This is a genomic window from Caldicellulosiruptor bescii DSM 6725, from assembly GCF_000022325.1.
Lineage (GTDB): Bacteria > Bacillota > Thermoanaerobacteria > Caldicellulosiruptorales > Caldicellulosiruptoraceae > Caldicellulosiruptor > Caldicellulosiruptor bescii.
Genome location: NC_012034.1, coordinates 1,259,901 through 1,317,571, shown reverse-complemented (window position 1 = coordinate 1,317,571; position 57,671 = coordinate 1,259,901). Strand labels below are relative to the sequence as shown.

Here is a 57,671-nt window from a genome sequence, read left to right as displayed (position 1 = left end):
CGGTATTGATTTGCTATTTTCTATTATTTCCTCCATTCTCTCTAAAAGCTCCAATATACTCAGTTCACTCATTACTTATTTTTCCTCCATTTCCGTATATTTCTTATTCAACTTTTTCATTACCTTTTTAGCGATCTTTTCAGGAACTAAGTCTTCTATGCACCCTCCAAATCTAGCAACTTCTTTAACCATACTTGAACTGAGGTATGAATACTTGCTGTTTGTCATCATAAAAATTGTTTCAATCGAAGGTTCAAGTTTTTTGTTCAAAAGTGCCATCTGAAATTCATATTCAAAATCGGATACTGCCCTCAATCCCTTTACTATAACCTTAGCATTTTCTTGTTTCATGAAATCAATTAAAAGACCTTTAAAAGCTTTTACCTCAACGTTCGGCAAATGTTCTGTTGTCTCTTTTAAAAGTTCAACCCTCTCTTCAATGTCAAACACAGGTGTTTTATTTGGATTGACCAGAACAGCCACAATTAATTTATCAAAAATTTTCGAAGCCCTTTCAATTATATCAAGATGACCATTTGTAACAGGGTCAAAACTTCCTGGATATACTCCTATTTTCAACTTCTTTTACCCCCAAAACAGAAAATTGTAATTTTAGTATCACCATATTCTCTCTCTCTCAAAATAGAAAGGTTTTCATCTTCATATCGAAACTCTAAATTAGATTCAACAATTATAAGACCATTTTCACTTATTCTGTTATTTTCTATTATTTCAGAAATACACTCTTTTGCATAACCAGACTTGTACGGCGGGTCTAAAAAGATAATATCAAATACTGGACAGTTTTTAGACTTTAAAAATCTTATTACATCACCTTTTATTATCCTTGCCCTTTTCAACAAATCCAAATTTTTAAGGTTTTCCTTTATTAGATTAATGCACCTCACATCTTTTTCAACAAATGTAACTTCTCTGACACCTCTTGACAAAAACTCAATCCCTACATTTCCCGTCCCTGCAAAAAAATCAGCTACAATAAGGTTTTTATTCAAAAAAGGTGCTATCATATTAAAAATAGCTTCTTTTACTCTATCTGATGTGGGTCTTAACCCTTCAATATTTGCACTTTTTAATTTTCTACCTTTTTGCTGACCACTTATAACCCTCATTTTTTAAGCAACTTCTTACAATTTGTTTATATATTGATTATATAAAAATCCCTCTAAAAAAACAACAACGAAGAGACTCAAAAAGTCCCTTCGTTGTTGGTAAATTTTAAACACCTCGCGGGGTTATTTGCCTGCTGCTCTATTTTCATAATCCTGAATCATTCTCTTTACCATATAACCACCAATTGAACCTGCCTGTTTTGCTGTCAAATCACCGTTGTAACCTGGTTTCAACTGAACACCAATTGAGCTTGCTACCTCTGCCTTTAATTGGTCAAGAGCCTTAGTTGCTTCCGGAACAAGCTTTCTATTTCTTGCCATGGCCTTCAACCCCCTTTTTTGTTTGAGACTTTTCTTTTTTCACTATATTAATATGCTCACTTTTAAAAAAATTATAACAAGAAATATTTGAAAAGGGTTAAAGGCCAATATTTTCTATATTATTGTAAAATTGTTTATTGATTTTCTCTAAAAGTTTATTATCAACAAGATTAAGTCTAATGGTTTCTTCTGCAGCAATTCTTGCTTGCTTTAAAATATCCATATCATTTATGATATCGGCTACTTTAAAGTTCATGATACCATGTTGTTTTGTTCCAAATAAATCACCAGGTCCTCGAAGTTTTAGGTCCATTTCAGCAATTTCAAACCCGTTCTGACTTCTTGTTATAGCTATCATCCTTTTTTTGGCAATCTCTGAATCGCTTTGATTAAACAAGATACAGTACGACTGGTACTCGCCTCTGCCAACTCGCCCCCTAAGCTGATGCAGCTGGGCAAGTCCAAATCTTTCAGCATTTTCAATCACCATAACTGTGGCATTTGGAACGTTTATTCCAACCTCGACAACTGTAGTTGAAACTAATATATGAATGTGTCCATCTTTAAAATCATTTAAGATTTTGTCTCTCTCTTTTACAGAAAGTTTTCCGTGTAAGCAAGCTACATTGTAGTCTTTAAAAAATCCTTCTTTCAAAGATTTTGCAAATTCAACCGCCGATTTTGCATTCAAAGTTTCTGACTCTTCAATCAGAGGACATATCCAGTAAACCTGCCTTCCTTCATTTAACTGTTTCTTTATGAAATTGTACACACGCTGGCGAAAACTCTCATCAACAGCGTATGTCAAAATTTTTTTTCTGCCGGGAGGTAGCTGGTCAATAATAGAAATATCAAGGTCTCCATACAAAACCAAACTCAAAGTTCTGGGTATTGGAGTTGCTGTCATAACAAGAATGTTCGGTGAACTTCCTTTTTTTGTAAGCTCTACCCTTTGGATAACTCCAAATCTGTGCTGTTCATCAGTAATTGCCAAGCCAAGGTTTTTAAATTTTACATCATCTTGGATAAGTGCATGGGTTCCAATGACCATTTTGCAAAGTCCATGTTCAAGCTCTTTTAAGATTATTTCCTTTTCTTTTTTTGGAGTTGATCCAATTAGAAGTCTTACATTGAATTTATTATCAAAGTATTTTTTACATTCGTTATAATGCTGCAAAGCTAAAACCTCTGTTGGTGCCATTAGTGCAACCTGATATCCCGCTTTAATTGTTGCATACGCGCTTGCCAAAGCTACAACCGTCTTTCCGCAACCCACATCGCCTTGGATAAGCCTGTTCATCTGTTTTGTACTTTCTAAATCTTGTGCAATCTCTGCCAGCACTCTTTTTTGCGCCTCGGTCAACTCAAACGGAAGAAGCTTTTCAAACTCTTTTAAGCTACTTTGCACATTTTCAATTTTTATTCCTTCGTTTTTTTCTATGTTTTCTTTTAGAAGCAAAAGGGAAAGCTGAAGAAGATAAAACTCTTCAAACACAAGCCTTTTCCTTGCAAGTTCTAAACTCAATTTGTTTTCTGGAAAATGAATATTTTTTATTGCAAAATTGATTTCACTCAAATTATATTTTTGCCTTATATAAGGCGGAATTATATCTATAAGCATTCCATCAACTTGCTGCAAAAGATTGTTTACAATATTTCTAATCACCTTTTGTGAAAGACCTTCAGTAGAATTATATACAGGAACAATCCTACCTGTATGAATAAGATGTTGGTCATATTTCTCAAATTCAGGATTTTTCACTTCAATATAAAAGCCTTTTCTCTCAATCTTCCCAGAAAAGCAAAAAACCTCTCCTTCTTTCAAAACATTTTTTATATAGTCCTGGTTAAACCATACAGTTGTAACAACCCCGGTACTATCCTCAACAGGAATTTTTATTATCTTTACTGACCTTGTTTCTATCTCCACAGGTTTGCCTGCAACCTTTGCAACAAATGACTCTATCTCACCATCACAAAGCTCTCTTATTTTCTTTAGCCTGCTATAATCAAGATATTTTCGGGGTATGTGCCAGAGCAAATCTTCGGCTTTTTTTATACCCAGCTTTTTAAATAGCTTTTCTCTGTTTTCTCCAACACCTTTTAAGAATCTTATGTCTTTTTCAAGAACATTCATTTTACCATCACATCTCAGCTACAATAATTAATTGATAAATTTCATTTCCACTTTCATAGCTCTCAATGTCAATTTTCGGGTATATTTCTTGTATGTTTTTAACAAGCACCTCTATATCTTCTAAGGCTACACCTTTGCCATAGTAAATACTCAAAATCTGGGTTGTAGAATCAACAATCTTTTCGACACAAGCCAAAGCTACTTTTAACATATCTTTGTCACATGCAATTATTTCCTTTTTGGAAATCCCTATAAAATCGCCTTCTTCAATCTCAAACCCGTTTATTTTTGTATTTCTCACTGCCTTAGTTATTTCTACAACCTTTACTGAGTTTATAGCTTGCTGCATGAGCTTTATATTTTCTTCAATACTCTTGTTCAAATCAAACTTTATCATTGCAGTAATGCACTCAGGAATATTGGTTGTCTTCATAATCACTATATTTTTATTTGTATTAATAAGCTGTAAAGAAAGCTCTGCTGACATAATCACGTTTTTATTGTTCGGGAAAATAAATACATTTTTGGCTGGTACATTCTTTATAGCATTTACAAAGTCCTCAGCGCTTGGATTCATAGTCTGTCCGCCTTCAATTACAAAATCAACACCCAAGCCTTTTAATATTTCATTGAATCCTTCTCCTTGTGATACAGCTACAAAACCATATTCTTTTATAATAACTTCAGCCTGTGTTTGAAGTTCTGTCTCATGGTTTTCTCTTTTACTTATAAACTCCTGGTGCTGATATTTCATATTATCAATCTTTATATTTATAAGCTCACCATATTTCAAAGCCTTTTCTATTACCTTGCCAGGTGAATTTGTGTGAACGTGTGTTTTGAGAATGTCGCCATCTTGGATTACAATAATTGAATCACCAATTGTCTCAAGATATTCCTTAAATTCTTTTTCAATATTCTTTTTCAAACCGGTAATAAAAAACTCTGTACAGTAAGTAAACTTAATATCTTCAGGTTTAAAAGTGAGGACTGTATAAACTTCCTGCTGTGATGGCTCTTCAAATACCATTCCTTCTTTTAAGAATTTATACATCCCTTCAAAAATTATTACAAGACCCATACCGCCACTGTCAACTACATTTGCCTCTTTTAAAATAGAAAGCATCTCTGGTGTCTTTGCAAGCCACTTCTTCCCGCTTGAAACACACACTTCCAGCAAATCCTCTATTTCACTCACAATGCCTTCTGCCACTTCTTTTTCAACATCCTCTGCAATCCCGCGTGCAACTGTGAGCATAGTGCCTTCTGTAGGCTTCATCACTGCTTTGTAAGCACTTGCAGACGCAGATTTTAAACAAGCAACAAATGTTGGTATATCTATAACATCTTTGCCTTTTAGCTCTTTGGCAAATCCGCGTAAAAGCTGAGAAAGAATAACACCAGAATTACCGCGTGCACCTTTTAAGCTGCCAAACGCAACTGCATTCATAAGTTTGTCCACATTTTCGAAAGTCTTTCCATTTATTTCTTTTATGCTGCTGTCAAGAGTGGCAGACATATTGGTGCCTGTGTCACCATCTGGTACTGGAAAGACGTTTAATGAGTTTATCTTATCTATGTGCAATTTTAAATAATTATTTGCAGCTTTTAACATATCTTTTAATACATCTGCAGTTAAAAATTTCATAGTCCAATCCTCCTCAGCAAGTTACAAACGAATACCATCTACAAAGATATTTATAGTTCCCGGCTTTAGACCTGTGTATTTTCCAATAGCATATGAAACTCTTTCTCTGATATTTTCAGCAACAACAGGAATTCTGGTGCCGTACTCCACAATTATGTGAATATCAACGTTAACAATACCATTTTCCGCCATAACCTTTATACCTTTTTGCAAGTTTTCCCTGCCAAGAAGTGTAACTATCCCGTCTGCTACACTTTTTGATACCATACCCACAACACCATAGCTTTCCATACACGAAAGCCCTATTATTGTAGCAATGCAATCATTGGTAATCTCTATCTTTCCAAATTCATTTTCAAAATAAACACCCATAATTTTCATCTCCTATCTTTTTACAATCTTCGACAACCTTTTATAAATAACAAAAGTAACCACTGAAATTATTGTACCTTTTACCAAATTAAAAGGAATTATTGAAAATAAAATCAATGTAAACTTATCTGTCACAAGACCATTTACCTTTGAAGCAATTTTTACTATCTCTGAGATTGGAAATTTCAAAGCATTTTCGTAAAGAGGGAGAAGCACAAAGTAGTTTAGCAAACCGGCCCAGATAGAAAATGCAATGGTAGAAATAATAAGAGCTACTGCAGCACCTCTTTTAGTTCTATTCTTGGCATATATGTATCCTGCAATGTACACAAAAAAGCCGCCAATCATAAAGTTAGCAAATTCGCCTATCCCGACCGTTTTGGTAACAAACAGATGAAGTACATTTTTCAAAAATTCAACACCCACACCCCAAGCAGGTCCAAGAGCAAATGAAATTATCAATGCTATACAGTCACTAAAATCAAGCTTTAAAAATTCCGGAAATATCCCTAAAGGAAATTCTATTAGCATTACAACAAATGCTAAAGCACCAAAGATTGAAACCTTAACAAGATTTTTTAACTCAACCTGTTTCATCTTTCAATTACCTCTCCTCTCTTTTTACTTACCAAACACCAAATAAGCCTCTTCCACTTTCATCACCCTGTATTCACCCGGTTTTAAACTTTGGTCTAAATTAAGACCTCCTATTCTCAGACGTTTTAGGTCCACCACCTTATTTCCAATTGCTTCGAACATCCTTTTAACTTGATGATATTTACCTTCATATATACACAATTTGACTGTGGTACTATCAATAATAGTATATTTTGCAGGAAGTGTCTTATAACCATCATCTAAGATAATACCATTTTCAAACTCATTCAGCTTTTCCTCATCCACCTCTTTTTCAAGCCTTACTAAATACTCTTTTTCAATTCTTTTTTTGGGTGAGATAACTCTGTGCGTATATTCACCATCATCTGTAATTATCAAAAGACCTTCTGCGTCTTTGTCAAGCCTTCCAACTGTATGCAAATCTCGATACTTTAAATCATCAGAAATAAGTGAAAACACTGTAAGTGATGCCAGCTCTTCATTTGAGCACACATAACCTTTCGGTTTGTTCATCATGATATAAATCTGTTTACTGAACTTTGCAACTCTTCCATCAACTTCTATTATATCTTCTTCAGGATTAATCTTAAAATCAACTTCAACTATTTGTTTCCCATTTACAGTTACAATTCCTTCTCTTATTAACTTTTTAACCTGACTTCGTGAACCAAAACCACAGTGAGTCAGAAACTTGTCAAGCCTCATTTTTATTCTAATCTCCATCCTTTTGGGAAATAATTTTTTATTATATGTCCCTCTGCTTTACCCCAACCAAGAGTAAAGCCATCTACACATATCCCTACAAATCCATTCAGATTTTCTTTGTTCTCTATCGTCTCGCCTTTTAAATACCTCCACAACCTTTCATCTTCTTGAGAAAAGTTAATAGCAACCTTGAGATTTTCGCACTTTAAACTCGCAATCAAATGAGCAGAAGGATAAAATCTTCCTTTATAAACTTCTCCAAGCAAAAGACCATTTCGAAGCGGTGTTATTTTATCAAAAGGTCCGTCAAAACCCAAATACAGTTTGTTTGCTTTTTTATAAAACACCCTATCTTTAAAGTTACTTAAGTCTATGTTCAAGTATTTATTACAAAACTTTTCGAAAATTTTTAAATCCTCACTGTCCACCTCTAATCTTTGTGGCTGAAAAGTCCACTCAAATCCACTTTCTCGCACCTTTCTTAACTTGCAAATAAAATGTCCCTCGCCTCTGACCCTATGCGGGTAAATTCTCACCGCTTTTTTCAAATTTTCATTGCCATTTATCTCAATTCCATCCGAAAAACCCTCATATTTTTTTATCTCAACAACCTCATAGTTTTTATGTTTTTTTAAGAACCAGTCAATAATTCCTTCATTCTCTTCTACTTCAAACGTACAGGTGGAATATACTATCTCACCACCCACTTTCAAAAGTTCATCCACCTCTGTCATTATACTTCTCTGCAGATTGACATACTTTTCAGGATGATTGGAAGTCCACTTTTTGGCTGCCGTTGGGTCTTTGCGAAACATTCCCTCACCAGAACAAGGTGCGTCAACTAAAATCTTGTCAAAATATGCACCATAGCTTTCCGCTATCTCTTTTGGTTTGTTGTTCAGAATGACAACATTTGTAAGCCCAAGATTTTCAACATTCTTTACAAGCGCCTTGATTCTTGATGGTTTTACATCATTGGATATAAGCAATCCATTTTGACCAAGTCTTGCTGCTATCTGAATGCTCTTTCCCCCAGGTGCAGCACACAAGTCCAAAACTTTTTCGCCTTCCTTTACATCCAAAGCCTCAACCGGAAACATGGCTGATGGTTCCTGAATATATACAAGCCCAGCAAAATAGTATGGGTGTTTGCTCAGTCTTAACTCTTCAGTGTAGAAAAAACCATCTTTACACCATGGAATTCTTTCAAATTCAATTCCCATTTTATCTATAAACTCTTTGACTGAAACTTTGGCAGTGTTGACCCTAAAACCTTTATAACTGTCAAAGTCATATATTTTTATAAACTGGTCAAATTCATCATTTAAAATCTCTCTCATTTTTGACAAAAATTCTTCTGGCAAATTCAATTTACAGTTAGCCTCCTTGTAAATCTTATAGAACCTGAAAAATAAAACATTTGAGGTACAGAGACTCTTCATAGCTAATAAGATATGGATGGTCTTTCGCCTGTGTTCTGTACTCAATGAGCCTTAACGTCTTTTTTGCATCTATTGCAGCATCTTTAATAACCTCAAAAAATATGTCTGGCTTCATATAATGTGAACATGAACAGGTCACAAGAATTCCACCCTTTTTGAGTATCTTCATAGCTCGCAAGTTTATCTCTTTATAACCTCTTTTTGCATTTTCCAAAGTGTGTATGCTTTTTGCAAATGCCGGAGGGTCAAGTATTATCATATCGTATTTTTCTTTTTTGTCGTCAAGTTCATTCAGATAATCAAAAACATTTGCAACCACAAATTCACATTTTGATTCAACCTCATTTAACTTAGCATTTTTTACTGCTTGTTCAATTGCTGTATCTGAGATATCAACACCTATGACCTTTGATGCACCGAACTTGGCAGCGTTTATTGTAAATCCTCCTGTGTGACAGAAACAGTCCAAAATAACTTTATCCTTTACAAAGTTTCTTATTGCAACCCTGTTCTCTTTTTGGTCCAAAAAATATCCTGTTTTTTGTCCATTTTCTATATCCACTATCATCTTAATACCATTTTCCTCTATCTCAACTTCCACAGGTGAGCTGCCATATAAAAACCCCTTTCTCAAATCAAGTCCTTCAATCTCTCTTACCCTTGCATCATTTCTTTCATATATAGCTTTTGGATTGACAACCTCAACTAATATTTCTACCAGCTTATCTTTAAATTTGTCAACACCTTTTGATAATGTCTGCATTACAAGAACATCACCAAACTTGTCAACAATAAGTCCTGGTAAAAAATCAGCCTCAGCAAATATAAGCCGGCAATTTTGTGTATAACCTATACTTTTTCTGTATTCCCAGGCATCTTGAACTCTTTTTCTAAAAAAGTCAATATTAATCTCCTCATTTTTGCGTGTAAGAAGTCTTACAAGTATTTGAGACTTGGAATTTATAAATCCCTTTCCCACAAACTTCCCTTTAAAATTTAACACATCAACAATATCCCCATCCTCGAACTCCCCATCTATCTTCTGTACTTCATGCCTGAAAACCCATGGATGACCGCTCTCTACTCTCAGTCCTTTCCCTTTTGCCAAAAACACTTTTGCCATACTCCAAACAACACCTCTTTTTTAGTTTATTTTCCTTCGTACAAGGTACTCATATACAAGATAAGTAGAATAGAACCTAAACTTGCCCCAGTCACCCCAAAAACCTCTTTGTTCTTTCAAGATATCACAAAGATTTTTTAATTTACCAAAAGAAATTTTTATTGCTTCAGAAATTTCGCCATCAGTTTTTGCAAGATTATCATTTTCATACTTTTCAATTAAAAATACAAACGAATAAAAATCGAAATGTTCTTGCAAATAGAGAAGATTATACTTTATCACTCCAATCAGCAAAAAATCTTTAATATTCAGTGCAAGCTCTTCTTTTACTTCTCTTTTCAAAGCCTCATCCACATCCTCGTTAAGACCGATGCCACCAGAAGGTATCCTGTAAACCTTATCAGGATACTCTTTTTGTCTTACAACAAGCACTTCTTCACCATCTTTTATCGCAAACACCACTTCACCTATTCTATCAACATTTATTTTGCTTTTAACATATTCAAAGAATTCTCTATCTTCTATTGTTACAGTAACCTCTTTAACAATTAAATCTGTAGCTATTGGTAATCTTTCTAAATCAAACCTGGTTAGAAAGAGATCTTCTAAACCTTTCATTTGCCTCCTCCAAATCAGATTGAGTATTTATATTTCTAAAACTTTCTAAAAAAGGGTCGAATCTCAAAATTTCGTCAAGTTCAATTTTCTTTACATTTGAGTTCTGTAAGATAGTAGAAAGAGAAAATATATCCTTGTTTATAAAATCCAATGCTTTTTCTAAAAATGTTTTAGTATATACACAAAAAAGAGGCTCAAAATAGCCATTATAATAAGGAACAACTGCATCGTAACCATCAAAACTTAGCATATATTCTACAAGTTCTTTTTTCACAAACGGCATATCACATGCTATTATAAAATTCTTATTTGTTCTTGTAACCATCAAACTTGTCAAAACACCTGCAACAGGTGCATCTATATTAACTTTATCTTTTATCACCTCAAACCCTTCAAACTCTATATGCCCATTTTTTACCACAATAAACTTTTTGTCAAAAAGTCCACCTATACTCTTGTCTATTAATTGTATAACACTTTGATTACTAATCTTAAGATATAATTTGTCAAATCCAAGCCTTTTTGACTTTCCACCCGCCAAAATAAATAAATTTTTCATGTTGCCACCTTTTTCACAAATACAAAATTTGAATTAAATGCTGCTTGACTGTCCATCTCTGCTGTCTTGGGAAAAATGCAAGAGTTTATTGTCTCAATATTTTGGTTTTGATAACCTTCTTCAACAATTATATAACCTCTTTTTATATCCATTTTCAAAATTGCTTCAACAACAAAACTTCCACAGCCATTGTAAATAAGCACTTTATCGCCATTTCCAATTCCAAGTCTCTTTGCATCCTCAATATTAAAAATAGCAATTGGTCTTCTTTCAAAAAACTCCTGAGAATGCAATGTTTTTTGAGAATGAACGGTCACAAGTCTGAGCTGGTTTTTTAATATCTTATTTTCATCTATAGTTGGCACAGCTACACCCATCTTTTCATTTTCAAATTCAAATTTTTTGCTCTTTGTTGCAAATAGTTTATCTTCCCATGGAACTTCCATTTTGGTTGCACGCACAAAATATTTGTCAAATTTAATATTTAAAGCTTTCTCAAAATGAGCTTTTACATATTCTACCCACTCTTTTTCTGATTTTATAGGAAAATCCAAGTCAAGCCTTTTTGCAAGCTGGTTTATTATCTCAACCTCTGACTTTGACTCACCGATGTTTTCAATAACCTTCTCAGAAACCCCAATATAATCATGCCACATATTCGGCACAAACACATCTTCTTTCTCAAGAAAACTTGCAGCAGGAAGTATAATGGTTGCTGCTTGCGTTGTCGCTGTCAAAAACATATCAACAACAACCACAAATCTTTTTTGAAGTTCCCTAAATACCAAATCTGAGTCAGGACACTGCGAAACAGGATTTCCAGCAGATATATAAATCATCTCAATCGGCGGGTTTTGCTGGTCTTTTAGATATTCACCAAGTTTTGCTCTGTTATAAAAACGCTTATTCACAGCCCTGTTATCGTCTTTGAAAACTGAAGCTAAATTTTGAGTGAACCTGTTAGCAAAGTTTGAACCTCCGCCCTTTATTCCCACATTACCTGAGATTGCAACAAGATAGTCAATTGTTCTAATTGTATTTACTCCATTTGTATATCTTTGCGGACCATATCCAATAAAAGTTGATACAGGTTTTTGAATGTAAATATTTACAATGTTTTCTATATCTTTTTTACTCACACCGCACTTTTTCTCTATCTCTTCATATGTTATTCTACTTGCAATCTCCTTTACCTTTTCAAATCCAATGGTATACTTTTCGATAAATTCTCTGTCTTCCTTCCCATTTTCTAATATATATTTTATTGCTCCATAGGCAAGGTAAGAGTCAGACCCAGGATTTATAATCAGCCCAATATCAGCTATCTTAAACGCTTCGGTAGGGTAAATGTCAATCACTGCTACTTTTTTACCCTGTTTTTTTGCCATATGGACAAAATAAAAAAGATGAAGATTTGTCCATATAGCATTTCTTCCCCAAAGAACAATCCAGTTAGAATTAAAAATATCAAACGGTGAATGACAAAGCGAATTTCCAAAATCCATTTTTTGGGCAAGAAGACCTGCTCCCCAGCACAAACTCCCTTCAGAGTATGTCGCACCACCTAAATAATCAAAAAATAGCCTTTCAATATTTCTTAAATATCCTTCATACCCATCTCCACTATAGTATAAAATGGCACTTGAGTTGTACTTTTTTAAAATCTCTTTTATTTGCTCTGCAATCATGTCAAGAGCTTGATTCCAGGAAATTTGGTGAAATTCATTTTTGACCCTCAAAAGAGGAGTGGTTATCCTTTCTTTTGAATAAACCTTCTCAAGCAATCTATAACCTTTCGGGCATAAAAAACCATTAGTGATAGGGTGGTCTTTACTACCGTATAGTTTTACTGCTTTCCCATCTTCAACCTGAGCAACAATCGCACAACTGTCAAAACAGTCAAGTGGACAAAATGTCTTTTTTTTCATAAGAGTTTGCCTCCAAAAAACTTTAGTCTACAAAGTCAAGGCTAATATCAAGGCTTTTTACTGAATGGGTAATAGAACCAACAGAAATAATATCAACACCTGTTTTTGCAATCTCTTCAATGCTATCAATATTTATATTTCCCGATGCTTCTATTAAAACTCTTCCTTCAGCTTTCTCAACAGCCATTTTCATCTCATCAACTGTGAAATGGTCAAGCATAATTATATCTGCACCAGCAGCCAATGCCTCTTCAAACTCTTGCATATTACGCACTTCTACTTCGACTTTCATTGTATGTGGGACATTCTCTTTTGCTCTTTTTACAGCCTCTGTTATACTCCCAACAGCCTTTATGTGATTATCCTTAATTAGCACTGCATCAGATAAGGAATACCTATGATTTTTTCCACCACCGACAAAAACAGCGTATTTATCAAGCATTCTCAAAAGAGGAATGGTCTTTCGAGTATCAGTGACAGCTGCCCTGTATCCTTTCACCTTTTGGACAAGCATATTTGTAAACGTTGCAATACCGCTCATCCTTTGAAGAATGTTTAAAGCAAGCCTTTCACCCATCAAGATTGCTCGTGTTTTCCCTTGTATTTTGGCCAAAACATCACCTTTTTGAATATTGTCTCCATCAGTTTTTAACTTTTCAAATTTTATGTTTGAGTCTAATATCTCAAATACTCTCTTTGCCACATCTATTCCACATAAAATTCCGCTCTCTTTAGCCAATAAAACAGCACTCGACGTGCTCTCTTGTGGAATTAATAAGTCTGTTGTAATATCTCCATATGGCATATCTTCTATAAGTGCATCTCTAATAATTTTATCAATCACCAAAAAATTCAGCATTTAAAAAATTTCCTCCCATCCATAAATGTTTGAATATACCAAATGCTTTTTCCAGTTAATATCGTCCTGATACGGAAAATCTTTTCTGTAATGAGAGCCTCTACTTTCTTTTCTCATAAGCGCAGCATTTGCCAGGATGTATCCTATCATAAGCATGTTATAATATTCTATCTCTTTTTGAGTGCTGAGTTTCATTGTATTCAATATTTCTAACCTTGAGACAATGTAATCTATCAATTTTTCAAGTCCTTCTCTTGTTCGCACAATCCCTGCATGCTCACTCATTTTACTTCTCAAACCTTCAATCTCGGTAGCTACGTTCAAATCAAAATCCTTTTTACTCAAGCTTCTATGATAGATTGCTATATGTTTTACATTTTTTTGTAACCTGCCATTGATATATTGAGCTATTCTTCTTCCAAAAACAAGACCTTCTAAAAGTGAATTTGATGCAAGCCTATTTGCTCCATGAACACGTGTCCCTGCTGCCTCACCACATACAAAAAGGTTTTCTACAGTGGTTCTGCCAAACTCGTCAGAAAGCACCCCACCCATACTATAATGCTGAGCAGGTGCAACAGGAATTCTCTGTTTTGTAATATCGATACCAAGTTCCAAACATTTTTGATATATATTAGGAAATCTCTTTCTTATAAAGTTAGCATCAAGATGAGTAATGTCAAGAAATACGTTTTCAGAACCTGTCCTCTGCAGCTCAAAGTATATACTACGAGAAACAATATCTCTTGGTGCAAGCTCTGCAAGAGGATGGTACTTAGGCATAAACCTTTCACCAAAACTATTAAAAAGAAGACCACCTTCTCCTCTTACTGCCTCTGATATTAAAAAGCTCTTGTTTTTTTCATGATAAAGCACTGTAGGATGAAACTGCACAAGTTCCATATCCACAACCTTTGCTCCACACCTTACAGCTGCAGCACAGCCATCGCCTGTTGTCACCTCAGGGTTGGTTGTGTATTTGTACAAATATCCATAGCCACCAGATGCCAGAACAATGTTTTTTGCAAATAAAATGACATTCTTATTATTTATCTTTAGCAAAACTCCTATGGCAGTGTTCTGTTCATCGGTGAGTATATCAACCAGAAAAGCATTTTCAAATATTGTAACGTTTTCATATGACTTAACTACATGTCCTAAATGCTCAGACACAATTCTTCCTGTTGCATCACCACTTGCATGAATTATTCTTCTTCGGCTGTGTGCTCCTTCCTGACCTAAAATAATCTCCCCTTCGTCATCTAAATCAAATGGAATATTCATCTTAAGCAAAATGTTTATATTTTCAATAGCCTCGTCAACCAAAATTCTTACCATGTGCGAATCACAAAGACCGCTGCCTGCTTTTATTGTGTCCATGTAGTGTATGTCAGGGCTGTCATCATGGCTAAGTGGCGCTGCAATCCCGCCTTGGGCTAAATTGGTATTGCTAACCTGCATGGTTTCTTTTGTTACAAGAGCAGTTTTTAGCCTTTTGTCAAGATTGACTGCAGTGTATAGCCCTGCAACGCCTGTTCCAATAATCACTACATCAAAATTTAATACTTCATCACTACCAGAGTCAAATTCAATACAAAACCTTTTAAACTCTGTCAAACTAACCATCCCCAATTTACAAATTAGCCCATTTCAAGCATCTTAGAAAGTGCTTTTTTTGCGCCTTCCATAATTTCTTCCTCAACTTCTATCTGGTACCTCTCATACAAAAGAGCATCTCTTACCGATTGCAAAGTATTCTTCTTCATATTAGGACAAATCATCCCTGGATGAAGAATATAAAACTTCTTGTCGGGATTTAGCTTCTTTAAACTGTATAGCACTCCCATCTCTGTTCCAATAATAAACTCTTTTTCTTTCGAAGTATTAGCAAAATCTATTATCTGTTTTGTACTTCCGACAAAATCAGCAAGCTCAACTACTTCTGGTCTACACTCAGGATGGACCAAAACCAAAGCATTTGGATGTAAAGATTTTGCCTTTTCAACATCCTCTTTTTTTATCTTGTAATGGGTAATACAGAATCCTTCCCATAAGATGATGTCTTTTTCCGGTACCTGTTTTTTTACAAAACTTCCTAAGTTTTTGTCTGGCAAGAAAATTATTTTGTCATTAGGAAATTCTCTTACAATCTTCACAGCATTTGATGAAGTACAGATAACATCTGATTTTGCTTTGACAGAAGCAGGAGAGTTAATATAACACACAATTGAATAATCAGGATATTTCTTTTTTAAATTCTCAACATCTTCTGCAGTCACCATATCAGCAAGAGGACATCCAGCATCTATCTCTGGCAACAGTACCTTTTTATGTGGCGAAAGTATCTTTGCACTCTCAGCCATAAAATGAACTCCACAAAATACTATAACTTTTTCTGGACGCTCAGCACACACTTTGCTAAGATAAAAAGAGTCGCCCACAAAATCAGCAATCTCCTGCACTTCATCAATTTGGTAATTGTGAGCAACTATCAAAGCGTTCTTTTCTTCTTTTAGCTTGTAAATTTCATTTTTAAGCACTTCTATATTCAATAATATCACTCGCTTTTCTTGGTAAGATTTTTATCATTAATATACCATTTAAGAAGACCAAAATCAACATACACAAAAGATTCTTAGCTTCCATTATAAAAGTCAAGATACCCCTGGAGAATATAAACTGCCGCAACCTTGTCAATTATCTTTTTCTTTCTTTTCCAGTTCAGTTCTTCATCTATCACTCTTTCAACAGCTTTTGTTGAAAATCTCTCATCCCATTTCACAATCTCTACATTGTATCTGCTTCCAATCTTTTCGGAAATCTCATCAATTTTTTTAAGTTTTTCATCTTTCTGATCAGGATGCAGCTTAGAAAGAGGATAGCCTATCACAACCTTTTCTATGTTGTATCCTTGAAATATCTTGTCAAGTTCTTCAAACAAATCTTTATTTCGTAACTCAATTGTCATAACCGGCTGGGCAGTAATTTTGAGTGGGTCTGAAATTGCAACACCAACTCTGCTGTTACCTATGTCAAGACATAGAATCCTCAATTTTCAACCACCTTTCTATTTTTCCAATTTGCTTCAGATTACTTTTAAAGCAAAAAGCTTACAATAGCTACTGCAGTATCCACAGCAAAGACATTTGGAATAGTCAACAACCACTTTTCCATCTTTCACAGAAATAGCATTTTGGTGGCAATGCAAAGCGCACTCTCCACAGCCTTCACACCAGCTTTCAACATGAAGCTTTTTTGTCTTTATATTTTCTAATAATTCCTTTTCCAAGTAAACCTTCTTTTCCTCAAAGCATCTAATATTATAGTCAACTTCAAATATACTTTGCATACCAATTGCAACAGAATGAAGATAAGGAAAGTCAAATATAAACTCAAGCGCTTGTCTAAAATTAGAAAGGAGGTTGCCTCCACCAAATATTTTCATAGCAAAAATTCCTTTGCCATGTATGTAAGCTTCTTTTATTGCCTCAGCCATCTCATCAACTGTACCATCTACAATTCCAATTCCCTTATAGTTAAATATTGGATGGATAACTTCAATTTCTGGATATTTGAGAGCATCTTTTACCGCCTTTACATAGTGGGTAGATATGCCAAAATGTTTGATATACCCTTTTTCTTTTGCTTTTAAAAAATACTCAACTGCTTCATAATGTCCTTTGAAAGTATTCTCACCTTCCTGTTCATGGAGCATAAATAGGTCTATGTAGTCAACATCCAGTTCTTTCAATGCTTTATTTAAAGAAAATTCTGCTGTTTTTTTATCATAAGCATATGATTTTGTAGATATCACTGGTCGTATCCCACTTATCTGGATTGACTTTCTTATGTATTCATATGTCTCATACAGCTCAGCAGTATCAACAAAATTTATACCTTTTTGATACGCGTACGCCAAAAGCCTTGCTCCATCTTCAATAGATAATCTCTTTTGAAGCGGCCCTAAAGTCAAGGTACCAAAACATATTCTGCTCACATAAAGTGATGTACTTCCAAGTTTAATTGTTTCCATATTCTTTCACCATCTTTGCAATGTATATATTCAAGTTTAAAAATCCCAATAAAAGACCTACAATTATCGTGCCTGAATCGTTTAAAAGCCATGCAAACATAGTAATTATAATAAACAATTTTATTTTTTCTTTTTCAAGTGGTCTTAAAACCAAAATTTCATTTTTGGTCAAAGCTAAGATACTTAAAATCACAAAGTAACTAACAAGCAAAATTGTCAATGGATATAATACAAAATAAGAAAGATTCATGAGCAATTTTCTTTTAATTGTATCAACTAAAACCTCAGTGTTTGAAAAAACATTAAATAGATAGCTATTCTTGAAGATAGCAAAAACTATCAAGATTGCAGCTGGTAACAATAAAAAAATCATCTTTTTTTTGTTTCGTGAATTTATAACTGAAAACGAAATAAAACCTAAAAGCATGGAAACAAGCCCGCCAAAATTTATACCATAATACGGAATAGATAAAAATACAGCTAAGATCCCAAGGATTATATAAAGATTTTTCAAAGGAATTTTAGTCACAATTGAAAATACAAATGCAAAGCCCAATAAATAAGCAAAAAATTCATTTCCTATGCCATAAAACCTATTTGCAAATGAAGGATGATATCCCGCAGTAGAAATAATTTGCAAATAGTTATCATAAAAAATAGCTTGAATCAAAATAGAGAGGATTCCACTCAAAGCAACTCCAGCTTGAGTTTTTTCTAAACTGAAGTATGATAATATTAACGAAGTTGCAAAAAATAGTAATAAAAATATAAAAATATGGTTAATATACTGAACTATTATCGGTGAGTAGATAATAAAAAGGTACGAAACTATCACAGTGGTAGGCAATAATTTTAAAATATACATACGTATGCCGTTTCCTGCATCTATTTTAAAATCGCCAAAATAGATTGTTGCTTCTAAAATTGAGAAAATAATAATAACAGTAAAAAGCACTATCAAATACTTATTAAGATACATAAGCTGATAATTCAATGCCCAAAAAAACTTCCACAAGTATTGTAAAAAGTCTTTTGCTACTAATATTTTGGCATCATTATTAAACTTGCCTTCTAATATATCCATAAACTCGCTGTCCAGCACAAGTCCAACTCTTTTAGTGTGAACTGACTTGAAAGTAAAAAAGCCTTCATCAGAAAGGTTATCGAAGACAAAGATTAATCTGTCATCACCACTGTATAAAAAAAACAGACCCTCTTTTTTCTTTTTTATCTGTGATAGATTACTAATATTTGTCCCTTTTTTCCCAAGATATTCTTTAATCTTTTGACTTCTTTCTTCATCTTTTAAAACTACAATCACTGCCCAACCTTTTTTGCTACTTGAAATAACTTCTTTTACAGCAGCAAAAAAATATTTATTAATAAACTCTTTCCCTTCAAACTTGTAGAAACTGAATGCAAAACTTAAGCTGAAAATTAAACTACTCAATGTTATTATCAATATAAAACTTAACAATTTCTTCCAATATTTCATCTCTTTCAATTCTCCTTATTATAGAGCGGGCATTCTTATGATTAGTAATATAAGTTGGGTCACCTGATATTAAGTATCCTACAAGCTGAGCAATTGGATTGTAACCCTTTTCTTTCAGCGCACTGTAAACTTCACTCAATATCTCTTTAACCTTTTTGTCCATACTCTCTTCAAATGAGAAATGTTGAGTTTTATCGTTCATTTCTTATACCACCTTTTAATTAATTTTTAAGCCCTCATCCACAATTTTAACTCTGGATGAAGGCTTAAATTCTATCTTTTTCTCAATTCATACAACACAATTGAAGCTGCCACCGCCGCATTTAAAGACTCTGTTTCGCCGACCATAGGAATTTTTATCTTTCTTGTTGCCACCTTTGCAAAAGAATCGCTAACTCCTTCAGATTCATTACCAATAACAATACAAAATCTTTTGTCAGGAACAATTTTGGAAATTTCAATATCACCATACGGCGTTGCCACATAAACTGCAAAGCTATTATCTTTTAGGATTTTGATTAATTTTCCCTCTTCAGCCTCTCTCATAATCTGTAGATGAAAAAGTGAACCCATTGTGGCACGTGTTGTCTTAGGATTGTAAATATCAACTGTTCCCTTTGTTGTTACAACAGCGTCAAATCCAAATGCATCAGCACATCTAATTAATGTTCCCAAATTGCCAGGGTCCTGTAGCTTGTTAGCTACAACTACTCTTCTCAGATTTTTTATAAAATTTATGTCTTTGTCAACAAAGTTGCACTCAGCTAAAATACCTTGTGGTGTAGAAGTTGTAGTAATGTATTCAAACAACTTATCAGGAATCTCAATAACTCTTTTTATTTTCCCATCTTGTAAAAGACGCTTGCACTCCCAGTAAAATTCTTGATACCTATCTTTCGCCTGTTGAGAAAATATAACCAAGTTTATACATTCAATCTGATACTCAATAGCTTCTTTGACAAGTTTTAAGCCTTCAATTATGAAAGACCTAAACTCTTCTCTGTACTTTTTATCATGCAGTTTTTTTACTCTCTTTATACATTCGTTCTCGCGACTGCTAATAAACTCAACTTTTTTTGTGGACATCTTATCAATAACCCTTGTTAAAAAAAATTAAAATTTGAAACATTTTACTGCGCATTTATTTGCTTTTTAGCAATTTCAACCAGCTCAGCAAATGCTTTTTGGTCATTAACAGCCATATCTGCTAAGACTTTTCTATTAAGATTAATTCCTGCTTTTTTAAGACCATTCATAAACTTGCTGTACGAAAGACCATTTTGTCTTGCTGCTGCATTAATTCTTGTTATCCACAGTCTTCTAAAATCTCTCTTTTTAAGCCTTCTACCTATATATGCATATCTTAAAGACCTCATTACAGCTACATGCGCTTGTTTAAAAATCTTGCTCTTTGCACCAAAATAACCCTTTGCAAGTTTTAGCCATTTTTTATGTCTCTTTCTTGCCCATACACCATTTTTTATTCTCATTTATAACTCTACCTCCTGCTCAAAATTGTTGTTTATAGGTACGGCAAAAGCTTTTTGACTGCTTTAACGTTAGTAGCATCAACAACCACCGTCTTTTTCAAATTTCTCTTTCTCTTTCTTGACTTACCGCTCAAAAGGTGACTTTTACCTGCTTTCTTTCTCAAATATTTCCCACTTCCGCTAATCTTAATTCTTTTTGCAAGACCTCTATGTGTTTTTAGTTTCGGCATCAAAAACTCCTCCCCATCAAAAATTTTTATTGCTGTTTTGGCGCAATGACCGCTGTAAGGTTCTTTCCATCCAATTTCGGCTTTTTTTCAACAACTCCGTAATCTTTTATTTTTTCTATAAACTTGTTTATAATCTCTTCACCTATTTCAGGATGCAAGACTTCACGACCCCTAAAGCGAATAGATACCTTTACTTTGTCTCCATCCTTTAAAAACCTAATTGCATTTTTTACTTTTACGTTAAAGTCATGTTCTTCAATTGTGGTTGTAAGCCTGATTTCTTTTACGTTAATAACCTTTTGATTTTTCTTTGCCTCTTTCTCTTTTTTGGCAAGTTCAAACTTATACTTGCCATAATCCATTATCTTGCACACAGGCGGATTAGCATGAGGAGCAATCTTAACTAAATCAAGCTTTTTTTCCTCAGCAATCCTCAGTGCCTCTTTTATGCTCATAATTCCAAGTTGAACACCGTTCTCATCAATAACTCTTACCTCTTTGTCTCTTATCTGCTCATTAATGAGCAAATCTTTATTATTTATATTAAAACACCTCCTGAAAATAAATAACCCCAATTCCTAATTTAAACAAAAAGTGGATAGAAGCATAGCCTATCCACTCCCTTACCTCTTTTTGAGCCATATTAAATGGCTCAAAAAGCACTATTGACCCTCCGAGTCATTTCTCGGAAAGGTGAGAAGCGATAGACTTCTACTTCTTTTTCACCTTTATAAGGATACCATATATACTTTGAAAATGTCAATATCAAATAAAAATTTTAAAAAACCTATAAATTCAAACTCAAATTCATACTCCCTGTTCTGTACCCCTCTAAATCTAAAGTAATATACAAAAAACCTAACTCTTTAAACTTATTCCTAACACTCTCTATTAACTTAATATTTAAAAACTTCTCCATCTCATCCTTACCTATTTCTATTCGTGCAAGTTTGTCTTGATGATACCTTACCCTCACCTGCTTAAACCCAAGTCCAAGTAAATATTCCTCAGCTTTTTCTATCATGCTTAATTTTTCTTTTGTTATTCTTTCTCCGTAAGGTATGCGTGAAGAAAGGCATGCAAAGGCAGGTTTGTCCCATGTTGGAAGTTCCAACTCTTTTGACAATTTCCTAATATCCTCTTTTGTAAGCCCAGCAACTTTAAGTGGACTTACCACATTCAGCTCACATGCCGCCTTCATGCCAGGTCTAAAATCATTCAAATCATCAAAGTTTGAACCATCCGCAACATACTCAATTCCATGTGCCTTTGCTACTTTCCATATCTTTTCAAAAAGCTCTTTTTTGCAGTAATAGCATCTATCAACAGGGTTTTTATTGAATCCCTCAATTTCAAGCTCTTCTGATTCTATGACTATGTGTTTTGCTCCTACTTGTTTTATGAATGTTATTGCATCATTGAGTTCTCTTTTTGGATAGGTTGAGGATGTTGCAGTCACAGCAATAACTCTATCTCCTAAAACATCATAAGCAACTTTGACTAAAAATGTACTATCCACTCCACCTGAATAAGCAATTGCAAGGCTTCCTAAGCTTTTGATATAGTTTTTTAATTTTTCATATTTTTCTTGTAATGTTTCATCTATTATGATATCCATAAAATTACTCTCCTGTATGTTATTGTATTAAATTATTTAGATAGATTTAGTATAAATTTATTTTACACGTCTCCTTTTATTCTATCAACATCTTTTTAAACACACTAAGTTAACTACAAGACGTTGTTCTTATCATTTCCTTTTTGAAGAGCAAAATTCCTCAGCAATTTCAACGAATTTTTCTACATCATTTTCGCTATGTGCTACAGATAAGAACATCGCTTCAAATTGAGAGGAAGGAACATAAATATGGTTTTTTATCATATATTCTGCAAAACTTCTGAACAAGTCTAAATCGCTCATCTTTGCCATCTCGAAATTTTCTACCTTTTCAACTCCAAAGAAGATTGTTAGCATTGAACCTACCCTGTTTATGCAAAAAGTTAAATTGGAATTAGAAAAGACTTGTGTCAACTCTTTTTCGAGTTTTCCTGCTAACATCTCCAAATTACTATAAAAATGAGGATTTTCTTTAAGCTTTTTGATAGTAGCGTACCCTGCACTCATCACAATTGGATTGCCCGACATAGTACCTGCCTGAAAGACATTTCCCTGTGGTGCTAAACATTCCATAATCTCTTTCTTGCCACCAACTGCGCCACAAGGAAGCCCTCCACCAATTATCTTGCCAAAAGTTACAAGGTCTGGCTCAACATTATATAAAGCTCTTGCCCCTTTTAATGAGAGCCTAAAGCCGGTTATTACTTCATCAAAAATCAGAAGACTGCCGTGGAGGTTGCAAATTTCTCTTAGGACTTGCAAAAACTCTTTTTTGGCAGGTACAACACCCATATTCCCTGCCACAGGCTCGATTATAACAGCTGCTATCTCATCTTTGTTTTCTTTAAAAGCTTTTTCTACTGAATCTAAATTGTTGTATTCAACCACAATTGTATTTTGTACAATATCTTCATCAATTCGCTTTAATCTTAGCTCGGCTACTGCTGACCCTGCTTCTTTCAGAAATATGTCATGATGACCATGATAACAGCCTGCAAACTTTACTATTTTTTTCTTCCCAGTATAACCTTTTGCAAGCCTTACAGCAGTCATTGTAGCTTCTGTTCCTGAATTAACAAATCGAACCATATCAATTTGGGCTGTCTCACACACAAGCTTTGCCATCTTATATTCAATTTCTGTTGGTGCTCCAAATGCTATTTGATCTTCCACCACTTCTTTCATCCTATTTACAACATCAGGGTCACAATGTCCTAATATCATCGCACCCCAGGACAGAACAAAATCAATATATTCATTGCCATCAATATCAAATATACGGCAGCCTTTTCCTTTTGATATGACAGGCGGTGTAATACTCAAATTTTTAAATGCACGAACTGGACTGTTAACCCCGCCTGGTATATATCTTTTGGTGTTGTCAAATACTTCTTTACTTTTGTCAAGTCTCATTTTTAAAGCTCCTTTCTATTCAATATCCTTGCAGCCTCTAAAGCATGGTATGTTATAATCGCATCAGCACCTGCTCTCTTTATAGCAGTCAATATCTCAATTATAACCTCTTCTTCATTCAAAAAACCAAGCTTGCCAGCACTTTTTACCATAGCATACTCGCCGCTTACATTATATGCTATAATAGGAATATTGAATTTCTCTTTTGCAGCAGAAATTACATCAAGTGATGTCAAGGCAGGTTTTATAATTACTGCATCGGCGCCTTCTAAAATGTCAGCTTCTATCTCTCGCAAAGCCTCTCTTTTGTTTTGGTATGGCATTTGATAACTTTTTCTGTCGCCAAAAGCAGGCCGTGAGTTTGCTACATCTCTAAATGGTGCATAAAGTGAGGATGCAAACTTTGCACTGTATGGTATGATGGGAGTATAAACAAATCCGTGACTGTCAAGTTTTTTGCGGATAGCAGCAACCCTTCCGTCCATCATATCAGATGGACAAATAATATCTGCCCCTGCTTTTGCATAGGACAGTGCTATTTCACTTAAAACTTCTATTGTCTTATCATTGTCTATTTTATCACCTTTCAAAATACCGCAATGTCCATGAGATGTATACTCACAAAGGCACACATCTGCAAACACCAATATATCTTCGGAATATTCTTTTATTTTCCTTATTGCATGCTGGACTGCCCCATCATCCTTGGTAGCATAACTGCCCATCTCATCTTTCTGTGAAGTCACACCAAATAAAATTACACCGCCAATGTCAGCTTTCTTGATCTCATCCAAGGCTTCTTGTAGTCTGTCAACAGATACCTTTACAATGCCATCTAATTGCGGCATTCTTTCAAACACGTTTTTACCATCATCGATAAAAAGGGGAAAAACAAACTCTTTGCTGTAAAGTCTTGTTTCATAAAAAAGTTCTCTTAAAGCCTTTGTCTGTCTTAATCTTCTTAATCTTTTAAACTCCATTTTTGACCACCTCTAAAATCTTATTTACTATTCCCTCATCGGTTGCCTCATTACTAATGATACTTTTAATACCGAAACTTTCCAATGTCTTTTGGGTATGCTCACCAATTGAAATAACTATTTTATTAGAAAGCACTTCAACCCCATAGCATTCTATAAAGTGTCTAAACATTCCTGAGCTTGTAAATACAAATATATCTGAATCGTAAACTGCATCATTTGGGTTTTTAGTAAATTCCATTGAATATGCAAAGATGGTATCAACCTCAAATCCCAAGCTTTCAAGGGAATTTTTGAGGTAATCTCCTGCATTTTTTGACTGCACAGTCAATATCTTTTTGCTTTTATCAACTTCATTCTCGAAAATCTTGATTAAGCCATCTGATGAATGTTCATCTGGAATATATTTTACCCCAAATCCTCTCTTTTGGAGTGAAAGTGCAGTTTTTTTCCCTATTGCAGCAAAGTCACCTTTAATATTTCTCACATCTATATTTTTTTCAGTCAAGTAGTCAAAAAAACTATCAACACCATTTACACTTGTAAACACTAATATATCATACTCTGGCAAAGAGTTTAAAATTTTATCAATCTCCTCCCTATGGAGGACCAGTTTTGAGCAGCAACCATCAACAACGTCCGCACCAAGACTGAATAGCAAACTTTTTATATTCCTTGAGACACTTTTTGGACGTGTGATACAAATTCTCTTACCAAATAAAGGCAAACTCTCATGAAAAGAAAGCTTATTTCTAAATTTTATAACCTCACCTATTACAAATACCATCGGCGATGTAATTTGATTTTTAAACTTTCCAGTTGCAAAGTCTTCTAAATACCCGCTAATTACTTTTTGCCGACCAGTTGTTGCATTAATTACTGCTGCAGCAAGGGTTTTAGGTTGTTTGCCGTGTAAAATCAGTTTTTGTGAGATACTTTCAACATTTTCGGCAGACATGAGAAATATTAAAGTGCCATCAAGTTTAGAAATTATGTTCCAATTCAGCTCTTCATCGTTGCACGTGTGCCCAGTAAACACATGAAATTCACGTGCAAGCTTTCTATACGTGATTGGAATACCCGCAAAGGTTAAAGCAGAGTAAAATGAACTAACACCAGGAATAATTTCAAAAGGTATGTTATTTTTAAATAGTTTTTCTGCCTCTTCTGCTCCCCTTCCAAATATATATGGGTCTCCACCTTTTAGCCGAACAACATTAAAACCTTTTTTTGCATATTCTATCATTAAGTTTGTAATTCTGTCCTGAGAAAGTACATGTTTTTTTGGTTCTTTACCACAGTAGATATAAATTGCATCATCTTTTGCAAGCTTCAACAAATTTTTGTTTATTAACCTGTCGTAAATTATTACATCAGCAGTTTTTATAGCATTCAGACCCTTTACTGTTATCAAGTCCTCCATGTACGGACCGGCACCAACAATATATACTTTTCCAACTTTCAATATATACAACTCCTTCTTGGGCAATCTAATTTCATATGGGAACAAAAAGCTAACTTTTGAGCATATTACTTAGCTTATTTGCAAGAGACAAAAAGTCAGCTTTGTCACCCTCAATACTTGCTTTTACTAATTTATCACCTCTTAAAAGGGAAGCAAATGCATAAATTTTGTCCTGGTCTGTTTTACAAAAAACGCCAATCGACGAATGACATCCTCCTCCCAAAAGCTTTAAAACAAGCCTTTCAAATTGGGTTTGGATATATGCATTAACATCGTTTATTTTGCTTAAGATGCTTTTATAGGGACTATCTTCAAGGCATTCAATGCATATTGCCCCCTGACCAGGGCAAGGTGTAATTTCATTTATATCGAAAACATAACTCACATGAGAATCTAAATTTAGTCGTTTTAATGCAGCATAAGCAAGCACAACTCCATCAAGCCCTTCTGACTCAATCTTTGAAAGTCGCGTTTCTATATTTCCTCTTATATTAACAACCTGTATATCTTCTCTTAAATTTTTTAAATGTACCTCTCTTCTTAAACTACTTGTTCCAATTTTTGCGTTTGGTTTTAGCTGGTAGAATCCCACACCATCTTTTGACACAAGCACATCTCTGGGGTCCTCTCTTTCGACAACTGCAACAATATCAAAATTACTATCCATTTCACAAGGCAGGTCCTTTAGGCTGTGGACAGCTAAGTCTATTTCCCTTGATAAAAGTGCAAGTTCAATCTCCTTTACAAATACACCGGGGCTTTGAAAATCTTTTAAGCTTTTTGTTTTATCAATATCTCCTTTTGTCTTTATAGGAACAAATTCACATTCAATACCTAAGGTTTGCTTGATTTTTCTTGCTACAATATCAACTTGAATTCTGCTAAGTTTGCTGTCCCTTGCACCAATCCTAAGTTTTTTCACTTTTTTCACCTCAAAATTTTTAAACATCTTCATAAAATAACTTTATAACTTTATTTGCATACCCTTTTTTGAAAAAATAGTGAACTACCATCCACCTAAAGAGGTGGTGGCTTCGCAAGAAGTTTGGCAGCATCTCAAGCTACCCTTATTCTCACAGGGTGGTTCACACACCCACTACTGGTTATCTGCTTCACCACAGACTCACCAGCTACCTTTGCAACTATGTTTATCGCTCCATTTATATCCGCATTTATTACATACCCACACTTTCTGCATACATACAATCCCCTGTATCTCCTGCTACTTTTGCTAACATGCCCACATCTGCTACATCTTTGTGATGTATAACCCTCATCCACTTCCATATACCTTATACCATAATACATGCACTTTGATTTTAGCTTCCTCTTGAACTTGTCATATGGTATCCCCACAAAATTTTGATTGTTTACAACACCAAGCTCTATCCCCTGCTTTATACCTTTCATCCTGCCAACAACTACTGCACCTATCTGATTGTTCAAACAGTGCTTGATTATCAAACTTACGGCTTGATTCAAAAAGTTGTCAATTACATGCTGCCTTTCAAGAGAAATCTGAGCAAGTCTTCTGCCACATTTTATCCCCTGCTTGCTGTAGATTGACTGAAGTCTTGCCCTTTCTTTGTTGTACCATCGGTTGACTGATTTTAAAAACCTGCCTTCTATCAAAAAGGCAGTCCCGATGGTATCAACCACCGCTGCAAAATTGTCAAGCCCTAAGTCTACCCCTAAATACCTGCTCAAATCAAAAATTCTTGGCTGCTGCTTATCTTCATACACATACTCAATCTCAAACCATCTACCACCCAGCCTTGGCACTATCCTGACTTCCCTAATTTTCTTACCTAAAACCGTAGCTGGCAGGTCAAAATACAGGTACTTTACCCCAAACTCTTTTGCAAAACCCCTGCCAAAACTCAATCGTACTTTTTTTCCTTCTGTCTTGAACTGATCTTTCGGAAAAACTATCTGATACATCCCATCCTTCGGCAGGTATTTGGGCATTGAAACTTTTTCTTTTACCTTCCCTTCTTTTTTTGCTTTCAAAAGACTTAGAAAAGATTTAAAAGCTTCATCCACTGAGATAAGTGTTTGCTGGGCAACCTGTGATGGCAAAAGTCTGTAGTTTTCGTTGCCTTTCACAAGATGATATACACTCTCATATCTCAAATATTCCTGAGTTTTAAAGTAGTGTTGCCTTATATGGTACAGAGCATAGTTATACAAGTTTTTTGAGAAGTGGCAAAGCTGACGTAGCAGTCTGTATGTTTGTTTATCACATCTTATATGATTTTTCTGTGTTTTGTACATTTTAATCACCTGAGGAATATTATATCATATTTCTAGCAATTCATCTCCATCTTGTAGAAGATGGAGTCTTCTTGCTTAATTTTTTGATAAAAGTCATCTGAACAGACAAATTCTAATATCTGGTCTTTTTGTGGATGATGCTTTAATTTTTCTCTCAAATCAGTTGCCCATTTGCAGAACATAGTAAAACTTTGAAGAAAATTGAGAACTTTCTGTGTAAGATATTTTGAAAGTTTCGGATTTCCCCTATTTATTGACAAGCTAAAAACAAATTCATCAGTTCTTTTTTGGGCACCAAGCCTTAAGTTTCCAAGCTTATAATCTGAACACACCAGATATAATTTATTCAGTCTTTTGCAGTGCCAGATAATTCTTTTTTCAAGCTTTCTGTTTGACACCCCAATTACAACTATGTGCTTATCCTTTAAAAAACTTTTGCGAAATTTCCCTCTTTTGAGTTTTAGATATCCACTTTTCAACTCTCTGAAGCCTATATCAAACCTTGGCGACAAAACTTCAACCTCGCAGCCAGCTTTTAGAAATGTTTTGGTTTTTATCAAAGAAGCTTTTCCTGCACCTATAACCCCCACCTTAATGTTATTTGCTACAAGTCCAATATGCATGAGATTTTCAAAGCCTGAATCTATTTCAAGAATATCCTCTTTATCAGGTTTGAGCAAATTTCACCACTTCCCTCTTTGTGTGCCTCTCTTAAAACCTCAATTGCCCTGTCAATATATAAATTTGCCATCCTTATCAAAAGCCTTTCAACCTCTTTTCTTTCTCTGCTATCAACATTCTTAATATACTTCACCTGTGCTTTGCACAGCTGCTCTGCGTGTCTTTTCATCTCCATAATCAAGTTTCTGTACTGCCTAAACTCAAGCCAATCAATAAATTCATCAACATATTTATCAATTATATGGTAGTTCTCTTGCATCTTGGAAATCCTAAATTCCCTGTTAATAGTATCTATCTTATGGACTTGGTCTATATCAATCACTTTAACGTTCGGAAGTTCATACACCTCAACATCCACATCTCTTGGCACAGCAAGGTCAAATATGAGCAGATTTTTTCCCTCTGGTATATCATCTTTGTGGACAACTGAATGTGGAGCAGATGTTGAACATATTAGACATTGGGCTTCTAAGATTGTCTTCTTTTTATCATAATACCTAAACTTTTCAGGATTTAGCTTAACGAATTGGTCAATTTTTTCATTTTTTCGTCCTATCAAAAACACTTTGTCGACATCTGAATTTTTAAAGTAGTTGCAAAATAAAATTCCAATATTTCCCAGTCCAATGATAGCAATTTTTCTGATATTTGATTCTTTCAAAACCTTTCCAACAACTGATGCGATGGTGATGGGATGCTCGTTTAACCTTGCTTTTGTTCGAAATTCCTTTGAACATTTTAAAGCAACCTCAAAAAGCCTTTCAAGGACTGGATTTTTACCGCCCACCAGCTTTGAAATCTCTTTTGCTTCTTTTACCTGAGCAACGATTTGATCTTCACCAATTAAAAGAGAATCAAAACCACATACAACCTCAAATAGGTGTTTTATACAATCTTTGTCTTTGTAAATATAAAATAAATGCATATATCTCTTATCCCAGTCAAGTTCAGTGAATATTTTTTCTATGTCCACATACTCTTCTGAAAAGAAGTAGATTTCTGTTCTGTTGCAGGTACTGAGAATTATGACTTCATTTGCTAATTTTTTTAAGCTAATTAGCTTTTCTTGCAGCTTGGTCTTTATCAAAGAGAATTTTTGTCTGATATCAACTTCTACTTTGTGATTGATTCCAATGACCCATAGCACAAAACATCATCTCCGAAGGTTTTTGGACTATAAAAATGTTCATACGAAATATTTGATATATATTGTTGTTTATGATGAATTGCCCTCAAGAGAAATTTTATCATGTTTGCAAATCTTTGTGCAATTCTCTTGAGGGCTGGACAGAATAATTTTTTAATTTTTTGCAAAGTTTCATTTTTGAATATTTAATTTTTGTATGTTTCAAAATAATGCAAATAATAACTTCAGACTGTAAATTTGAAATTTCTATTTGCAGATATATCATACCACTTGTTAGCAAACATGGCTAAAAGAAAGTTATCGTTCTTTTGTAATTGAACTAATTCATTCTTAAAATCCTCAAATTCATCAATTGAGTTCACTTTCAAGTAAAATCCATCTGCTGTTATAATTGGAAGTTTACTGTAAATATACTGATCAATATTTACTAAGTCGCTTAATTGGCCTTTTCTAATTTTTGCAACAAGTTTACCATTTATATCAATGACATCAAAACTTTCAGGGTAAGAATAAGTTTCACCATCAATAGGAACAGCATCTCCTACTTTAAATGTTCTTTTGTACTTAGGATGTTTTCTAATAAGACCTTCAGACAATGAATAATAATATTCATCAAAGCAATGAACTATCATCTCTTTGTCATCTTTTACAAATTTAGTTGCCTCTTCTTTTAGGTTAGCTAAGCCTGATATGATGCCACCGCCAGAGACATCATACTCGTCTACTAAAACAAACCTACCTGTTGTAGGATTTACTTTAAATTCATCAAAGCAAATCTTTTCCTTAGTTTTTATAGTCACTTCTGCAACATCGTTTGTTTGAACATCAAGAGCATTTTCTACTGTCTCAAGAGTTGTCGCATCTATAACTTTGTCTATAGAAACAATTTCACATTCTGTCTCTTGTGTAACAAGCTTTAGTTTATATGTTTTATTCTTCTCAAGATTTCTTTTTCCAAGCCAAAACAAATTTGCCCTGAATGTATCTGAAACATATAAAGTATCATCGTTTTTGTGAACAATAACTTCTCCTCTTTTGTTAAAGAACTCATCTTCAATAGTAATTCCAATAGACATTCCTGCCACTACTTCATCCTTTTTATTATTTTCTGGCCAAAATTCAATCGATTTGACTTTGCTAACCTTTCCTTCTGGCAGGATTTTTATTTCATCTCCCACTTTTAGCCTTCCAGATTCAAGTCTGCCAGCAATTATCCTCCTGTGGTCAAATTTATACACATCCTGTATAGGAAATCTTAAGAGTCTATCTTCCAATTCTTTGTCTTTCTCAAAAAGGTCCAAAGCCTGAAGTAGAGTCTCACCCTTATACCATGGCATTTTATCAGACTTTCTTGTTATGTTCTCTCCTAAAAAGCCTGACACTGGAATGTACTTTTGGGGATATACATTGAGCTTGTCCAAAAAGGTTGAGATTTCATATTTGATTTCTTTGAACTTTTCCTCTGAAAAACCTATCATATCCATTTTATTAACTATAACATATACCTTTTGGATACCCAAAAGCGATAGAATATATGCATGTCTTTTAGATTGTTCCTGCACACCTTCAGTAGCGTCAATAACAAGAAGTCCTGCTTCTGCATTTGCAGCACCTGAAACCATGTTTTTGAGAAATTCCTTGTGTCCGGGAGCATCTATAATTAAATAGTCTCTCTTTGGGGTTGAAAATTTTATCTGGGTTGTATCAATTGTAATTCCTTGTTTTTGTTCTTCTTCTAATGCATCTAAAAGATAAGCATATTCAAAGGGTCTGCCCTTTTCTTTACTTATTCTCTTTACTCTTTCTATTGCAGTCTCTGGGACAGATTTAGTATCATACAAAAGTCTTCCAATTATTGTTGATTTACCATGGTCAACATGACCTACTACTACTATCTTGAGCAGTTCTCTTGCTGTCATAACTTCAAATACCTCCTTGTACATAGCATTACATGTATCCTTCTTTTCTCAGTTTTTGCATTGCATACGCATCTTCTTGGTCTTGAGCTCGTCCTGCTCTTTCGTTTACCTTGGTGTTTTTTAGCTCTTCAATTATCTCATCAATTGTTGTTGCATTTGACTCAACAGGGAATGTGCACGGTGCACAACCAAGGCTTCTGTATCTTTTTCCATTTTTAGCAAAGTACAGGTCAATAACTGGGATGTTTTCACGTTTGATGTACATCCAAATATCAATTTCTGTCCAGCTAAGCAAAGGATGAACTCTCACATGGCTTTCTTTAGGAAAATCTGTATTAAACTGGTTCCAAAACTCAGGTGGTTGATTTGTATAGTCCCATTCTGAATCTTCGTTTCTTAAGCTAAAGAACCTCTCTTTTGACCTTGAACCTTCTTCGTCTCTTCTTATGCCAAGTATTAAAGCTTCAAATTTGTATTTATTAATCACCTGCTGAAGTGCATCTGTCTTTAGTGCTTTGCAGCAAACAAGCCTTCCCTTTTCAGGACCCATCCCTTGTTTTAGTGCTTCTTCATTTATGTGAACAATTAAATCAAGGTTGTACTCTTTTGCTAATTTATCCCTGTACTTTATCATTTCCGGAATTTTATATGTGGTATCTATATGAATCAGTGGAAACGGGCAATGTCCAAAAAATGCTTTTTTAGTGAGCCACAAAAGCACTGTCGAATCTTTTCCTATTGACCAGAGCATTGCTATCTTGCTAAATTTGCTATAAGCCTCTCTCAAAATGTATATGCTTTCTGCTTCCAATCTATCTAAGTGATCCATTTTATTCTTCCCTCCTAATATGTGGTGTTATCTTTGAGATTCTGTACAATCATTTCTTTTTCGCCGCTGGGTTTTTCAAAGTACCAGTACATAATTTCATCATTTTCTTTTTCTACATACATAGTTGTTCCATTTCCCCCAATTTCTGCACCTAAAAAATATCTGATTGCAGAAAATTTACACTCTTTTACACACGCAGCACAGCCCCAGCAATCACGCGGGTCTCTGATAAATGCTTTCTTATCTTCATCTATCACAATTAAATTGCCTGGACAAATTTCAGCACATTTTCCACATCCAATACATCTTTGTCTGTCAATCCTTATGCTCATATACCTCATCCTTTTTTACTAAGCTTCTAAAGATTATCTTGACTTGGCCATCTTCAAATCGGGAATTCACATACTTCAAAAAGTTCTCATCGTCCTTATAAGGATAATCAACAAATTCTTGGAATGCTCTCCATCTTGTTTCTTTCCTTGCTTCTAAATGATGTAGCAAAACTTTGCAAACATAGAGTCTATCAATAAGCTCATAAATTTTCATAAGCTGGTAAGTATCTTCGGCTCTTAATCTTTGGGCAAGTGTAAAAAGTTCTTCTATTCTTTTTTTAGCAATTTGTAGCCCTTTTAGATTGTACGCATAACCTGCCGAAATCCCACCAGCATAAACATCCATTACTTTTTGCATAGTTTCTTCTAATTCTTCTGTGGTGTACAAAGAAGAAGTATTGGTGAAAAATCTGTGCACCTCATAGAGTTTTTGTTCTATTGAGGATATATCTAAGGTTTCAAACTCTTTGTCTTTTATATACTTTAGCGCAGAATTTGCAGCTATTTCAGCCTCTGCGAAGCAGCCTGTTACATACTTGTGAGGACAACCACCAACAACATCCCCTGCTGCAAATAAGCCTCTCAAGGTTGTTTGTCTTTCTGTATCTACCCAATAACCACTTGCTGAATGACCACCAACGATGTATGGTTCTGAGCCTTCAATTTCGACATTCTCAACCGACGGCCCTTTGCCACTGTCGATCCACTTAAGTGTCTGTGATGGTGCCATGTGAAGATATGCTTTTATTAGCTTCTGCTCGTCCTCTTTAGAAATCCCTACTGTTTTTAAATAACACGGACCTCGGCCTGCTTTCATTTCCTCAACCGTTGAAAATACTCTGTTGTATGTGGTAGGTCTTCCATATCTTTTTTCATAGTACTCACCTTTTGAATTGATAAACTCAGCTTTTACCTCTTGAGCTATTGTTCCTGTTGGCGCTAAAGTATCCTTGCAGCGAAGAGCTATAAATCTAACTTCGTAACTTGTCATCTCGCAACATGCTCTGATTCCCATTGCATATCCTGAACCTACATTAAAAGGTGGATACCACATCTTGTGTCTTGAAAATCCATGGTTGTTAGGTCTGTAGAGCCCTGCAGCACCACCTGTTGCACAGATCACTGCTTTGGCGATGATAATGTAGAAAACATTGCTATTTATAGAGAATCCATATACCCCTATTACTTTACTGTCTTTGACAATGTAATCAATGATATTTACATGATTTAGCACTTTGATATTACTTTTACTCTCAACTGCTTTTGCTAAAATTGGTTTTATATTTTCGCCATTTATTTTTATGTTTCTTTTACCTCTTGCTAAATATTTTCCATTTGAATCTTTTAAGATGACAAGCCCCATATCTTCAATCTTCTTTGTAACCTCATTTAATCTTAAGGCCATAGTGTATACCAAATCTTCTCTTACGATATTTTCGTAATCCTCCTTGACATACTGCAGGTACGTCTCGGGAGTTTCTCCTTCTGTGATATAGGCATTCAGAGCATTGACACCTGCAGCAAGGCATCCGCTTCGCTTAATGTTTGCCTTTTCTGCAATTAAAACACTCACGTTTGGCGCTTTTTCAGCAATTGCTATGGCAGCAAAACACCCAGCTGTTCCACCACCAATTATGAGTATGTCAGTTTTTAGCATCTTCACTTCAAAGTTCATCTTACTTTATCACCCTTCTTTAGTTTTGGGAAACATGCCATTTTAAATCTTTTCAAGTGCCTGGTAAAAATCTTCTATTATGTCTTCTACATCCTCAAGGCCAACACATATTCTTATCATATCTTCATAAACACCCATAGATTCTTTTTCTTCAACAGAAAAGCTTGCATATATAGTTGACGCAGGATGTACAACAAGTGTCCTTACATCTCCTATATTGGTTGAATTTATGGCATATCGCAATGAATCTATCACTTTAAAGGCATTCACCTTTGTTCCAACCCGTATTGTCAAAATTGCTCCATATTTGCCTCCAAACTGTTCTGTTGCAACTCTAAAGTAACTACTTTCATCAAGCCCAGGGTAATTTACTGAAACAACCTTCTTATTTTCTTTTAGGGCTTTGGCAAGGCAAAGAGCATTCTCGCAAATCTTTTGCATACGAACACCGAGGGTTTCAAGCCCGATTGTATTTAAAAATGCATTAAAAGGCGATATACAGGCGCCAAAATCTTTAAGCAAATTATTTCGAAGTCGTGCAATGTACGCAAATTCACCATACTTTTTGTATTCCTTAATAAGCGGATACCTATCATAATCAATTTTCATGTTGCTGCTTGCAACTATAACTCCGCCAATACAGCTGCCGCTTCCATTTATAAACTTTGATGTAGAATGAACCACTATATCAGCACCGAGTTTTATGGGTTTTACAAGGTACGGTGTTGTGACAGTGCTATCAACAATGAGTGCAATACCATGCTCATGCGCAAGCTCAGCTATTTGTTTGATATTTGGCACATCCAGTTTTGGATTTCCTATTGTTTCTACAAAAATTACTTTAGTTTTCTCTGTTATATGCTTTTCAAAGCTCTCAAGGCTGCTATCTTCTGCAAATCTTGTCTTAATACCAAGGTTTTCAAATGATCTGAACAATGAATATGTGCCACCAAAAATCCCGCTTGCTGAAACAATTTCATCTCCATTTCTTACTAAATTCAATATTGCTAAGGCAACGGCTGCCATGCCAGATGATGTGGCAACAGCAGCAATGCCTTCTTCTAAAAATGCTATTCTTCTTTCAAACGCTTCAACTGTGGGATTGTTAATCCTTGTATATATAAAGCCTGGCTTTTTGCCAGAAAAAACCTCTTCCAACTCACGTGCAGTTTCATATTGGAAAGAATTACATTGGTATATCGGAATGTTAGTTGCCCCCTTATTTTCTTTTTGACCAATACCTCCATGAATTAAAGAAGTATTAAACCTCATTACTGCACACCCTTTTTTACAAATATTGTATATGTCCCATCATTGTTATTTATCACCTTCAAAATCTCATGTCCTTCTTCTTTTAAGCTTCTTGGGACATTTTGAATGGGCTCACCCTCGTTCATTCTTATCTCTATGATTTGTCCTGCCTCCATATCCTCCATTGTGGCTTTTGCTTTTACAAATGTCATAGGACATACAAGATTAGTAATGTCCAGAAAAACATCAGCCTTGATATCACTCATCAAAATCACTCCTTTCATTTTTCTGTTGCTTTTTCCAACTCTTTTTTAAATATATCCCATCCCACTCTCTCTAAGGTATTTCTGAATCTTTCGCCTTGCTTGCCATATTTTTTATAAAATTCAAGTGTAGCCTGAATGACCTTGTGAACATCCTCTTTTGAAAATAGTATTGGCAAAATTTGTTTTCCAAGCGCTATGTTGTTTCCAAACATACCACCAAAATAGAGAAGATAGCCTGGCTTGCCTTTCGACGAATTAGTCGGGCACGACTTTACACACCTTCCGCAATAGGTACACTTGTCTCTATCTATGGTAATCTCTTTATTTTTCTCATCTATTTGTATTGCTTTTGTTGGACATACAGCCTGGCAAAGTCCACAAAATGTGCAGCTGTTCTTTTCCCACTCAGGTTTTACTGCTCCTTTTATACCTAAATCATTTTCCTCAGCTTTAAGGCAATTATTACCACAACCTGTTATTCCGATTTTAAATTTGTGTGGAAGTTCCTGAGCATAATATCTTTTGTCACACTCATTGGCAAGCTCTGTTGTGTCTATAATTCCGTTTGGGCAAATGCTACAGCCTTGGCAAGCAGTAATTGTCCTTACTCTTGGTCCGCATGCACCAGGCTCTAGTCCTGCTTCTGATAACTCTTTTTTAACTGCCTCTATATCCTCCAGTTTGATAAATGGTATTTCTACTCCCTGTCGTGCAGTCAGGTGTACATATCCTCTACCATATTTGTTTGCAACCTCGTATATTTTTTTTAATTGTTCGGCACTTAGTCTTCCGCCAACAACTCTTAGCCTCATAGAAAAATAACCTTTTTGGACCTGTCGCATAAACCCCCCTTTTTTTAGCTCACTGTAATTTATTTCTTTCACCTCAGATTACCCCCTAATCTTTTTAAATGATTTGGATTTCTTCTTCTTCCACATAGCTTTCATATATCCTAAATGATTTTAAAACAGGATTTTTTTCATCCATGAGTGATAATATAAGATAGCTCAAATCCCTGTCAAAAGCAAGTCTTTTGTCCTCTTCAGATGGCCTTGAAGGTGATGTTGGATGGCTATGAAAATTGCCAAGTAATACCCAGCCATTTTTTCTCATGTCTTTTACAGCTGCAAACTGTTCAAGTGGGTCCATTGAAAAATGTTCTGAACTTTGGTCTACATTGGTAAGCAAGTAAACTTTCTTAACAATTCTCTTTTCATCCTCAATAACTCCACCCAGAAGTCCACACGCCTCAATAGGCAAGGAGTTCAAACAATGATTTAACATCTCCTCATATAATGTTTTTGGCAATATTATCAATTCTAATTTATCCCTCCCGTTTTTGGCATTCACTTTTGGTACTCTTATCCTTAACCTTTTAAATCACACTGAGGCTGTTCATAGTCGATTAATTCTTTTATTGTTGGATTTTTACCACATATCTCACAGCTTTCTCTCTTGTTTATCTTTACTTTTCTAAATTCCATCTTCAAAGCGTTGTAAATTAAGATATATCCTGTTAGCAGGTCACCAATTCCAAGCAAATATTTAATTGCTTCTGTTGCCTGAATTGTCCCAATTATACCACCCATCACACCTAAAACTCCTGCCTGTCTACAAGTTGGAACTGCATCAGGTGGCGGTGGGTTTTGAAAGATACATCTAAAGCACGGCCCTTTCTCTGGCACATAAGTCATGGTTTGCCCATCAAATCTTATGATACCTGCATGTGAAAATGGTTTTTTTAGTATTACACAGGCATCGTTTATCAAAAATTTAGCTGGAAAGTTGTCTGTGCCGTCGATTATAAAATCATAATCTCTATCCTTGATGATGTCTATAATATTGCTTGAATTTACCATTTCACGATAAGTTACTACTTCCACATCAGGATTCATTTGGTTTATCTTTTCTTTTGCAGAAAACACCTTTGGCTTGCCTACATCGGGTGTAAAATGTATTATTTGTCTTTGAAGATTGGAAAGCTCAACTGCGTCGAAATCAACAAGCCCAATTGTACCAACACCAGCAGCTGCTAAAAACATTGCAGCAGGGGAACCAAGTCCCCCAGTCCCAATGATCAAAACCTCAGATTCCAAAAGTTTTTGCTGTCCTTTTGCGCCGACCTCGTTTAGGATGATGTGTCTTGAGTATCTCTCAAGTTGGGTGTCTGTTAACTTCATAATAGTCCCCCTCCCATGAAATATAAAAACTCAACTTCATCGCCATCTTTTACTGTAACCTTATCATATTCACTTCTGGGGATAATTTGGCCGTTAATTTGCACTGTTACATATTCTTTCATTGAGACATCCAAAACATCTAACAATTCAAAGATTGTCATCTCTCTTTCAATTTGTACTTCATTACCATTTGCCTTAATTTTCATTCTTTTCTACCTCCCTCAGGAATTTTTCATGTATTTTTAAGGCCCCATCTAAGTCTTATTTGATTTTCTAAGGGACCAAAAATTGCCTTTTCTACAACAAGTCCGAAAACAATTGTTACTATCATCACGCTAATGACCTGACTCATATCTGCAAGATCTCTTCCAACCATGAGTACTTGTCCCAAACCTTTCGTAGCAAAAAGCATCTCACCTGCCATTAGTGCTCTGAATGCAAATGACCATCCTTGCTTCATGCCTGAGATAACGTATGGAAGGCTTGCAGGAATTATAACATTTAAGTAAAGTCTTAATCCTGTTGCACCCATCGTCTTTGCTGCTTTTATATAAAGTGGATTGACATTTTTAATACCTGACTCTACTGCAAGTGTTATAGAAAATAGAGAGCCAATTGCAGTTACAAATATAATGGCTTTTTCTGAAAGACCATACCATAGTATGGCAAATGGTAGCCAGCAGACGCTTGGCAATGTTTGAAAACCAAGAATAAGTGGTCTTAAATTTCTATCTAAAAATCCGAACTTTACTATTGAAAGTCCAAGAATAATTCCCGCAAGAAGAGAAATCAAATAACCTATAACCATTCTTTTAGTTGTTGCCCAGATTGCTATGAACAAAACATTGTTATCCAGAAGTCTTATAAAAGTTTCTGCTACTGATACAGGAGATGGAAAAACATAAGGTTTCCATATCTTAAAAAGCTCAACAAAAATTCTATAGACCAATTCCCAAGCTGCTATCAGAGCTATATAAAACAGTGTCCTTTTCAAAACTCCAATCGCTATCGTATTCTGCTTTTGCAATCTTTTCCACCTCATCTTTTAACTCTTTCATAATAGCAGATATCATATAGACTATGTCAGGATTATCAAGAAGTCGCGGTCTTGCAAGTTTTATCTCAAAAACCTTTTTGATTTTTCCCGGGTTTGAAGACATAACCACCACTTTGTCTGCTAAAAGCACTGCTTCTTCTATATTGTGTGTCACAAATATAATTGTCTTTTTAGTCTCCCACCAGATTCGCTGAAGTTCAAGCAATAGGATATTTTTTGTCTGGCTGTCAAGTGCTGCAAAAGGTTCATCCATAAGAAGAATTTCAGAGTCAAGCGTCAATGCCCTTGCTAATGCAACTCTTTGTTTCATTCCACCTGATAATTGGTGAACATAAACGTCTTTAAACTTAGTCAGGTGAACCATCTTTAAGTATTTAAGCGCTCTTTCATGTCTCTCTTTTTTGGGCACACCTCGTATTTTCATACCAAATTCAACATTGTCAATTACTTTTAGCCATGGAAATAAAGCTGACTCTTGGAACATTACAACTCTGTCTGGCCCGGGTGACAAGACTTCTCTGCCGTTTAAAAAAACCTTTCCCTCAGATGGTTTTTCAAGTCCAGCTATTATATTCAAAAGTGTAGACTTCCCACATCCAGAGGGACCAAGAATACATATAAATTTCCCTTTTTGTACTTCTAAATTTATTTTTTCTAACACATTTATTTCTTTGTTTTTTGATTGAAATCTCTTGCTTACATTTTCAATTACCAGTGCCAATTTTTAGTACACCTCTTTGTTTTTGATTCTATCTAAAATTTCTGTGTTAACTAATTTTTCAATATTTGGCTTTTCTCTTAAGTATCCCAACTCAAAATATGACTCAATTGCTTTTTCTAAGGATTTCCTTTGTATTTCGCTTGAAAGTTTGATATTTTTGAAGGAGTCTTTTAGGATGTCTGCCGGCAGCGGCTTAGAAGTTATCTCAGAAATTTGGTTATTTATTATTTCATATGATTTTTCAGGATTTTTTTCAATAAAGTCTGTTACCTCAAGATGCGCTATGAGAAATTTTTCTACAATATCAGAATACTCTTTTAAAAACTTTGTGGTAGTAATAATTACTGTTGTAGGAATATCTATGTATTGCCTTATTTGGCTACTGTCAAGCACAACATTGCTATTTACTTCTTTTTTCAACCTTGTTCCCCAAGGCTCAGGAACCAACGCAGCATCTATCTGGTTTCTATCAAGCAAAGTTTTAATGTCTGGATTTTCAGCTTGAATAATCTCAACATCTCCACCTTTGGTAGTATCTTTTAGCCCAGCTTTGCTTAGCAAAAACCTTAATACAATATCTTGGGTATTCCCATATTGAGGAACTGCAATTTTCTTGCCTTTTAAGTCATCTAAATTCTTTATATTCAAATCCTGCCTTGAAACCAGCATCATTCCTCCGTTTGTAGCTCCTGCAATAATCTTTATTTCTCCATTTGTCTTTGCAAATCCATTTATCGCTGGTATAGGTCCAATATAGCCTATGTCAACCTCATCTGCTAAAAACGCTTCTATCTCAGCCGGACCTGCATTGAAAACCTTATATTCAACTTTTACATCCTTGCCTATTCTCTTTTGGAAAATACCAAGTTCTTTCCCTACCAATGCTTGGGCATGAGTTATGTTCGGGAAAAATGCAATTCTTACCTTTAGATTTTTGTCTTTTTTTCTTGCATAGCATCCTGAAAGGAGAAATAGAAAAGCAATTGGCAATATAACGAAGGTAATTACTTTATAATATCTTTTTATTTCCATTTATGTACCTCCCTAATATTAATTATTAATATCGAAATACTTCGAATTCGGGTTATTTTTTTACCTCTGCTCAAAAAGCTAAAGAGCAGAGGTAAATTTTCAACTTTAAACTTATAAATTTCTATCTGTATACTTGGTTATTAAAATTATAATACATGGTAATTTTTATGTCAATAGTTTTTTTAAATGTTTTTTTCAAATGGTGAACAGAATATTCATAACCACTTAATTACAATAAATTCAAAGAGTATACAATGTAAACTCAGTAAAATTCTATTAAAAGATAAACACAAATTTTGAGCGTGTATTTTTTTGACAAATGTTATATCAAAATAATTTAAATTTGAATGCAAAATACTGCAAAAAAAACAATATTATTAATTGAGACTAGGAAAAGTTTCAGATATGTTTTAATTATAAAGATAATCGGATAAAAAAAGAAAGGTGAGATGAAGTGCTGAAAAAATTTAAATTTATGAAAAGTGAAAAAGACAAAAAATTTTTGATTGTTGTATTAGTTTTTTTATAGTAATTAATTACTATAATGTATTTGCAGAAAATATAGTTACAAATGTGTGCCTTCCTGTTAAAAATGTAAAACAAGCATACTCAAACTGGTGCTGGGCAGCAGGTTGTGAATCGATATTATACTATTGTAGAAACTATTTAGGTTTTGGACAAGAAGCAACACAGTGGGATATAGTAAAATATATTTACGGAAGTTATGTAAATCAACCTGCTTCGCTCTATGATGTACAAAGAGCATTAAGATATTTCGGTGTTGGTTCATCACGTATGTATCCTATAAGCGGTTATACAATATCTTACGGTCAAATTTGTGAGCAGATAATCAATCTGAAAAGTCCAATAGGTGGACACTTTTTTGTAGGAACCGGACATTTTGCCGTAATTTGTGGTGCATATCAATATTTTGATTCTCGAGGTTTTTTGATAAATGAATTGTTCGTTATGGATCCATGGGTAGGATATGTTGTCTCAAAAAAATACAATGATTTAATAGACAATAATTACGATTGGGATTTGTTAGATGCAATAAGAGTTTATAGACCATGAGAGAGAGGTGTAAAAAATGAAAAAGTATATCATTTTAGTATTGGTAGTATTGTTGAATATGTGTTTATTATATACACCAGCATTTGCTTATATGCTTTCAAGTTCAACTATAAACCATGATGAAGAAATAATGAAGTCACAAAGGCAAGTATCAGCTGAATATACATTAAATATTATATGTGATATAGTAAACAGCAAAGATTCAAATTCTTTTAAAAAAGAATTAGAAAAATTAACCGGTAAAAAAGCACCTTATGAACGAACCAGGTTCAAGTTAAGTGAAGAGTATGAGTTATATCGTCCGTTTGTTTTTCCTTACAAAAAGATATTAACCGAACGTGGCACATCTATCTATTTTGAAGAAAATGCTAAAGATAAAATGAAAAATTTTAGGATTGATACGTTTCAGGATCTTATTAATAACCAATTTGTTGACAAAAAATGGTTAAGAATCGTTTACTATGAAGATAAACCTGTTGGATATATTCAAATTAATTGGTATGATGATATAGGCAGTTATGACTCGTCAGAATGGTCGATAGGTAATTACCATTTATTTAATGCAATAGAAACCATGAAAGATTTTCTAAAATACAAAAAAGAAAATACCAACGTCAAAATCTTATCATTTGATGGATTAGCAAAATATATTGTTTCAGAAGATGGAAATTGGTGGTGCACTGACGGTGAAGGAACTATAAATCCAGCAAAATATAAAAATATGATATGGAGTTTTGAAGAAATAAAAAATAATTTAAACAATAGACCAAAAGAAATGTTAAATTACTTCGAGACATATAAATATGTGTCAGAGATGCCTTTGGGTGGTTTACCATTTAAACCTCTTTATGAAAGCGTGTATGAGCGCAGAAATAAAATAAAAAATATGCTTATAGCAATAATTTTGTTGCTGGCAACTGCTATGACTGTTGCAGGTATTAAACTTGTTTCAAGAATAAAAAATGCCTAACTTTTTCAATTTTGTTATTTACCATCCTCATTGCGGTGTTTTTCTTCTTGTGATTGAAATTTTACCTCAATGAGGATGGATTTTTTATTCATATTTTCTGGTTGGTTTTAAGTAAAAAAGAATAATTATGATTCCAATAATTGATAATATGGCTGTTATATAGAAGTTAAATATATAACTCCCAAAAATATCTCTTATTTTTCCAGACATTAAGTTTCCTAAAAGAGCCCCTACCCCGTATCCTGTAAATAGAATACCATAATTTTTACTATAGTGAATTGTTCCAAAAAACTGTGCAGTTGCAGTTGGTGCGATTGAGAGCCAGCCACCTAAGCTCAACCACAACAAACTAAAAGTTATCATAAATAAAAGAGTCATTTTTTCTTTTGCAAAAAGCATACCCATCGATGCCAAAAACATTAAAGAAAAATTAAATATTGCCGCAAACCTCGGTGTAATTTTATCAACAAGCCATCCAAAAAATGGCCGACCAATCCCGTTAAATATAGCAAATATAGAAACTGACAAAGCAGAAGTTTCAGCTGATAACTTTATTATCTCCTGCCCAACAGGGCTTGATATTCCAATTGCCATCAGTCCACTCAGTGTTCCTATAACAAAGCAAAACCAAAGAGCCCAGAAAGTTTTTGTTTTTACCATCTCAGAAGGAGAATAAGAAAGTTTATCTTTTTTGGTCTTAAATTCTTCATCAGTTTTCACTTCTCTAAATGGAAACTTTAATGGGATTGATAATAAAATAATAATAATCAGAAAAACTACTCCTAATATTTTAAATGTCAAAAGAGGACCATACATCTGTATAAGTTTTCTTGCAATAGGTGCTGTAATAAGAGGTGACATGCCAAATCCTAAGACAGTTAGTCCAACCGCAAATCCTCTTTTGTCTTCAAACCATTTTGCAGAAACTGCAATTGGTACCCCATACGCAATTCCCACGCCAGTTCCAGCAATAATTCCATATCCCAGAATCAGATTTATCAAACCATTAGAAAAACCTGCCAAAATCCAACCAATACCAACTAAAATTCCTCCAACTATTGATACCATCCGTGGTCCAAACTTATCTAAAACCCTTCCTGCAAGCGGCATCAAAATAGCATAGAATACAAGAAAAAACATGTATGGCAAACTACTTTCAGTTGCACTTAGTTTAAATAATTGCTCCAGCGGTTTTCTAAACACACTCCATGAGTATACAGAACCAAGGCATAAATTAATAATGAGTCCTAACAATATATAAATATAACGTCTTTTGTTGGCTACAAAATTTTCAGGATGATTTTTTATCATCCCTCCTGCCTCCTCTTAAGATATTCTTCATACCCAACGCCTTCTAAGTTTTTAGCTTTTTCTTCTACTTCTGATCTCATTTTTTCTTTATATTCAATTACCTTTTGTCTGACATGGGGATACTTTATACTCAGGATTTGAGCTGCTAAAATTCCGGCATTTTTAGCATTATTAATTGCAACAGTGGCAACAGGCACTCCTGCTGGCATCTGCACAATTGACATAAGAGAATCCAGACCATTTAAAGAAGAAGTTTTTACTGGAACGCCAATAACCGGCAAAGATGAAATTGAAGCAACCATGCCAGGAAGGTGTGCAGCGCCGCCAGCCCCAGCAATAATAACTTCTATACCCCGTACTTCTGCCTCTTTTGCATATTTGAACATCCTCTCAGGAGTCCTGTGAGCAGAAACAATTGTTATCTCATACTCTATCTCAAAATCTTCTAAAACCTTTGCAGCCTCTTTCATAACAGGAAGGTCAGAATCGCTCCCCATAATGATACCAACAAGTGGTTTTTTCATTAAAATTACACCTCCGCTTTAATTTTGAGCACTTCTTTTACTCTCTTTGCTTTTTCAATTGCTACTTCCAAGTCGTCATCAAGTATTGTCACATGCCCCATTTTTCTAAAAGGTGCTGTCATCTTCTTACCATAGAAATGAAACGAAACTCCTTCTATAGACAAACTTTCTGCCAAGCCCTCTATCTTTGGTCTTCCCTTATAATCTTTTTCGCCCAAGAGGTTTATCATGACAGCCGGTGAAAGTTGCTTTGTAGACCCGAGCGGCAAGTCGCAGATTGCTCTCAAGTGCTGTTCAAACTGACTTGTCACGCATGCTTCTATTGTATAATGTCCAGAGTTATGTGGTCTTGGAGCAACTTCATTTATTAAAATTTCGTCATCCTTTGTTAAAAACAGCTCAACTCCAAACACACCAACACCGTCCAGCACTTCAACCACCTTGATTGCTACTTCTCTTGCTCTTTGTGCTATCTTTTCGTCAATCCTTGCAGGCGCAACTAAAAAATCAAGAATGTTAGCTGACTGCTCAAAAACCATCTCAACAACAGGATAGCTTTTAACATCTCCTTTTTTGTTCCTGGCAACCATCACTGCCAATTCCTTTTTTATGTCAACTAACTCTTCTACAAAAGATTCTGTCTCAAGTACTTTATTTAAATCCTCTTTGTCCTTTATTACAACAACTCCTCTTCCATCATAGCCGCCTTTTGAAGCCTTCTGGACACACGGGAAACCAAACTTTTTAAAAAAAGATACATCCAAATGAGTTACCTTTTCAAACCTTGGTACGGGAAGGTTTGCACTTTTGAACATTTGCTTTTGTTTGTATTTGTCTTGAATAACCTCTAAACAATAAGGCGATGGATAAATTTGATATCCCTTATCGTAAAGGTCTTTTAACACTGATGTGTTGATATGTTCTATCTCATAAGTGGTGATATCGCTTTTTTCAACAAGTTCTTTTAACTTTTCAGGGTTGTAAAAATCACTTACAATCAGCTCATCAGAAACCGAAGCTGCAGGACACTCAGGGCTGGGATCTAAAGAGATGACATAAAAGCCCATCTGTTTTGCCTTTTGCGCAAGCATCTTTCCCAGCTGTCCGCCACCAATAATTCCAATTTTCTTTATGGGAAAACCAAAAGTGCTGCGATGCATCTCTCTTTTCATCTCTCCTTTCCAAATATAGTTTACCACAAACTCTTCAAAAAACAATAAATGACCTCCCCACAAAATATTCTTTGCAGGGAGGTATTGTTTTTGTCTATTTTATCAAAGATACATAGTCATCTATGCTTCCATCATCCAAGCAGCATTCTATAATTCTTCTTCCAAGTGGGTGTAAATCCAATGTTTTGAATTTTATAATCTCTTTCTTGAAAAATTCTGTCAAAATCTTTGCTCCTTCCATATAGGCTTCTTCTCCAACCTCTTGCTGGAGATCAACCTGGAGTAAAAACTTTGGTATATAAGTTCCTTCAACTTTCATGTATTCAAGTGCCCATCCCAAAAGCGGCAGCTTTGCAGGTTTTAGCTGATCAGGTCTTAATTTAACATTACCTCTTTTTGCTAAGTATTCTCTTGTTATCCACTGTGGCATAAAGCCAACCTTGTATGCACCTATGTGCTGGTTTGGAATGAGAATATACTGAGTTTTTGTAAACTGTAAAATCTGTTCAAGCAAAAGGTTTGCTTGTTTTACCATAAGTCCTGTTGCAAATGGCCAGTAAGAACCAACACCCTCAGAGCTCAAAGCCTCAGCCTGCGTTATACTTGGATTAGCATGACCGCGGGGGCTAACAAGCCTCCACAGCCATGCCAATGCAGGTGGTAAAAGGTGAAACATCCCTATAATACCGTAAGTCGGCTTTTGTTTAGTGCAAGGTGGTGTTCTCACACCAAAGCTTCGTATGTCAACCTCAACAGGTTCATCCACAATGTTCGGAATAAACCTGCGAGGCAAAATAACCCTTGGATTAGGGCAAGGTTTTCCTGGCTCATCCATTGTGTGTTCCCATATAAGACAGGTTGAACCAGGCACACCCTCTAAATTTAAGAATATTAACGGCTCGGGTGGGTGAATGCAAAGCCTCTCAAGCTGTGGGTCTGTACCGTAATGTGGAATATTATCAAGTCTTACAAACCAACCTTGTTCGGCGTCTTTTACAACCATTTTTGAACCCTTTTGAAGGCTGGGATGAACAAGTGCTATATCGTCTGTAACTGGATGTATCTCGCAAGATTCTTTTATTTCAAGGTAAATTCTTTCTTTTGTTATAATATTTTCTCCAAGCAAGACTCTATTGTCTTTTTCTCTATGCATCTGCTGGCACATTTCGCTCTTTCCGCCACCACTTGCTCCCTCGTGCATTATTGTTATCACATTGTCATATGGTGTAACAATCCTGACTGTCGAAGCATGTGCAGCAACCCAGCCTTCCATTTCACCGATGTTTAAAAGCACACCATATACTCCCTTTTTAGCACTTGGTCCTGGGTACAAGTTATATGAAAATATTTCATGGACGCCATTTAACCTATTGTGCACAACCACTTGTTTTCCGTTAAAATGTGTATGTCTAAAAGGTGGAGCTACATATATCACTGCTTTTGGTTCAAAAACATCAATCTTTTCAAATTCGCTTTTTGGAATAAATCCCTGGATATCAGCAAGTGCAAATCCAAAAAATGCGGCATTTAGCGGAGCTATTACAAGAGCAGGATACCCGTGTTCCTTTCCTCCAGCATAAAATCCATATACTACTAATTCTTGTTTTTTCAGCCATTCAAATGTTTCTTTCCTCACTCTTTCAAAATTGTCTCCATAAATGTCTTTATATCGTTGTTTGTCAGTTTCCCCATCATCACCAATAATTAAACTATCTGGGTCTCTTCTTCTCATGTACACATCAGTATAATTTACAACAATACCATTTTTACATCTTGTAACTATCGCCTCAACTACTTCACCCTTACCTTCTACCTCATACTTTACCTCAAACACCATATTATCTTTTCCACCAAGGGATAAATCTATAAAATCAAGTCTCTTTTCTGGCATAATTATTCCCTTGCAGCTGCTTAAAATTTCATACACTTCATCTTTTACCTTTAAGTTTAGAAGCTTGATCATCGCAATATATACCCCCTATCAAGAAAATTTTTCAATTACTCTCAATAAACTCAATCTTCTCAATCAACAGTTTTAGAAGATACCTGTAGTTTTCAATTGCTTCCTTTGTTTTCCTGAAATACTCTCCATTTTCTTTGAAAAATTCCACAACATAATACTCCAAACATTGCACCACAATTTTTAAGTCTTTGAGAAAATTTTTATCTTTCCTTATATAAAAGTTAAGGGTTTTGGTGTTGAGGCGAAATACATCCAACAAAACAAGTGGCAAGGCCCACAGGTCAATGTAACTTCCGTCCCAAAAATACTTATAAAAGAAGCCTGTTAAAAATGGATTTGTCTCACAGTATTCTTTGAAGAATTTCTCTATGAGTATAAAAAATGTTTTTCTTGTAAACAGTTTTGACGCTAAGTCCTGAGTCTTGTGGAGGTTTGCCTCATAAATTTCAGCAAACAATACAAATACCTCCCTAATTTGTATTTACCACCTTTGCAGGGCATCAAAAAAGGCCAATATTTGCAAAGCCTTTTTGCCCTGCAAATATTGGCCTACCTTGCAACTGGCCAATTTATTGGCCCTTTGCTCGGTCTGCCAAATTTTACTGACTCAATTTTTTTTCTAAGTTCTCATTTAAAGTTATTACAATTACTTTTTCACCATTTACTGTGTTCACATCTGAGTAAATGCCAGCAATATCAACATCAACTACCTGTTTTATTAAGTTTGCCAAATCCTCTTTTGCATTCTCAAACAAAGTTGCTCTCACCTTTTTGATAAGTTCAATGCCTTCCTTAGTTTGTGCAAGCTTTTTTTCTGTAGGACTTAAAAAACCAATCAGTCTCACCACAATAATGTCCTCTGTAATTATAGTTTTTATCTGCTTTGGTCCTCTGCCCATGTATTCTATTTCGAACTTGCTTACCGCCTCGCTGATTTTTGCCTCTATCTGCCCCTTGGTCATTTTGCTTTTCCAAAAACCATCCCTGCTTTGTTCAACTTCTTTTTTTAGTATAGCAAAATGAAATTTGCATGTCAATATATTTCAATTAAATTTTTCTGGATGTTGCTAAATCATTGATTATTCTAAATTTTAAAAGCTTAACTTTATATAAATTGCAAGTTTGACTTTTCCATTATGCACCTTTAGATAATAAAAAGGCAGGGCTGTGTATTTTTTTGCACAGCCCTGCCTTCCGTCTCATTTTACTTATTTTTTTGACAAAATTTCGTTCAAATCATTCTCTGGGTTTGAAATAGGTTTTATATTGAATCTCTCTACAAGTACCTGCAGAATATTTGGTGAAACAAACGCTGGGAGCGATGGCCCTAAGTAGATATTTTTAATGCCAAGGGATAGCAGTGTCAAAAGTATCGCTACTGCCTTTTGTTCAAACCATGAAAGAACAAGTGTAAGTGGCAAATCATTTACATCAACCCCAAAAGCCTTTGCAAGTTCAATTGCAATGATGATTGCAGAATATGCATCATTGCACTGACCAACATCTAAAAGCCTTGGAAATTCAGCAACTCTACCAAAGTCTTTCTTATTGAATCTATACTTTCCACATGCAAGCGTCAAAATAAGCGTGTCTTTTGGAGTTTTTTCAGCAAACTCTGTATAGTAGTTTCTACCTGGCTTTGCACCATCGCATCCACCAATTAAGAAGAAATGCTTGATCTGACCACTTTTTACAGCCTCAATTATTTTGTTTGCAACACCAAGCACAGTATTGTGAGCAAATCCAACAAGGATTTTCTTTTCTTCTTCGTCTTCCTGCCAACCACCAAGTTCTAATGCCTTTTGAATAATTGGTGTGAAATCCTTTTTGCCATTTACTTCTTCAATGTGTGCAACACCATCAAACCCAACAACACCCGTTGTAAATATTCTGTCTTTGTAACTGTCGCGTGGTTTTTGCAGACAGTTTGTGGTCATCAAGATACACCCTGGAATGCTGTCAAATTCCTTTTGCTGGTCTTGCCATGCACCACCATAATTACCGACAAGATGTTTGTACTTCTTTAGCTCTGGATAACCATGCGCAGGAAGCATTTCACCGTGTGTATAGATATTTATTCCTTTTCCTTCTGTTTGCTCTAAAAGTTCTTTTAAGTCTTTCAAATCATGACCAGAGACAATTATAAATGGTCCTTTTTTCTTGGAAATCAAAACTTCTGTTGGCCGTGGATGACCAAAAGTCTCAGTGTGAGCTTTGTCCAAAATTTCCATACATTTGAAATTCTTCTTTCCAAGTTCCATACAAAGGTTGTAAAGCTCATCTGTTGACAAGTTGCTGTCCAGCGTTTTTGCAAGTGCCGTAAAGAAGAAATTGTTCACATCATCATCCTTGTAGCCAAGCCTATATGCATGATGAGCATATGCAGCCATTCCTTTTAAGCCATAAATAAGGAGCTCTCTTAAAGACCTGACATCCTCATCAATGTCATCTGCCAGAATTCCAACCTTTTTCCCATCTGTTATCATCTTTTCAACATCTTCTGGTGGCCGATAGTAAACGGCAGCGGGTAGATTATCTAAGTTAGAAACTTGGTTTTTTAGATTTTCTTTCACGCTGTCTGCTTCAAGAATATATCTTACAAATCTTTTCTCATCAAAGTTCACATTTGTAAGAGTAGAAAATAGAGCATCCATCATGAATTTGGTTGTACCTTCGTCAATCTTTTTTCCCTCAGCTAAAATCTTGCTGCCCAAGTATGCAATGCCTTTTAACTGGTATAAGAGCAAATCCTGAAGTGTAGCAACTCTGCTGTCTTTCCCACAAACACCTACCTTTGTGCAGCCTTTCCCACCTGCTGTCTGTTCGCATTGGAAACAAAACATATCAGTTTGAATCATCACAATATAACACCTCCTAAAATATTATCAATTTCTATTTACCCAAAAATTATTCTTTTATACCACCATCAGTGGTAATTGTTACCTCTTGATACGGCAAAATCTTCTGTGCCTGAAGCATAGCTTTTTTAACTATGCTTGCAATACCATTGCAACAAGGAACTTCCATCTTGACAACTGTGATGCTTTTTATATTATGATTCTGAATAATTTCTAAGATTTTTTCATAGTAGTATTCAATATTGTCAAGCTTTGGACATCCTATTATTGTCACTTTTCCTTTCATAAAATCTCTGTGGAAAGACGCATATGCATAGGCAACACAGTCAGCAGCAATGAGTATATGCGCGTTATCAAAAAATTTTGCATAAGGATTAACAAGATTTAGCTGCACCGGCCAGTTAACAAGTTCAGATAACTCTTCTTTGCTCTCTTGTACTCTTTGATTCTTCTCTTCTTGAGCTTCGAGCTTGCTACTTCTTTCAATTATTCTCTCCTGAGAACCAGGACACATACATGAAAACTGCTCACGCTGTTTTTTCTGATTGAGTCTTTCTTCCACAGCCTTTTCATTGAATGGTTTTGCTTCAGCTTCAATTATCTCAATTGCCCCTGTTGGGCAAACAGGTAAACAATTTCCAAGTCCGTCACAGTATTCTTCACTGACAAGTTTCGCCTTGCCATTTACAAGCTCAATCGCACCCTCAATACATGCATTCACACACAGTCCGCACCCATTGCACTTTTCTTCGTTGATCTTCACAATCTTTCTTATCATTTTCAACCATCCCTCTCTGTTTACTTGCAATTATATTTTATATGGTTTAGAATATATTTGCGGTAACATATGTTACAGTTTTATATGCATTTTAAAGAAGGTGAAAACCGATGCATCTTGAAAGGGTATGTCAAAGCAAGCTGTTTAAGATGATGGATCAAAGCGAAATAAAAGAGATATTGGATACCTTTCATATTCTTAAAAAGGATTTTGAAAAAGACCAGGTGATTGTACTTGAAGGTGACGAATGCAGCTTTGTAGGGCTTATACTCAGCGGAATGGTTGAAGTGAAGAAAAGCTCTGTCTCAGGCAAAGAATATACCATAACTACATTGTCACAAGGCGATACGTTTGGTGAAGCTGTCATATTCTCTTCGGCAAACACTTTTCCTGCGACAATTGTTTCAAAAACCAAAACAGAGGTTATATTTATTCCAAAGCATGCCATAATTGAGATGTGCAAAAAGAACGAAAAGTTTTTACACAACTTTTTAAACCTTCTTTCAGATAGAATCCTTCTCTTGAACACTAAACTTAAAGAAAATACGCTTTCTACTTTGAGACAAAAGATTTGTAATTTTTTAATTGAAGAGTACAAAAAACAAAAAACTACAAAATTAAAACTTAATTTGACAAAGCAAGAGCTTGCTAAAATTTTTAATGTGCAAAGGCCTTCACTTTCAAGAGAGCTTATAAAAATGAAAGAAGAAGGACTAATTGATTTTTGGGGAAAAGAGATCTGGGTCAAAGATCTGGAAAAGATAGAGGAGTATTTGTACGAAGATGCATAAAAGGCTGGGTATCTGCCCAGCCGTGTGATTTTTATTAGTTTTCAAAAAGAGCATCTACAAATTCTTTTGCGTTAAATTGCTGAAGATCATCTATCTTTTCTCCCACACCTACAAACTTTACCGGAATCTTTAGCTCATCACAGATGGAAATCACAATACCACCTTTTGCCGTACCATCAAGCTTTGTAAGTACAATTCCAGAAATATTGACTGCCTGATTAAACTCTTTTGCTTGATTTAGAGCATTTTGACCGGTTGTTGCATCAATTACAAGCAAAGTCTCTTTTGCAGCTTCTGGCATTTGCTGATTTATCACCCGGTCAATCTTTTTGAGCTCCTCAATCAAATTTTTCTTAGTATGAAGTCTGCCAGCCGTGTCTACTATCAAAACATCAGCCTTTCTTGCCCTCATTGCTTGGATACCATCAAATACAACAGCTGCTGGATCGCTACCTTCCACATGCTTTATAATGTCACACCCAACCCTTTTTGCCCAAATCTCAAGCTGTTCTGCAGCTGCTGCTCTAAATGTGTCTGCTGCCGCAATTAAAACCTTTTTACCATTTGATTTTAAAAGATTTGCAATTTTACCTATGGATGTTGTCTTACCCACACCGTTTACGCCAACCATCAGAATTATGAGGGGATACTTTTCACTTAATTTGTTTTCAAGATTAATAATGTTCAGCATCTCCTCTTTTAAAAGTTCTTTTACAACTTGAGGATCAAGAATTCTTTCTTTTTTAACCCTCTCTTTGAGATTTTCTATTATTTTTTGAGATGTTTTAACACCAACATCTGAGAGTACCAAAACCTCTTCAAGTTCTTCAAAGAGATCATCATCTATCTGCTTGAATGATTTTAATAAACTCTCCACCTTCTCAGTAAAATTCTTTTTAGTCTTTGAAAGACCTTCTTTAAGTCTATCAATAAATCCCATCTTCTATCATCCTTTCTGTATTTTTTCAATGTTTAGCGATAAAACTTTTGAAACACCGCGTTCTTCCATTGTAACACCATATAGAACGTCGGCAATCTCCATTGTGGGTTTCCTATGGGTAACGATAATGATTTGGCTCTGGTTATTTAAATTCTTTATATACTGGGCAAACCTTTGAACATTTGCCTCATCCAAGCTGGAATCTATCTCGTCTAATATGCACAAAAGAGAACCTTTAAATGTTAAGAATGCGAACAAAAGTGCAATTGCTACCAAAGCCTTTTCTCCACCCGAAAGAAGATTTATATTTTGCAGCTTTTTGCCTGGAGGCTTAACATCAATATCTACACCAAGCTCGCCATCCTGCCCTATGAGCTTCAAATCACAACTTCCTCCGCCAAAAAGCTCAAAGAATATCTCTGAAAACAAACTCTTTATCTTTTCAAAGTTTTCTAAAAATATCTCTTTCATATTTTTTTCAAGATGACTAATAAGTCTTTTTAACTCATCTGTTGTCTTTTGCAAATCTTCAATCTGTTTTTGCAAAAATTGCATTCTTTCCTGTAGCCTCTTCTCCTGATCGATTGAATATAACTTTACTTCCCCCAGTTCAGAAAGCGCCGCTGTGCACCTTTCAAGCTCATCTTCCTTCTCTTTTGACCAAAAAACTTCTCTATTTGAAGTATTGATATCTTCATTAAATGTTTCAAAATATTTTTCTTTTATATTCTTCATATAGTTTTCAACATCATGCTTTTCAAGAGCAATTTGCCCAAGTTTTTTTTCTATCTCCTGAATTTTATTTAAAGCTTCATTTAACCTTTTTTGCTCAGAATTGTATCGGCCAGAAAGTTCAGAGTAATCTTTCTCAAGCCGCTGCAAATTATTTTTAAACTCTTCTGCTTTCTGTTTTTTCTCCTCTATCTCCTCAGAAGTTTGAAAAATTTGCCCCTCAATCTCTTTTATATTCTCTTCACATTTCACCTTCTCATTGGACCTGTACATTTTTTGATTCTCTATCTCAGCCATGTTATAACTTTTACTTTCAAGCTTGTGTTTTAATATAGAAATCTCTGCTTCAATCTTATTCTTTTCTTCTATCGCTTTTGTGAACTTACCATCCAAAAAATTATAATCTTTTTTTAGTTTGCTCAAAGTAGTTTTAAGATTTGAAATCTTTTTTTCCAATCCCTCTTTTGATTTTTTGAGATTCTCTAAGTTTTCCTGTGAAGACTTTATGTCGCATTCAAGTGTTATGAGTTGCTGACCTATCAATTTCTTTTCGTTTTCTAAAGCATCTTTGTTTTGGGCAAGCTGTTTTATTTTGTAGTCATACATCTCAATTTCTCTTTCAAGCTCATTCATTTTCAACAATAAATCATTTAAGTTTTCTTCCGCTTCTTGCTTCGCAGTTTTCAGATCATACAATACTTCACTATTTTTTATAATCAATTTATCCATTTCCTCAAGCTTGGATGAAAGGTTTTTAACATCAAGTTCCAGCTCTTCTTTCTCTACTTTCCTTTCCAGAAGAGAAAAATCAGCTTTCTTCTCACCACCAACAAAAACCCCACCGGGAGAAATTAGTTCTCCCGAAAGTGTAACACACCTTGCCTTATATCCTACCTTTCTTTGATACTCTATAGCTCTGTCGATAGTATCAAAAACTAAGGTCCGACCAAGCAAAAATTCTACTACCTTTCTCAATTCATCATTTATATCAATAAACTCATCTGCAAATCCTAAAAAGCCATCTGCGTTAATATCTTCTTTTTGACTCAAAACCGAAACAGTATCAATAGGTATAATTGTGACCTTGCCAAGTTTCTCATTCTTTGCTATCTCTATTATCCTTTTTGCATCATCTTCATTTTTCACAACAAGGTATTGCAAAGAACTGCTCAGGGCTGTTTCAATAGCTTTTAGATATTCTCTTTTGACAGATATCAAACTTCCCACCGTCCCATACAGACAAATGGGAAGATTTTTTACACGTTTGAAAATTTCCTTGATTGTCTTGCTGTATCCTTCATAGCTCTCTTCCATCATTTTCAAAACACTTAATTTTTCTTGCTTTTTTATCAGCTGTTTTGAAAGATCTTCTACTAAACTTCTGATGTTGGCAAGATGACTCTCTTTTTCTGATACCTGCTGGTTTAAATCTTCAAGTAAAATAACAAGCTTTTTCTTATCATTATCTAATTCTTTAAGTTTTGATTTTTTTGTATCTTGTGCAACGGTCAGTTTTTCAAGTTCATTTAAAATAGCATTTGTCTGCTCAATTATTTTCTCTTTTCTATTTTCTAAAGTACCTGACAAATGCAAAATTCCATTTAATTTTTGGTTAAACTTTTCTATCTGGGATATGCATTCAATTAACTCTGCTTCTTTCTTTTGGATTTCTGATTCTATTTTTGTAATGCTTTCTTTTAAAGCTGTAATTTGTTTTTGTAACTTTGCATAAACCTCTAAAACGTTTCTATGCTCTTCTTCTTTTTCAGAAAGACTCTTTTGCACTTCTTCTATGCTCTTTTTTAAATCCTCTTTTTGCTCCTCAAGCTGTAAAATCTGCCTTGACAAATGGTCCTTAAGTTGCTGTTCGCTTTCAAGCTGCTTTTTTAAAAACTTTAGGCGAGTAGTAGCCTCTGTAAGTTCACTTTTTAATTCATCATAAGATAGTCTTGTTTTCTCTACCTCCTGGGTCAGCAGGTCCATTTGTAATTTGTTCTGATTTATACTTTCTTCAAGTTCTCTTCTCAATTGTATTAGCTTTTCGAGTTCCTCATTTAATTGCTTCTCCTTTGTGAGAAAATCATGATATCTTCTGCCTGTCAAGTTATACTCATAAACATACTTTTCTTTTTTCAAACTTTGGAGTTTTTGATTTATTTGTAGATATGTCTTGGCTTTTTCTACATCTGTCTTAATTTCCTCCAGCTGTGTGCTAAGTTCAAAAATTACATCCTGAAGTCTTTGAATGTTCTCCTCTGTTGCTTTAAGCTTTCTCTCTGTTTCTTCTTTTCTGTACTTATACTTTGTAATCCCACACGCTTCTTCAAAAATCCTATACCTCTCAACAGGCCTTGCATTTATTATCTCATCAACTCTACCTTGGGATATAATAGAATATCCGTCTTTTCCAAGTCCAGAGTCAAGAAAAAGTTCATATACATCTTTCAATCTGCAAGGAATTTTATTTATAAAAAACTCACTCTCACCACTTCTAAAAAGCCTTCTTGTTATCACCACTTCTTGATAATCGATGGGAAGAACCCCGCTTGAGTTGTCAAAACATATAGAAACCTCAGCAAAACCCTGAGATTTTCTCTTCTCTGTGCCGGCAAAAATAAGGTCTTCTTGTTTTGCTGCACGCAAAAGTTTAAGGCTCTGCTCACCTAAAGCCCATCTAATTGCGTCTGTGATATTGCTCTTGCCACAACCGTTTGGTCCAACTATTGCAGTAATGCCTTTTTCAAACTCTATCCTTGTCTTTTCACAAAAAGATTTAAAACCATAGATTTCAAGCCATTTTATGTACATCTTTAGCTCTTCCCCCATAAAGATTAAAACAACAATTATTTTAGCAAAAATATAGGGACAATTCTATACCAGTGTTTCAAAATGATTTTTTAAAAAGATAAACTAAAAGAGGCTATCCATTTGGTTTTAGATAGCCTCTCTCAATTTTATGAATTGATATTATATTTTTGTAATTTTTATGGTTCATACCCAGGGAGAAAAT

60 protein-coding genes (2 of these 60 cut by a window edge) are annotated in these 57,671 nt (G+C 34.9%); 3 read left to right on the top strand and 57 right to left on the bottom strand.

Features of this window, described 5'->3' with window-relative positions:
• From ATHE_RS06135 to ATHE_RS05910, 46 genes are all read right to left on the bottom strand, one after another.
• Nucleotides 1-72: the 5' portion of an ATPase gene (locus ATHE_RS06135; protein ID WP_013430429.1), read on the bottom strand. It extends 387 nt beyond the left edge of the window; only the first 72 of its 459 coding nucleotides appear in the window; its start codon is at nucleotides 70-72; the stop codon falls past the left edge of the window.
• Between the two features lie 3 nt (nucleotides 73-75).
• Complete coding sequence (coaD, locus tag ATHE_RS06130; protein ID WP_015907719.1) at nucleotides 76-579, bottom strand: pantetheine-phosphate adenylyltransferase; 504 nt, start codon at nucleotides 577-579, stop codon at nucleotides 76-78.
• Entirely contained in the window at nucleotides 576-1,130 is a 555-nt protein-coding gene (gene rsmD, locus ATHE_RS06125) for a 16S rRNA (guanine(966)-N(2))-methyltransferase RsmD (protein ID WP_015907718.1), read from the bottom strand. The genes coaD and rsmD overlap by 4 nt, the downstream gene beginning before the upstream one ends.
• A gap of 123 nt (nucleotides 1,131-1,253) precedes the next feature.
• Entirely contained in the window at nucleotides 1,254-1,451 is a 198-nt protein-coding gene (locus ATHE_RS06120) for an alpha/beta-type small acid-soluble spore protein (RefSeq protein ID WP_015907717.1), read from the bottom strand.
• A 97-nt stretch (nucleotides 1,452-1,548) separates the two neighbouring features.
• Entirely contained in the window at nucleotides 1,549-3,588 is a 2,040-nt protein-coding gene (gene recG, locus ATHE_RS06115; RefSeq protein WP_015907716.1) for an ATP-dependent DNA helicase RecG, read from the bottom strand.
• Nucleotides 3,589-3,595: 7 nt separating this feature from the next.
• The gene (locus tag ATHE_RS06110; protein ID WP_015907715.1) at nucleotides 3,596-5,236 is read right to left on the bottom strand and encodes a DAK2 domain-containing protein; all 1,641 of its coding nucleotides are present in this window, start codon (nucleotides 5,234-5,236) and stop codon (nucleotides 3,596-3,598) included.
• A 21-nt stretch (nucleotides 5,237-5,257) separates the two neighbouring features.
• Nucleotides 5,258-5,608, bottom strand: coding sequence for an Asp23/Gls24 family envelope stress response protein (locus tag ATHE_RS06105; RefSeq protein WP_015907714.1), 351 nt, complete (start codon nucleotides 5,606-5,608; stop codon nucleotides 5,258-5,260).
• A gap of 12 nt (nucleotides 5,609-5,620) precedes the next feature.
• Nucleotides 5,621-6,205, bottom strand: coding sequence for an ECF transporter S component (locus ATHE_RS06100; RefSeq protein ID WP_015907713.1), 585 nt, complete (start codon nucleotides 6,203-6,205; stop codon nucleotides 5,621-5,623).
• A 24-nt stretch (nucleotides 6,206-6,229) separates the two neighbouring features.
• On the bottom strand, nucleotides 6,230-6,931 hold the full coding sequence (locus tag ATHE_RS06095) for a pseudouridine synthase (protein ID WP_015907712.1): 702 nt from the start codon (nucleotides 6,929-6,931) through the stop codon (nucleotides 6,230-6,232).
• 2 nt (nucleotides 6,932-6,933) lie between these two features.
• A complete protein-coding gene (locus ATHE_RS06090; RefSeq protein ID WP_015907711.1) occupies nucleotides 6,934-8,301 on the bottom strand; it encodes an RsmB/NOP family class I SAM-dependent RNA methyltransferase in 1,368 nt (455 codons plus the stop codon).
• Nucleotides 8,302-8,326: 25 nt separating this feature from the next.
• Nucleotides 8,327-9,496 carry a class I SAM-dependent rRNA methyltransferase gene (locus ATHE_RS06085; protein ID WP_015907710.1) on the bottom strand — a complete coding sequence of 390 codons (1,170 nt, stop codon included), beginning with the start codon at nucleotides 9,494-9,496 and terminating at the stop codon, nucleotides 8,327-8,329.
• 21 nt (nucleotides 9,497-9,517) lie between these two features.
• On the bottom strand, nucleotides 9,518-10,114 hold the full coding sequence (locus ATHE_RS06080; protein WP_015907709.1) for an NUDIX hydrolase: 597 nt from the start codon (nucleotides 10,112-10,114) through the stop codon (nucleotides 9,518-9,520).
• Nucleotides 10,077-10,673, bottom strand: coding sequence for a molybdenum cofactor guanylyltransferase (locus tag ATHE_RS06075; RefSeq protein ID WP_015907708.1), 597 nt, complete (start codon nucleotides 10,671-10,673; stop codon nucleotides 10,077-10,079). The genes ATHE_RS06080 and ATHE_RS06075 overlap by 38 nt, the downstream gene beginning before the upstream one ends.
• Nucleotides 10,670-12,601 carry a molybdopterin-dependent oxidoreductase gene (locus tag ATHE_RS06070; protein WP_015907707.1) on the bottom strand — a complete coding sequence of 644 codons (1,932 nt, stop codon included), beginning with the start codon at nucleotides 12,599-12,601 and terminating at the stop codon, nucleotides 10,670-10,672. The genes ATHE_RS06075 and ATHE_RS06070 overlap by 4 nt, the downstream gene beginning before the upstream one ends.
• A gap of 22 nt (nucleotides 12,602-12,623) precedes the next feature.
• A complete protein-coding gene (gene nadC, locus ATHE_RS06065) occupies nucleotides 12,624-13,460 on the bottom strand; it encodes a carboxylating nicotinate-nucleotide diphosphorylase (protein WP_015907706.1) in 837 nt (278 codons plus the stop codon).
• The gene (gene nadB, locus ATHE_RS06060; RefSeq protein ID WP_015907705.1) at nucleotides 13,461-15,077 is read right to left on the bottom strand and encodes an L-aspartate oxidase; all 1,617 of its coding nucleotides are present in this window, start codon (nucleotides 15,075-15,077) and stop codon (nucleotides 13,461-13,463) included.
• Between the two features lie 23 nt (nucleotides 15,078-15,100).
• On the bottom strand, nucleotides 15,101-16,012 hold the full coding sequence (gene nadA, locus ATHE_RS06055; RefSeq protein ID WP_015907704.1) for a quinolinate synthase NadA: 912 nt from the start codon (nucleotides 16,010-16,012) through the stop codon (nucleotides 15,101-15,103).
• An 83-nt stretch (nucleotides 16,013-16,095) separates the two neighbouring features.
• On the bottom strand, nucleotides 16,096-16,512 hold the full coding sequence (ruvX, locus tag ATHE_RS06050) for a Holliday junction resolvase RuvX (protein ID WP_015907703.1): 417 nt from the start codon (nucleotides 16,510-16,512) through the stop codon (nucleotides 16,096-16,098).
• Between the two features lie 33 nt (nucleotides 16,513-16,545).
• The gene (locus ATHE_RS06045) at nucleotides 16,546-17,493 is read right to left on the bottom strand and encodes an aldo/keto reductase (protein WP_015907702.1); all 948 of its coding nucleotides are present in this window, start codon (nucleotides 17,491-17,493) and stop codon (nucleotides 16,546-16,548) included.
• Nucleotides 17,480-18,988, bottom strand: coding sequence for a hypothetical protein (locus ATHE_RS06040; protein ID WP_015907701.1), 1,509 nt, complete (start codon nucleotides 18,986-18,988; stop codon nucleotides 17,480-17,482). The genes ATHE_RS06045 and ATHE_RS06040 overlap by 14 nt, the downstream gene beginning before the upstream one ends.
• Nucleotides 18,936-19,190, bottom strand: a complete 255-nt coding sequence (locus ATHE_RS06035; RefSeq protein WP_015907700.1) for an IreB family regulatory phosphoprotein — start codon at nucleotides 19,188-19,190, stop codon at nucleotides 18,936-18,938. The genes ATHE_RS06040 and ATHE_RS06035 overlap by 53 nt, the downstream gene beginning before the upstream one ends.
• A 71-nt stretch (nucleotides 19,191-19,261) precedes the next feature.
• A complete protein-coding gene (locus tag ATHE_RS06030; RefSeq protein ID WP_015907699.1) occupies nucleotides 19,262-20,074 on the bottom strand; it encodes a TrmH family RNA methyltransferase in 813 nt (270 codons plus the stop codon).
• A 44-nt stretch (nucleotides 20,075-20,118) separates the two neighbouring features.
• Nucleotides 20,119-20,478: a 50S ribosomal protein L20 gene (gene rplT, locus ATHE_RS06025; protein WP_013430449.1), complete on the bottom strand. Its 360-nt coding sequence runs from the start codon at nucleotides 20,476-20,478 to the stop codon at nucleotides 20,119-20,121.
• A gap of 32 nt (nucleotides 20,479-20,510) precedes the next feature.
• The gene (gene rpmI / locus ATHE_RS06020) at nucleotides 20,511-20,708 is read right to left on the bottom strand and encodes a 50S ribosomal protein L35 (RefSeq protein WP_013403406.1); all 198 of its coding nucleotides are present in this window, start codon (nucleotides 20,706-20,708) and stop codon (nucleotides 20,511-20,513) included.
• A 26-nt stretch (nucleotides 20,709-20,734) separates the two neighbouring features.
• The gene (infC, locus tag ATHE_RS06015) at nucleotides 20,735-21,235 is read right to left on the bottom strand and encodes a translation initiation factor IF-3 (protein WP_041727133.1); all 501 of its coding nucleotides are present in this window, start codon (nucleotides 21,233-21,235) and stop codon (nucleotides 20,735-20,737) included.
• A 260-nt stretch (nucleotides 21,236-21,495) separates the two neighbouring features.
• Nucleotides 21,496-22,326, bottom strand: coding sequence for an ATP-dependent sacrificial sulfur transferase LarE (larE, locus tag ATHE_RS06010; protein ID WP_015907696.1), 831 nt, complete (start codon nucleotides 22,324-22,326; stop codon nucleotides 21,496-21,498).
• 132 nt (nucleotides 22,327-22,458) lie between these two features.
• Nucleotides 22,459-23,739 (bottom strand): glutamate-1-semialdehyde 2,1-aminomutase, encoded by a 1,281-nt coding sequence (gene hemL / locus ATHE_RS06005; protein ID WP_015907695.1) that lies wholly within the window; start codon nucleotides 23,737-23,739, stop codon nucleotides 22,459-22,461.
• A gap of 2 nt (nucleotides 23,740-23,741) precedes the next feature.
• On the bottom strand, nucleotides 23,742-24,719 hold the full coding sequence (hemB, locus tag ATHE_RS06000; RefSeq protein WP_015907694.1) for a porphobilinogen synthase: 978 nt from the start codon (nucleotides 24,717-24,719) through the stop codon (nucleotides 23,742-23,744).
• The gene (gene cobA / locus ATHE_RS05995) at nucleotides 24,709-26,184 is read right to left on the bottom strand and encodes a uroporphyrinogen-III C-methyltransferase (protein ID WP_015907693.1); all 1,476 of its coding nucleotides are present in this window, start codon (nucleotides 26,182-26,184) and stop codon (nucleotides 24,709-24,711) included. The genes hemB and cobA overlap by 11 nt, the downstream gene beginning before the upstream one ends.
• 49 nt (nucleotides 26,185-26,233) lie before the next feature.
• On the bottom strand, nucleotides 26,234-27,106 hold the full coding sequence (hemC, locus tag ATHE_RS05990) for a hydroxymethylbilane synthase (protein WP_015907692.1): 873 nt from the start codon (nucleotides 27,104-27,106) through the stop codon (nucleotides 26,234-26,236).
• A 134-nt stretch (nucleotides 27,107-27,240) separates the two neighbouring features.
• Nucleotides 27,241-28,458, bottom strand: coding sequence for an RNA-guided endonuclease InsQ/TnpB family protein (locus ATHE_RS05985; protein ID WP_015907691.1), 1,218 nt, complete (start codon nucleotides 28,456-28,458; stop codon nucleotides 27,241-27,243).
• A gap of 32 nt (nucleotides 28,459-28,490) precedes the next feature.
• On the bottom strand, nucleotides 28,491-29,138 hold the full coding sequence (locus ATHE_RS05980; RefSeq protein ID WP_015907690.1) for an NAD(P)-dependent oxidoreductase: 648 nt from the start codon (nucleotides 29,136-29,138) through the stop codon (nucleotides 28,491-28,493).
• A complete protein-coding gene (hemA, locus tag ATHE_RS05975) occupies nucleotides 29,102-30,286 on the bottom strand; it encodes a glutamyl-tRNA reductase (RefSeq protein ID WP_015907689.1) in 1,185 nt (394 codons plus the stop codon). The genes ATHE_RS05980 and hemA overlap by 37 nt, the downstream gene beginning before the upstream one ends.
• A 224-nt stretch (nucleotides 30,287-30,510) precedes the next feature.
• A complete protein-coding gene (locus ATHE_RS05970; RefSeq protein WP_015907688.1) occupies nucleotides 30,511-32,205 on the bottom strand; it encodes a sulfate adenylyltransferase subunit 1 in 1,695 nt (564 codons plus the stop codon).
• 28 nt (nucleotides 32,206-32,233) lie between these two features.
• Nucleotides 32,234-33,034, bottom strand: a complete 801-nt coding sequence (cysD, locus tag ATHE_RS05965) for a sulfate adenylyltransferase subunit CysD (protein WP_015907687.1) — start codon at nucleotides 33,032-33,034, stop codon at nucleotides 32,234-32,236.
• Nucleotides 33,035-33,048: 14 nt separating this feature from the next.
• Nucleotides 33,049-33,366, bottom strand: a complete 318-nt coding sequence (locus tag ATHE_RS05960) for a 4Fe-4S dicluster domain-containing protein (protein ID WP_013430461.1) — start codon at nucleotides 33,364-33,366, stop codon at nucleotides 33,049-33,051.
• A complete protein-coding gene (locus tag ATHE_RS05955; protein WP_015907686.1) occupies nucleotides 33,350-35,041 on the bottom strand; it encodes an adenylyl-sulfate reductase subunit alpha in 1,692 nt (563 codons plus the stop codon). The genes ATHE_RS05960 and ATHE_RS05955 overlap by 17 nt, the downstream gene beginning before the upstream one ends.
• Before the next feature lie 42 nt (nucleotides 35,042-35,083).
• A complete protein-coding gene (locus tag ATHE_RS05950; RefSeq protein ID WP_015907685.1) occupies nucleotides 35,084-36,313 on the bottom strand; it encodes an O-acetylhomoserine aminocarboxypropyltransferase/cysteine synthase family protein in 1,230 nt (409 codons plus the stop codon).
• Nucleotides 36,313-36,558 (bottom strand): sulfurtransferase TusA family protein, encoded by a 246-nt coding sequence (locus ATHE_RS05945; RefSeq protein ID WP_015907684.1) that lies wholly within the window; start codon nucleotides 36,556-36,558, stop codon nucleotides 36,313-36,315. Before ATHE_RS05945 ends, ATHE_RS05950 begins: the two co-directional genes overlap by 1 nt.
• 14 nt (nucleotides 36,559-36,572) lie before the next feature.
• On the bottom strand, nucleotides 36,573-37,442 hold the full coding sequence (locus ATHE_RS05940) for a 4Fe-4S binding protein (RefSeq protein ID WP_015907683.1): 870 nt from the start codon (nucleotides 37,440-37,442) through the stop codon (nucleotides 36,573-36,575).
• A gap of 22 nt (nucleotides 37,443-37,464) precedes the next feature.
• On the bottom strand, nucleotides 37,465-37,875 hold the full coding sequence (locus ATHE_RS05935; protein ID WP_015907682.1) for a M67 family metallopeptidase: 411 nt from the start codon (nucleotides 37,873-37,875) through the stop codon (nucleotides 37,465-37,467).
• Between the two features lie 50 nt (nucleotides 37,876-37,925).
• Nucleotides 37,926-38,738, bottom strand: coding sequence for a HesA/MoeB/ThiF family protein (locus tag ATHE_RS05930; RefSeq protein WP_015907681.1), 813 nt, complete (start codon nucleotides 38,736-38,738; stop codon nucleotides 37,926-37,928).
• Complete coding sequence (thiS, locus tag ATHE_RS05925) at nucleotides 38,735-38,944, bottom strand: sulfur carrier protein ThiS (protein ID WP_015907680.1); 210 nt, start codon at nucleotides 38,942-38,944, stop codon at nucleotides 38,735-38,737. Before thiS ends, ATHE_RS05930 begins: the two co-directional genes overlap by 4 nt.
• A 26-nt stretch (nucleotides 38,945-38,970) precedes the next feature.
• Complete coding sequence (locus tag ATHE_RS05920) at nucleotides 38,971-39,687, bottom strand: ABC transporter permease (RefSeq protein ID WP_041727131.1); 717 nt, start codon at nucleotides 39,685-39,687, stop codon at nucleotides 38,971-38,973.
• Complete coding sequence (locus ATHE_RS05915; protein WP_015907678.1) at nucleotides 39,677-40,516, bottom strand: ABC transporter ATP-binding protein; 840 nt, start codon at nucleotides 40,514-40,516, stop codon at nucleotides 39,677-39,679. Before ATHE_RS05915 ends, ATHE_RS05920 begins: the two co-directional genes overlap by 11 nt.
• 3 nt (nucleotides 40,517-40,519) lie before the next feature.
• Nucleotides 40,520-41,548: an aliphatic sulfonate ABC transporter substrate-binding protein gene (locus ATHE_RS05910; protein ID WP_015907677.1), complete on the bottom strand. Its 1,029-nt coding sequence runs from the start codon at nucleotides 41,546-41,548 to the stop codon at nucleotides 40,520-40,522.
• Between the two features lie 573 nt (nucleotides 41,549-42,121).
• Between ATHE_RS05910 and ATHE_RS05905 the strand changes: the two genes are divergently transcribed.
• Nucleotides 42,122-42,622 (top strand): papain-like cysteine protease family protein, encoded by a 501-nt coding sequence (locus ATHE_RS05905; protein WP_015907676.1) that lies wholly within the window; start codon nucleotides 42,122-42,124, stop codon nucleotides 42,620-42,622.
• Nucleotides 42,623-42,638: 16 nt separating this feature from the next.
• Nucleotides 42,639-43,592 carry a hypothetical protein gene (locus tag ATHE_RS05900; RefSeq protein WP_015907675.1) on the top strand — a complete coding sequence of 318 codons (954 nt, stop codon included), beginning with the start codon at nucleotides 42,639-42,641 and terminating at the stop codon, nucleotides 43,590-43,592.
• 84 nt (nucleotides 43,593-43,676) lie between these two features.
• Here ATHE_RS05900 and ATHE_RS05895 read toward each other — a convergent pair whose 3' ends face one another.
• The 8 genes from ATHE_RS05895 to ATHE_RS05860 form a co-directional block, all read right to left on the bottom strand.
• A complete protein-coding gene (locus tag ATHE_RS05895; RefSeq protein WP_015907674.1) occupies nucleotides 43,677-44,903 on the bottom strand; it encodes an L-lactate MFS transporter in 1,227 nt (408 codons plus the stop codon).
• Nucleotides 44,900-45,427, bottom strand: a complete 528-nt coding sequence (gene purE, locus ATHE_RS05890) for a 5-(carboxyamino)imidazole ribonucleotide mutase (protein ID WP_015907673.1) — start codon at nucleotides 45,425-45,427, stop codon at nucleotides 44,900-44,902. Before purE ends, ATHE_RS05895 begins: the two co-directional genes overlap by 4 nt.
• A gap of 5 nt (nucleotides 45,428-45,432) precedes the next feature.
• Nucleotides 45,433-46,644 (bottom strand): 5-(carboxyamino)imidazole ribonucleotide synthase, encoded by a 1,212-nt coding sequence (locus ATHE_RS05885; protein ID WP_015907672.1) that lies wholly within the window; start codon nucleotides 46,642-46,644, stop codon nucleotides 45,433-45,435.
• A gap of 49 nt (nucleotides 46,645-46,693) precedes the next feature.
• The gene (locus ATHE_RS05880; RefSeq protein ID WP_015907671.1) at nucleotides 46,694-48,562 is read right to left on the bottom strand and encodes a DUF4914 family protein; all 1,869 of its coding nucleotides are present in this window, start codon (nucleotides 48,560-48,562) and stop codon (nucleotides 46,694-46,696) included.
• Between the two features lie 31 nt (nucleotides 48,563-48,593).
• Complete coding sequence (locus ATHE_RS05875) at nucleotides 48,594-49,019, bottom strand: hypothetical protein (protein ID WP_015907670.1); 426 nt, start codon at nucleotides 49,017-49,019, stop codon at nucleotides 48,594-48,596.
• Nucleotides 49,020-49,161: 142 nt separating this feature from the next.
• Nucleotides 49,162-49,524: a DUF2294 domain-containing protein gene (locus tag ATHE_RS05870; protein WP_015907669.1), complete on the bottom strand. Its 363-nt coding sequence runs from the start codon at nucleotides 49,522-49,524 to the stop codon at nucleotides 49,162-49,164.
• Between the two features lie 246 nt (nucleotides 49,525-49,770).
• Nucleotides 49,771-51,420 carry a hydroxylamine reductase gene (gene hcp / locus ATHE_RS05865; protein WP_015907668.1) on the bottom strand — a complete coding sequence of 550 codons (1,650 nt, stop codon included), beginning with the start codon at nucleotides 51,418-51,420 and terminating at the stop codon, nucleotides 49,771-49,773.
• Between the two features lie 49 nt (nucleotides 51,421-51,469).
• Nucleotides 51,470-52,198 (bottom strand): ATP-binding protein, encoded by a 729-nt coding sequence (locus ATHE_RS05860; RefSeq protein ID WP_015907667.1) that lies wholly within the window; start codon nucleotides 52,196-52,198, stop codon nucleotides 51,470-51,472.
• A 110-nt stretch (nucleotides 52,199-52,308) separates the two neighbouring features.
• Here ATHE_RS05860 and ATHE_RS05855 point away from each other — a divergent pair, with 110 nt between their 5' ends.
• Nucleotides 52,309-52,989, top strand: coding sequence for a Crp/Fnr family transcriptional regulator (locus ATHE_RS05855; protein WP_015907666.1), 681 nt, complete (start codon nucleotides 52,309-52,311; stop codon nucleotides 52,987-52,989).
• Nucleotides 52,990-53,023: 34 nt separating this feature from the next.
• Here ATHE_RS05855 and ftsY read toward each other — a convergent pair whose 3' ends face one another.
• The 3 genes from ftsY to ATHE_RS05840 form a co-directional block, all read right to left on the bottom strand.
• Nucleotides 53,024-53,929: a signal recognition particle-docking protein FtsY gene (gene ftsY, locus ATHE_RS05850; RefSeq protein WP_015907665.1), complete on the bottom strand. Its 906-nt coding sequence runs from the start codon at nucleotides 53,927-53,929 to the stop codon at nucleotides 53,024-53,026.
• Nucleotides 53,930-53,935: 6 nt separating this feature from the next.
• On the bottom strand, nucleotides 53,936-57,469 hold the full coding sequence (gene smc, locus ATHE_RS05845; RefSeq protein WP_015907664.1) for a chromosome segregation protein SMC: 3,534 nt from the start codon (nucleotides 57,467-57,469) through the stop codon (nucleotides 53,936-53,938).
• 176 nt (nucleotides 57,470-57,645) lie between these two features.
• Nucleotides 57,646-57,671 carry the 3' end of a hypothetical protein gene (locus ATHE_RS05840; RefSeq protein WP_013430483.1) on the bottom strand. It continues 676 nt past the right edge of the window, so only the last 26 of its 702 coding nucleotides appear in the window; its start codon lies off the right edge, out of view — the gene reads right to left on this strand; it ends in the stop codon at nucleotides 57,646-57,648.

Bases quoted from the DNA above. Each gene is read 5' to 3' on its own strand.
- rsmD (WP_015907718.1), bottom strand. From the start codon at position 1,130: ATGAGGGTTATAAGTGGTCAGCAAAAAGGTAGAAAATTAAAAAGTGCA.
- ATHE_RS06120 (WP_015907717.1), bottom strand. From the start codon at position 1,451: ATGGCAAGAAATAGAAAGCTTGTTCCGGAAGCAACTAAGGCTCTTGAC.
- recG (WP_015907716.1), bottom strand. From the start codon at position 3,588: ATGAATGTTCTTGAAAAAGACATAAGATTCTTAAAAGGTGTTGGAGAA.
- ATHE_RS06110 (WP_015907715.1), bottom strand. From the start codon at position 5,236: ATGAAATTTTTAACTGCAGATGTATTAAAAGATATGTTAAAAGCTGCA.
- ATHE_RS06105 (WP_015907714.1), bottom strand. From the start codon at position 5,608: ATGGGTGTTTATTTTGAAAATGAATTTGGAAAGATAGAGATTACCAAT.
- ATHE_RS06100 (WP_015907713.1), bottom strand. From the start codon at position 6,205: ATGAAACAGGTTGAGTTAAAAAATCTTGTTAAGGTTTCAATCTTTGGT.
- ATHE_RS06095 (WP_015907712.1), bottom strand. From the start codon at position 6,931: ATGAGGCTTGACAAGTTTCTGACTCACTGTGGTTTTGGTTCACGAAGT.
- ATHE_RS06085 (WP_015907710.1), bottom strand. From the start codon at position 9,496: ATGGCAAAAGTGTTTTTGGCAAAAGGGAAAGGACTGAGAGTAGAGAGC.
- ATHE_RS06080 (WP_015907709.1), bottom strand. From the start codon at position 10,114: ATGAAAGGTTTAGAAGATCTCTTTCTAACCAGGTTTGATTTAGAAAGA.
- ATHE_RS06075 (WP_015907708.1), bottom strand. From the start codon at position 10,673: ATGAAAAATTTATTTATTTTGGCGGGTGGAAAGTCAAAAAGGCTTGGA.
- ATHE_RS06070 (WP_015907707.1), bottom strand. From the start codon at position 12,601: ATGAAAAAAAAGACATTTTGTCCACTTGACTGTTTTGACAGTTGTGCG.
- nadC (WP_015907706.1), bottom strand. From the start codon at position 13,460: ATGCTGAATTTTTTGGTGATTGATAAAATTATTAGAGATGCACTTATA.
- ATHE_RS06045 (WP_015907702.1), bottom strand. From the start codon at position 17,493: ATGGAAACAATTAAACTTGGAAGTACATCACTTTATGTGAGCAGAATA.
- ATHE_RS06040 (WP_015907701.1), bottom strand. From the start codon at position 18,988: ATGAAATATTGGAAGAAATTGTTAAGTTTTATATTGATAATAACATTG.
- ATHE_RS06035 (WP_015907700.1), bottom strand. From the start codon at position 19,190: ATGAACGATAAAACTCAACATTTCTCATTTGAAGAGAGTATGGACAAA.
- ATHE_RS06030 (WP_015907699.1), bottom strand. From the start codon at position 20,074: ATGTCCACAAAAAAAGTTGAGTTTATTAGCAGTCGCGAGAACGAATGT.
- rplT (WP_013430449.1), bottom strand. From the start codon at position 20,478: ATGAGAATAAAAAATGGTGTATGGGCAAGAAAGAGACATAAAAAATGG.
- rpmI (WP_013403406.1), bottom strand. From the start codon at position 20,708: ATGCCGAAACTAAAAACACATAGAGGTCTTGCAAAAAGAATTAAGATT.
- larE (WP_015907696.1), bottom strand. From the start codon at position 22,326: ATGGATATCATAATAGATGAAACATTACAAGAAAAATATGAAAAATTA.
- hemL (WP_015907695.1), bottom strand. From the start codon at position 23,739: ATGAGACTTGACAAAAGTAAAGAAGTATTTGACAACACCAAAAGATAT.
- hemB (WP_015907694.1), bottom strand. From the start codon at position 24,719: ATGGAGTTTAAAAGATTAAGAAGATTAAGACAGACAAAGGCTTTAAGA.
- ATHE_RS05985 (WP_015907691.1), bottom strand. From the start codon at position 28,458: ATGTACAAAACACAGAAAAATCATATAAGATGTGATAAACAAACATAC.
- ATHE_RS05970 (WP_015907688.1), bottom strand. From the start codon at position 32,205: ATGACAGCAAGAGAACTGCTCAAGATAGTAGTAGTAGGTCATGTTGAC.
- cysD (WP_015907687.1), bottom strand. From the start codon at position 33,034: ATGGATCACTTAGATAGATTGGAAGCAGAAAGCATATACATTTTGAGA.
- ATHE_RS05960 (WP_013430461.1), bottom strand. From the start codon at position 33,366: ATGAGCATAAGGATTGACAGACAAAGATGTATTGGATGTGGAAAATGT.
- ATHE_RS05955 (WP_015907686.1), bottom strand. From the start codon at position 35,041: ATGAACTTTGAAGTGAAGATGCTAAAAACTGACATACTCATAATTGGT.
- ATHE_RS05950 (WP_015907685.1), bottom strand. From the start codon at position 36,313: ATGAGGTTTAATACTTCTTTAATTCATGGAGGTATTGGTCAAAAAGAA.
- ATHE_RS05945 (WP_015907684.1), bottom strand. From the start codon at position 36,558: ATGAGTGATATCAAGGCTGATGTTTTTCTGGACATTACTAATCTTGTA.
- ATHE_RS05930 (WP_015907681.1), bottom strand. From the start codon at position 38,738: ATGAAGTTAACAGACACCCAACTTGAGAGATACTCAAGACACATCATC.
- thiS (WP_015907680.1), bottom strand. From the start codon at position 38,944: ATGAAAATTAAGGCAAATGGTAATGAAGTACAAATTGAAAGAGAGATG.
- ATHE_RS05910 (WP_015907677.1), bottom strand. From the start codon at position 41,548: ATGGAAATAAAAAGATATTATAAAGTAATTACCTTCGTTATATTGCCA.
- ATHE_RS05900 (WP_015907675.1), top strand. From the start codon at position 42,639: ATGAAAAAGTATATCATTTTAGTATTGGTAGTATTGTTGAATATGTGT.
- ATHE_RS05895 (WP_015907674.1), bottom strand. From the start codon at position 44,903: ATGATAAAAAATCATCCTGAAAATTTTGTAGCCAACAAAAGACGTTAT.
- purE (WP_015907673.1), bottom strand. From the start codon at position 45,427: ATGAAAAAACCACTTGTTGGTATCATTATGGGGAGCGATTCTGACCTT.
- ATHE_RS05880 (WP_015907671.1), bottom strand. From the start codon at position 48,562: ATGATCAAGCTTCTAAACTTAAAGGTAAAAGATGAAGTGTATGAAATT.
- ATHE_RS05870 (WP_015907669.1), bottom strand. From the start codon at position 49,524: ATGACCAAGGGGCAGATAGAGGCAAAAATCAGCGAGGCGGTAAGCAAG.
- hcp (WP_015907668.1), bottom strand. From the start codon at position 51,420: ATGATTCAAACTGATATGTTTTGTTTCCAATGCGAACAGACAGCAGGT.
- ATHE_RS05860 (WP_015907667.1), bottom strand. From the start codon at position 52,198: ATGATAAGAAAGATTGTGAAGATCAACGAAGAAAAGTGCAATGGGTGC.
- ATHE_RS05855 (WP_015907666.1), top strand. From the start codon at position 52,309: ATGCATCTTGAAAGGGTATGTCAAAGCAAGCTGTTTAAGATGATGGAT.
- ftsY (WP_015907665.1), bottom strand. From the start codon at position 53,929: ATGGGATTTATTGATAGACTTAAAGAAGGTCTTTCAAAGACTAAAAAG.
- smc (WP_015907664.1), bottom strand. From the start codon at position 57,469: ATGTACATAAAATGGCTTGAAATCTATGGTTTTAAATCTTTTTGTGAA.